The following is a 57671-nucleotide window of genomic DNA, read 5'->3' as shown; positions in this document are numbered from 1 at the left end:
TGGATGCGCCTGAGGGGCTGTACTATGAGAACCAATCCATTCTGGATTTGTCTGGCGGTGTGAACTTTTATCATGATGCGGGGTATGAGTTGCATACGCCATCTGTCACGATTGATGTGGCGGGAGGGGAAGCCATCGGCATGGAGGCCGTTGAGGGGCAGGGGCCATCCATGACAATCGCATCAGAAGGTATCCACGTGGTGGAGCGTGGTCGTTCCGTCCTGTTTACGGGAAAAGTGCGCCTTGTTCTTTACCCGGAGAAAGCTCCTTAGGAGCGGCAGGAGCCTGATCACATGCGTATTGCGGCACATATCCTGTTTCTCTTGGTTGCTCTGCTGGGTGGCCTTGTATTTTTGCCTGTGCATGCGCAGGACCCCGGTCTTGTTGTGGCCGGGGATGATGATGCACCGGTCGTGATAGAGGCCGAGAATGGCCTGGAATGGACAAGGGAGCAGCGTCGTTTTGTAGCGCGTGGTCATGCGACTGCCATTCGGGGGGATGCGACGCTGCGGGCTGACACTCTCTTTGCCTTCTATGATGATGACAGCCATAACAAGGTTGCTCTGCAGGGTGCGGGTTCGTTCGGTGCCATTCGTGTGCTGGAAGCGCACGGCTCTGTCGTGATGACAGCTCCAGGAAGACGTGCGCAGGGTGAGAAAGCTGTTTATGATGTTGTCACAGGTGCATTGACCCTGTTTGGTCAAGGGAAAGGCGTTTTCGTAACCCTGCCGCAGGATACCATAACGGCGCGTGATACAGTCCACTATGACAGTCGCTCCCTGGTGGCAACAGCAAAGGGGGATGCCCGCGTCGTCAGGCAGGATCGCATCATGTCTGCCGATACCATGGTGGCACGGATGAGTACGGCACGTGGCGGGAATGCCTTGAAAACCGTTGATGCAACCGGAAATGTCCGTATCGTTACCCCGCGTGAGCAGGGGACAGGTGATCGCGGACACTATGATGCCGTGACCGGGATTGCTACGCTGACAGGTGCGGTTACCCTGGTTCGTGAAGGAACGATTCTGACCGGTAACAAGGCGGTATTTGACATGAATACCGGCGTGTCCCGTCTGGTGGGCGGGCCAGGACGCGCAAGGGCTGTTCTGGTTCCGGAAAAACCTGTTCAGGACGGGCAGAAGAGTGGTAGCGATGAAGCATCGAAAGGTCAGCCCTGATTCCCGACAGGGTTCAGTGGTCAGCATACGGAGACAGCGACGCTTGTGAGAACGGAGAAAGATCGTCCTGCACCGGGTTCCGGTTCCGATAACGAAACGGCTGGAACGGTCCAGGCAAAAGATTCAAGCATGGGACTTCATGTTCGCCGCATAGGCAAGCACTACAAACGTAGGCCTGTTCTTCACGATGTCAGCCTGTCTGTGCAGCGTGGCGAGGCGGTTGGTCTTCTGGGGCCGAACGGGGCTGGCAAGACGACGTGCTTTTATTGTGTAACGGGCCTTATTGTGCCTGACTCAGGGACCATCGAGCTGGATGGTCGTGATATCACGGCGCTGCCCATGTACCGTCGGGCGCGTTTGGGCATAGGGTATTTGCCGCAGGAAGCTTCTATTTTCCGTGGGCTCAGCGTCGAGCAGAATATCATGGCTATTCTGGAGGTATGCGAGTCGGATCAGGATGTGCGCGAAGCACGGCTTGAGGATCTTCTCGCTGAATTCTCCGTATCCCACCTGCGCCGGGCCCCGGCCTTGTCCTTGTCCGGGGGGGAACGCCGGCGTGTGGAAATTGCCCGTGCACTGGCGTCCAGACCATCTTATATTCTTCTGGATGAGCCGCTGGCCGGGATTGATCCGATTGCAGTGGCTGAAATCCGTGATCTTGTGGCCCATCTCAAGGATCGGGGGCTGGGCGTGTTGATCACGGATCACAATGTACGGGAAACACTGGATATCATTGACCGTGCCTGTATTCTTCATGCTGGTACGGTCCTGATGGAAGGGAAGCCGGAAGAGATTGTGGCTGACGAAGGGGTTCGTCGCGTGTATTTGGGCGAGAATTTCAGACTGTAGGGCGGGGGGCCCCGGTAATGGTGCTTCAACCCAGGCTCGATATGCGGCAGACCCAGGGTCTGGTTATGACGCCGCAGCTGCAGCAGGCTATCAAGTTGTTGCAGCTGTCCAACCTTGAGCTTGGAGCCTGGATCGAGCAGGAACTGGAGCGCAATCCGCTTCTTGAGCGGGCAGATCCGTCCGAGGCCGTATTGCCAGAGGCCGATGTTCCGGTTGAGTATCGTCGCGATGCTGGTCAGGATGTTCTGGTTGACCCGATTGACGGTGCCCGCGAAGCTCCGCTGGACGTCGAGGTGGATAATACCTTTGACGGAGGGAGCCCGCGGGAAGGACCGGCATGGGATCCAGATGAGGCTCTGGGGCGATGGGACAGGGTTGGCCATGGGGGCCGTGGGGATTTTTCTGACAACGAAATGGATCATGACCGGCAGGTTTCTGCCGCCAAGTCTTTGCGCGACCATATTCTTGAGCAGGTGGAGCTGGATATCCCTGATCCCGTAGATCGTCTGGTTGCCGTGGCTTTGCTTGACGCCCTGGATGACAATGGGTGGCTTCTGGTCCCGACATTGGACATTGCAGACGGTCTGGGCACATCACAGGAGCATGTGGAGGCTGTGCTTCGGGTTGTTCAGCGCTTTGATCCGCCGGGTCTGTTTGCTCGCTCCCTGAGAGAATGCCTGGCCCTTCAGCTTGCAGATCGTGATCGTCTGGATCCCGCCATGCAGGCCCTTGTTGACAATCTTGATCTTCTGGCGCGTCGTGACTTTGCAACGTTGATGCGTATTTGTGGTGTTGACGAAACAGATCTTCAGGACATGATTATGGAGATCCGTGCCCTTGATCCCAAGCCGGCACAGCATTTTGATGTGGCTGTGGCGCACCCGGTTGTTCCTGATGTCCTGATGCGGCCTCTTCCGGATGGAGGATGGGTTGTTGAACTCAATCCGGACACTTTGCCCAAGGTTCTGGTCAACAGCCGCTACTATGCACGTGTCAGCAAGGCTGCCCTTTCCAAGGAAGAGAAGGCCTTTGTAACCGAGAATTTCCAGTCGGCATCTTGGCTGGTCAAGTCACTTGACCAGAGAGCGAATACCATCCTGAAGGTCTCGACCGAGATTGTGCGTCGCCAGCACCGCTTTTTTGAAGAAGGCGTATCCGGCTTGCGCCCGTTGATATTGCGGGATATCGCCGAGGCTGTGGATATGCATGAGAGTACGGTCAGTCGTGTAACCAGCAACAAGTATCTGTCTACGCCAAGAGGCGTCTATGAGTTGAAGTATTTTTTCACCCAGGCGATATCAACAACTGATGGTCGTGATTCTGTTTCGGCAGAGGCTGTTCGTCTTAGAATTAAAAGCCTTATTGATGGAGAGGAACCCGGAAAGGTTATGTCCGACGATGCCTTGGTGGCGATTCTGCAGGCCGAAGGGATTGATATCGCACGGCGCACTGTGGCCAAATACCGTGAGTCGATGAAAATTCCATCGTCTGTACAGAGGCGGCGAGAAAAGTTTATGGGGGGATCGCCCCCTGTCGCAGTATAATAGCCCGGTCTTTGCAAGGTGTTCCCGATGGGTGTTTGTTCTGTCTTGACCGGGCGGCGCACTGATCTTATGGTTCGCCCCCTTGTTTGGAGGTGGGAAGGGGCATCGGATATTCTGGCCATGGGCTCTGATTGGCAGGCTGTTCGATCCAGTTTTTGTGTACTGGTTGGCTTCTTTTTCCTCTTTTTGCGGAGCTGGTTAACCTTTTGTTTTTACTCGCGAGGGTAGTTATATGAGGTTTTCGCAGTGCCGCTGTTTTTCCTTTTGAGAGCCAGTGAGGGCTTGTAATGGATATCACCAGTCTCGTCAGTCCAGAGAGCGTGGTGCCTTGCCTGAAAGTGACATCAAAGAAGCAGGCTCTTCAGGAGCTTGCCCGTCACGCCGCCCAGTTGACCGGTCTTCACGAGCGGGCCATCTTCGACACCCTGTTGGAGCGCGAGCGTCTTGGCACAACTGGTGTGGGCAATGGCATTGCCATACCGCATGGCAAAATGGCCGCTCTGGATCGTTTGTACGGTGTCTTTGCCCGTCTTGAACGTCCTGTTGACTTCGAGTCCATCGACGAACAGCCTGTCGATCTGATTTTCCTGCTTCTGGCTCCTGAATGTGCCGGTGCCGATCATCTGAAGGCGCTGGCCCGCGTGTCGCGTCTTCTGCGCGACCGTGCCATGTGCGAGAAGTTGAGGGCAACATCATCGGCTGATGCGCTGTATGTTCTTCTTGCCAACAGCGAAGCGCAGGCGGCCTGATCTGCGGGTGAGCTTTCAGGAATAATAAGAAAACAGGCCGGCATATATAAAGCTGGCCTGTTTTCTTTTCCCCAGGGGCTGCCTCTCAGCCTAGCCAAAAGTTTCTATCATTGTTTCAATCCGCGTTGGGTCGTGCTCGCTCATAACCTGTCGGGCATGTTCTTCTGCTGCCCAGTAGGCAAGGTGGCGGATTCTATTCTTGACCCTGGGCAGGCTTCCGGCAGCCATGGAAAGCTCTCGGATGCCAATGCCAACCAGAAGCGCTGCCAAGCGTGGATCGCCGGCAATTTCCCCGCAGACACTGACCGGTATACCGGCCCGCAGGGCAGCCCCGGTTGTAAAGTGAATCAGGCGCAGAACAGCAGGGTGGGTTGGATTGTACAGATGGGCCACTTCCTGGTCTGTACGATCTATGGCCAAGGTGTACTGGGTCAGGTCATTGGTTCCGATGGCAAAGAAGTCCGATGCTGTTGCCAAGGCATCGGCGGCCAGTGCCGCGCCCGGAACCTCGATCATAACGCCCAGGGGAGGGATGGTATCCGGCACCGGGATCCGCGTTTTCTTGAGGCGGCTGTGTACGGCGCCAAGACATTCGCGTACAGCCGTAATTTCTGACACGGTGCAAACCATGGGGACCAGAATACGTACAGGGCCGTGTACGGCAACCCGCAGAATGGCGGCAAGCTGGGCTTCAAGGACTGCGGGTGAGGACAGGAGAAAGCGTACAGCCCGCAACCCTAAGGCTGGGTTGGCTGGCATGCTGCCCCCCAACGCCGTTGTCAGCTTGTCACCTCCTGCATCCAGAATGCGTATGGTGACCGGCTTTCCTTCCATGCGCTGTACAACCGTCTTCAGGGCCCGGTATTGTTCATCCTCGTCGGGCCAGTCCGGTCGATTCATATACATGAATTCGCTGCGGAACAGGCCAATTCCCTCAGCCCCGGATGAGAGGATCGTATCGATCTCGCCGGGGAGCTCAATGTTTGCCATCAGACGTATCGTGGTTCCATCAGATGTCACCGCCGGCAAGTCCCGCAGCCGCCCCAGATTGCGGCAGCTTCTCAGGAAGTCGGCGCGCCGGATGCGGTACGAGGCCAGTGTGTCCTGATCCGGGTTGATCACCACTGTACCGGTGACCCCGTCCAGGATGATTGTATCCCCTCTCTGTACTGAACTCATGATATCCGGCACAGCCAGCACGGCCGGAAGCCCCAACGAGCGGGCCATAATGGCCGTGTGACTTTCCGCTCCGCCACAGGCTGTAACAAAGCCTGCCACAGTTTCCGGATCAAGCAGGGCTGTATCGGCAGGTGTCAGCTCGTGGCTGACAATAACAGCATTGCGAGGCAGATTCTGGAATGCCTTTTGTGGTGCTGCAGACAGATGGCGGATCAGCTTGTTTCCGATATCACGGATATCATCGGCCCGCTGTTGCAGATAGGGGTCATCCATGGCCTGGAAGGCATCGTTCAGGGCCGATATTTCATAACGAACAGCGGCTTCGGCATTGATGCGGTCGTGTTCGATTCTGGTTTCCACCCCCCGGATCAACCGGGATCCTTTTAGCATGTGCCCATATGCATCCAGCAGGAATCCCAGTTCCTCTCCCGCCTGGGCAGGCAGATCGCCGGCTTTTTCCCGTAGGGTTTCCAGTTCGGTGCTGGCATCGGCTACAGCTGTGGCAAAGCGCCTCTTTTCTGCATCAACCCGGGATGCCGGTATTCGGTGCTCTGGTGCATGTACATCGCCGGGTTCGTGCAGACAGGCAACACCAATGACAATGCCTGGCCCTACGCCGTGTCCGTGCAGAACGGCGCTTCCTGCTGCTTCGCTATGATCAGGCCTAGTCTTCATCGAACTTTTCGTCAACCAGCTTGCCAAGGCCTTCCAGGGCATCTCGTGCCTGTGGACCTGTGGCGCGTATTTCAATGATGGTACCCGTTGATGCGGCCAGCATCATCAACCCCATGATGGATCGTCCCGACACCGTTTGTCCCCTGTTGCAGACCTGGACATCAGCCTGGAATGTCTCGGCAAGTTTGACGAAACGTGCGGCAGCTCTGGCATGCAGCCCCCGAGTGTTGCGGATTTCCGCACGCCGGACCATGGTCCCGTCCTCAAGGGTTTCAATGGTAAAGGATGCTATCTCATGCCGGGGTTCCATGTGCATGGACGGCTGTCTCCTTTCTGATGACTGTTCCGGGTTGACTGACCAAAACCGGTGTCAGTGGTCGGTCAGGAGTTTCGAGGCAACGTTGATATATTTGCGCCCGGCATCCTGCGCGGCAAGGACTGCCTTTTCCAGAGACATGTCATGGCGGATGCTGGCCAGCTTGATCAGCATGGGCAGATTGACACCGGCAATGACCTCAACCTGTGCCCGCCCCATGATGGATATGGCCAGATTCGATGGCGTACCACCGAACATGTCTGTCAGAACCACAACACCGTTCCCGGTTTCTACCGAGGCAACCTTGTCCAGGATGTCGGCTCTGCGTTGTTCCATGTCATCTTCAGGGCCAATGCATACGGCTGCGGTTCCCGCCTGATGGCCGACAACGTGTTCCAGGGCGGCGATCATTTCCTCGGCCAGGCGGCCATGGGTGACCAGTACCATACCGATCATGATTGTACTTCCTTCATAGACCCCTGTACCGTCTGGCTCTGTGATGGCAGCACAGAGATATCCCTGTGCCTGAGGATGGGTTGATAGTTTTGCCCTGTCAGCCAGGCATGGATCTGTCTGGCCGTAAAGACAGACCGGTGTTGTCCGCCGGTGCAGCCCACCGCAATAGTCAGGTAGCTGCGCCCTTCAGATTGGTAACGCGGCAGGATGGGTTGCAACAAGGTTTTCACATTCTCAAGAAAAGGCGCGAAAGCAGGGTCTTCCGCGACATGCTCCCCGACCTCGGGATCTTCGCCGGTTTTGGCCTGTAGATGTTCAACATAGTAGGGGTTACGCAGGAAACGCACGTCCAGAACGATATCTGCTTCCCTGGGCAAGCCATTCTTGAAACCAAAGGACATAACCGTAACCTGCATCCGCGACCGACAGTCGGTCCTGTAGCGTTCCTCGATCAGGGAACGGAACTCATTGTGACCCAGACGCGAAGTATCGACAACAAGGTTGGCAACTGCCTTCAGTGGAGCCATGATCCGGCGCTCCAGGGCGATGCCATCGCTGACGGGCAGGTCGCTTTTTGTCGGGTGGCGGCGCCGGGTTTTGGTAAAACGGCGTATAAGGACATCATCGTCAGCATCAAGAAAGAGCAGGTGCACGTCTACGTTCGGGCGTTTCTGCAGTCCATCAAGAATACACCTGAACCAAGTCGCATCCAGATCCCGGGTCCGGATATCAATACCAAGAGCCAGAAAATGTGGTTGTCTTGGTGTGTCCTGCATTTCCGTTCCGGGGCCAAGGCCCAACAGGCCATCCAGCAGCACAAGGGGGAGATTGTCGACAACCTCGTAGCCAATGTCTTCCAGTACATTCAGGGCGGTGGATTTCCCTGCCCCGGACAGTCCCGTAACGATCACCAAGTGTGTCGTGTTCTGGCTTGGTCCTGAAGTGTCTGTCGTCGCGTCGGGATTGATCATGATACGGGGACGATTTCTCCTGTGGCCAGCCGGAGTGCAAGACGAACGTGGGCTGTTGCAGACACCCGGAATGGATCAATCCATACCCGACGTACGGGAATGCTGCAAAGCAGAACCTGATCTGTTTCGGGAAGCCGTTCGGTTTCTCCGCCTGTCCTCAGGTCACACAGAAGCGAGACCGGTACCGGGCCACAGGAAGGAACCGGAACAATTCCAAGCCCACGTACTTCCAGAAAGCCGGCCAAGCGATCGGGTGGGAAGGCAACCAGCTGCCCGTTTTTGGCATCGATGCGACACAGGTCGTCCGTCACCAGTTGTGCACCCTCATCAACAAGCCGCAGCGCCAGGTCGGACTTGCCGCTTCCCGATGCGCCCCGCAGGATAACGCCGTGACCGTGGACAGCAATACATGTGGCGTGAATGTGTTCCATCAACCCGGAGGGTGAGAGTCCTGTTATGGAAAGTCAATCCTTGCCGTACGTTCATGACGCAGGTGTGCGACAATTGTGAGGGCCCTGCTGTTTGTGCTATCGTCGCTGCGGTGCGTTTCTGTGGTAGGGTGGGTCACTCGTGATGGGATTCCGGACAGGGCAATGCAAGGCTAGGCAGTGGAAGCCGCCCTTTATATTCCGGCTTGGGCCATTGTTCGTGTTGGTCTCTTTTCTGTCAGCATTCTTGCGGCCTTTGCATGGCTATAGTTTTGGGCTGAGCCTCGATGAAATGTACCGTATGTCCCTTCGCCATGAGAATGAAGGTGTTTTGCCGGGGTATGTCGTCAACCGCGGTATGGCACCGTGGCCGGAGCCAAAGCCACCGACTCCGGCCGAGCGGGAAGCAGACACGGGGGCCGGAGTTTTGTCCCTTCCTTTGACAGAGGCTTTGCCTTGGCCACAGGTTGTGAAAGAGGTTGCCACCGGCAATCCCGGCCCGTTTGCCGTGGATGCTGTGCGCCGCCGTGCCCGGAGCGATGATGCCGAGGCGGTTGAACTTCTGGCATGGATGTATGCGGGGGGTGTTGGTGTCCACAAGGACCTTGCACAGGCCTTCGAGCTGTACCTGAAGGCCAGTCGGCTTGGGGTAACAACCGCAAAGGATAATGCCGGCTCTGTTTACAAGTCCATGACGGTTGCGGAGCGTCGCACAGTCTTCAACCCTTTCAATTGATTCTTTGCTGCCTGTTTTTGACAGTCGATCGTATGGCGTCTGTTGTCGGTACAGGAAAGATTCTGTCCGTATATGGCTTTTTCCGGTATGCTTCGGAAAACTGTCAGGGCTGGCTTTGTTCCTCGTGAAAATTTTGTGTCCACAAAACGACTTGTGATCGTGAAACCCTTGAATTCCAGATCATTCAGGAGTTTCCTGATGGGGGTTTGCGCCCTTTGTCACCAAGCCACATGTTCGGGACACATGTACCATGGCATCTCATTCAAAGTCGTCCGGACCGGATCTCGTTGGTCGTGTTGTTGAGCTTGTCCGGGATCGTCTTGCGGGCGATCGGGCTGTCATTGCTGAAGCTCTCTTGCGGCAGTATGTGAGGGTTATGCCTCCTGCTGATCTGGAAGAGATAGACCCGGGGCAGCTCTATGGCATGGTGGTGTCGCTGTTGTCCTTTGCCCGTCATCGCAAGCCAAAACAGGCCAAGATACGAGTTTTCAACCCCAGAATTGATGAAGATGGCTACACAACAGATCATACCGTTGTCGAGCTGGTCAGCGATGATATGCCCTTTATCGTTGATTCCGTTGTGGCATCCCTGTCCAGCATGGGGCTGAATGTTCTTGTTGTTATCCATCCCGTATTGCATGTTCGCCGTTCGGAAGACGGGACCCTTGTCGACATCCTTGATCCCGATGCACCACTGGGCAAGGGGTGTGAGGCTGATTCAGTCGTTCACATAGAGATCTTCGAGCAAAGCGACCCAAAAATTATTGCGATCATAACCCAGGATCTGGAAGCTGTTCTGCGTGATGTTCGGCAGGCGGTTGAAGACTGGAAGCCGGTTCAGGAGCGTGTGCAGGCTGTTACGGCCGAGGTCAAGCGGGAGAAGGGGCCAAAAGCGCCCTCTGGCGAGGATGTGCAGGATGTTTGTGATTTCCTCGCCTGGTTGGCCGATAACCATTTTACGCTTCTGGGTTACCGCCGTTATGACATCAGGCAGAAAGGTGGTTCTGATACCATTGTGTCGGCTGAAGTGGGCGATGGCCTTGGTATTCTGCGCAATGCGGACTATCTGGTGTTTGACGAGGTTCGTAATCCATCAGATCTGCCTCCTGAAATGGTGGCCTTTGCCTCGCATCCCAATCGACTCCTGATTACAAAATCAAACCGTTTGTCCCGGGTCCACCGGGCCGTGCCGATGGATGTTATTTGCGTCAAGCGCTTTGGTGCCGGGGGAAAGATTGCCGGCATCGAAATGTTTGTTGGGTTGTTTACATCCAATGTTTATACGAACAGCGCTGGTTTTGTGCCTGTTCTGCGCACCAAGATCGATCGCATCATGCGGCGTACCGGCCTGCGCCCGGGCAGCCATGATGGCAAACGTCTCCTCAGTATTCTGGAAAATCTTCCGCGTGATGAACTGTTCCAGGCCAAGGACGAGGAGCTGGAGACGATATCGGTTGGTATTCTGCACTTGCAGGATCGCCACCGCACGGCTGTCTTTATTCGTGTTGATGAGTTCGGGCGTTTTGTGTCGGTTCTGGTGTTTGTGCCGCGGGATCGTTTCGATACTGATTTGCGTCTGACGATCCGTCGGATTCTTGAAGAGAGTCTGGATGCAGAACAGACGGGCTATTACACCCAGGTGACCGATGCGCCGCTGGCCCGTCTGCATGTTTTGCTGAAAGCCAGGAACAAGAAGGGAACGCTGCCAGCCTTTGATGTCGAGGCGATCGAGAAACAGATCGCCGAGGCGGCCCGGGCGTGGTCCGACCAGTTTCAGGAAGCTATCCTACAGGCGAAGGGGGAGGAAAGGGGCAGTCGTCTGGTGCGCCGTTATGGCAACGCGTTCCCGAGTTTCTACAAGGAGCGTTACAGCGCCGCTGCGGCTGTTTACGATATTGACCGTATCGAAGAGACCTTGGGGGGCAATTTGGCCCTGAACTTGTACCGTCCGCTGGAAGCAGCCGAGAACGAGGTACGTTTCAAGGTCTATCGTGCCGATAAGCCGGTCTTGTTATCCGATATTTTGCCGATGATGGAAAACATGGGGTTCCGTGTCAGCGGCGAGATGCCGTTCCAGGTCAAGATGGAAGATCTGAAGCGCTCGGTCTGGATCCATGAATTCTCCATGTCCTCGGCAGATGGGTCGCCGGTGCGGGTCAACGAAATTCGCGCCGCGTTCCATGATGCTTTCCAGCGTGTCTGGGCCGGGGATATTGCCGACGATGGTTTCAACTGCTTGGTCGTGACCACGGGGCTGCTGTGGCGTGAAGTGGTGATGCTGCGGGCTTATGCCAAGTACCTGCGGCAGGCTGCCTTTACGTTCTCCCAGGGTGCCATCGAGGCAACCATGGTCAAGAACGGGGCTATTGCCCGTCAGCTTGTTCGTTTGTTCCATGCCCGTTTTGATCCGGTTGGCGCATCCGGTGATACAGAAATTCTGACCCGCAAGGTTCTTGAGAGCTTGGAGCATGTCAGCTCTTCCGACGAAGACCGGATTATCCGTCGGTACCTGAACCTGATTCATTGCACCCTGAGAACGAACTTCTATCAGAAAGCTGCTGACGGTCGGCCCAAAAGCTATATTTCCTTCAAAATTGACAGCCGGCGGGTCGAGGATCTTCCCCTGCCCCGTCCCAATGTCGAGGTGTGGGTTTATAGCCCCCGGGTCGAAGCAATCCATCTGCGTGGCGGCAAGGTGGCGCGTGGAGGGATCCGCTGGTCAGATCGCCGCGAGGACTTCCGTACCGAAATTCTGGGGCTGATCAAGGCCCAGATGGTCAAGAACGCCGTGATTGTTCCGGTCGGGTCAAAAGGTGGATTTGTGGTCAAGAAGCCTCCCCATGAAGGAGGGCGTGAGGCCTATATGGCAGAAGGGATTGAATGCTATCGGACCCTGATGCGTGGTCTTCTTGATCTGACAGACAATCTGGTGGGTGGGGGTGTTGTGCCGCCCTCTGATGTGGTCCGCCATGATGATGACGATCCGTACTTGGTCGTTGCTGCAGACAAGGGAACGGCGACCTTTTCTGATATCGCAAATGGCATTTCAGCCGAATATGGGTTCTGGCTTGATGATGCGTTTGCCTCTGGCGGTTCGCAGGGATACGACCACAAGATTATGGGGATTACGGCCCGCGGTGCCTGGGAGGCGGTGAAGCGGCACTTCCGCGAAATGGGGCGTGATATCCAGACCCAGGACTTTACCTGTGTTGGTGTTGGCGATATGTCGGGGGATGTGTTCGGGAATGGCATGCTGTTATCACGCCACACGCGTTTACTGGCTGCTTTCAACCATATGCACATCTTTATTGATCCCAATCCGGATACAAAAGCCAGCTACGGTGAGAGGGAGCGGCTGTTCCGTCTGCCCCGATCAACATGGGCCGACTACAATTCATCTCTTATCTCGGCGGGCGGTGGTGTCTTTGAGCGTACGGCCAAGAAGATTCCGGTCAGCCCACAAATGCGCTCTCTCTTCGGGATCGAGGCTGATAGTCTTACGCCCAACGAATTAATCCTGATCCTGTTGAAGGCGCATGTTGACCTGCTGTGGTTTGGTGGAATCGGGACGTATGTCAAGGCTGCGACCGAAACCAATGCCGAAGCTGGTGACCGTGCCAACGATGCCATTCGGGTCAACGGTAAGGATATCAGGGCCAAGGTTATCGGAGAGGGGGCCAATCTGGGGGTGACCCAGCGTGGCCGTATCGAAATGGCCGGGGCTGGCGTTCGTCTGAATACCGATGCCATTGACAACTCGGCCGGTGTGGACTGCTCTGACCATGAGGTCAACATCAAGATTCTCCTCAACCGTGTTGTGGCTGATGGGGATATGACTCTGAAGCAGCGCAACACGTTGTTGGCTGAAATGACGGATGAGGTGGCCGAGCTGGTTCTGCGGGACAACTATCTCCAGACCCAAGCGATTTCCCTTTCCCAGTACCGTGGTGCGGCTCTTCTGGATCAGCAGAGCCGCCTGATGCGGATGCTGGAAAAGGCGGGACGCTTGGATCGTGGTATCGAGTACCTGCCCGATGATCTTGAGGTTGCCGAGAGGATTGCGGCCCGGCGTAGCATGGCACGTCCTGAGCTTGCGGTTCTGATCGCCTATTCCAAAATGTGGTTGTTTGACGAGATTCTGGAAAGTGATCTCCCTGATGATCCCTCCATGGAAGAAGATCTGGTCAGTTATTTTCCTGAACGCCTGCGTGGCCCGTGGGTACGACAGATCTTGGAACACAAGCTGAAACGGGAGATTATTGCGACCCATGCTGCCAACAGCATGATCAACCGTGTGGGTGGAACGTTTGTCACCCAGATCATGGAAAAAACAGGGGCCAAGCCGGCGGATGTAGCCCGTGCCTATATCGTAATCCGGGATGCATTCGGATTGCGGGCTCTGTGGAGCGAGGTGGAAGCGCTGGACAACAAGGCTCCGGCAGAGGCCCAGCTGGCCATGCTGACGGAAGCCAACCGGCTTGTAGAAAGGGGAACCTTGTGGGTTCTGCGCCATGGTGACCATGTTACTTCGGATCAGGGAGCCTTGACGGCAACCCTGCGGGAGGGAGCCGAAGCCTTGGCCTGTTCTGTCAGCAGTGCCTGTCCGCCGGATCTGCAGGCGCTTATCCATTCCAGGAAGCAGGATCTGGTGACCAAGGGGGTTCCGTCGACCTTGGCTGATCGTACGGCCTCTCTGGTTCTGTTGGCTTCTGTTCCTGACGTGGTTCGGCTGTCCCGTGATCTTGGTGTGACCGAGGTTCGTGCCGCTGCCCAGTATTTTGCCGTTGGCTCGCGCTTTGGTCTGGGATGGTTGCGTGCGGCATCCGAGAACCTGACCCAGGGCAGTCACTGGGAGAAATTGGCTGCTGCTGCTGTGACAGATGAACTGTATGCCCTGCAACGTGGTGTAACGGCCCGTATTCTGGGTGAAACATCTGACAGCCTTTCCCCAATCGAGGCCATTGACTCCTGGGCCGAAAATTACAAGGCTGCGGTTCTGCGGACGGACCAACTTCTGGTCGAGATGCGTTCAGCGCCGGCTGTTGACTTGGCTATGTTGACCGTTGCCAGCCGCCAGTTCGGTAGCCTTGCCGGGGTCTAGACCTGATGCACAAGCGGGGTGGAGCTATGCCACCCCGTTTTCGCGCTTTGTCTTGTGGGGTATAATCGGCACGTTTGATGCCGTAGGATGCTGCCCTCCGTCCTTTCTGTGCAGGGTTCCGCGTTTTGCTTCTGCCAGAAACTGTTGTGCGATGGTCTGATGTCTTCCAGGACCTCCTTGCCTGTTCCTGACCTTGAGGTCATCAACCAGAAGCCCTCTGTGCCTTCTGCTGCTCCCCCGCTGCTGTTTGTCCATGGTGCTTTCTGTGGAGCCTGGATCTGGCAGGAAAACTTTCTGCCTTGGTTGGCCGGCCAGGGGTTTGACGTGTATGCCTTGTCACTGAGAGGCCACGGAGCCAGCGGTGGTTACGAGCACCTGTCTGGAACCCACGTGTTTGAATATGTGGCTGACGTGCTTTCCGTTATGGATCGTCTTCCCGCGCCACCAATTCTTGTAGGCCATTCCATGGGCGGTATGGTCGTCCAGAGGGTGATCGAGTCTTTTGATGTGCAGGATTTTTCTGTGAAGCGTCCTGTGCAGGGGGCTGTCCTGATGTCATCGGTGCCCCCGGGCGGATTATGGGGGACGTCACTTCACATGATGACGCATGATCCATCGCTGCTGCTCCAGATTGTTGCCCTGCAAAATTTCGGTATGTCAGCCCTGTCACCCCAGACAATTCATCGTGCCATGTTTTCCCCGACGGAACCGATGGAGGAGACGCGTGTTTATCTTGAGCGCTTGCAGCCGGAGTCCGTTGCCATTCAATCGGATATGACGCTGGCTCCGCCCCCTGTTCCTGCCAACGGGCGGAGCATACCCATGCTTGTAGTTGGTGCTTCGGAGGACAGCTTTGTACCGCCCTGGATGGCCCACCTGACAGCCCGGTATTACGGCGCGGAGTCCCAAGTCCTGAACGGTGTGGGTCATGCCATGATGCTGGGTACGCTATGGCACCAGGCTGCTTCTATGCTGAGGGAGTGGCTCTGGCGCCACTGGCCACCGGGTGGGCGAGGCTGACCGGCAGAGGCTGCGTGCAAGGCATCAAACGGCCCGCATCAGATTACACGATGCGGCAGGCTTCTTCAAAAGCCAGGCGCGGGCTGCGTGGGTACAGCTTTGATGGATCCCCATAGCCCAGATTGCATAAAAAATTGGCCTTGAAGCGACCATCAGGGAAGAAGGCGGCGTTAAGTTTATCGGGGTTGAAGCCACTCATGGGTCCGCAGTCCAGCCCAAGCGACCGGGCGGCCATAATCAGGTACCCCCCTTGCAGGGATCCATTACGGAAGGCTGTTTCTGCCGCATGGGCAGCGTTGCCGGCAAACCAGCTGCGGGCATCGGCATGTGGGAACAGGGTTGGAAGGTGATCATAGAAGGCGGTATCGTACGCAACAATAGCTGTTGCCGGTGCATTCATGGTTTTTTCGACATTGCCCTCATCCAGTGCCGGGCGCAGACGTTCCTTGCCTTCTGTCGTGGTGACGAAGACCACCCGCATGGGGGAGCAGTTGGCAGCTGTTGGCCCCATTCTGGCCAGGTCCCATAGGGCCTTCAGGGTTGCCTCCGGAACAGGCTTCTTGTTCCAGCCATTGTGGGTACGGGCATCAATGAAGAGTTGGGCCAGTGCGGCCTTGTCCAGGGAAGAAGACACAGATCGGCTCCTTGTCACCGGGGTCAGGTCTGGCGATTGTAGCATCGCCAGACCGGTGGGTCACCCGGGCAGGACTTTATTTTGGCTCAAGCCTCAAAGCCCCATCCAGGCGGATGGTTTCTCCATTCAGCATGGGATTGTTCACAACAGCCAACACCATGTGACCAAATTCTTCCGCCTGTCCCAGGCGTCGTGGGAACAGGGTTCTGGATACAAGGCTGCTGTGTACGTCGCGTGGAAGCCCGGCAATCATCGGCGTTTCGAACAGTCCGGGCGCAATACACATGACCCGGATGCCATGAGGAGCAAATTCCCGTGCTGCCGGAAGGCTGAGCGCGGCAACACCTCCTTTGGAGGCAGCATAGGCGGCTTGGCCAATCTGACCGTCAAATGCGGCAATAGAGGCGGTATTGACGATAATCCCGCGTTCTCCGTCCATCCCGATGGGGTCTGTCCCCATCATGTCAGATGCTGCCTGGCTCATGACATGAAATGTCCCAACCAGATTTATGGCGATGGTTTTGTGGAAACCTGCCGGATCCATGGGGCCATTGCGGCCGACAATACGGCCACCATGAACAATACCGGCGCAGTTGACGCAAATTCGGGCCGGGCCATGCGTGGCTTTTGCTGTCTTCAGGGCTGTGTGCACAGAGTCCGGGTCTGTGACATCACAGGTTATGGGCATTGCCCCGGTTTCCTGTGCCGCGTCCTGCAGGCGGCCGGTATCAGTATCCAGTATGCTGACCCTTGCCCCGGCCCGAACAAGAACGCCAGCGGTTGCCCGTCCCAACCCGGATGCTCCACCGGTTATGACTGCAGCGAGTCCCTTTATATCCATCAATGATCCCCCATCTGGATACGGTCTTTGGCTGACTGTATGCAAAGCCTGCCGTGATGTACATGCTGACACGACAAAAACGGGGCAGTGGGTGCAGTTTTATATTCGCTGTCTTGGCGTCAGCGGTGGAATGCGTCACAGTCTCTTGTTATGCCCGTTCAGAGCAGGAGAGTCGGGTGTCAGAGTCGCCGATCTTGTGGCAACCTTCGGATGAACGTATCCGGGCGAGCAATCTCTTCTCGTTCATGACCCGTATCAATGACCGATACGGCGTCTCGCTTGCTGACTATGAGTCGCTGCATCGCTGGTCCGTCGAGAATATTCCTGCTTTCTGGCAAGAAGTCTGGACGTTCTGTGAGCTGATCGGTGACCCGGGACCGGTTGTTGTTGATGATCCCGGTCGTTTGCCTGGTGCCCGCTGGTTTCCTGAAGGTCGTGTCAATTATGCCGAGAACCTGTTGCGGCCCCGTCCGGCAGATGCCCTAGCCGTTGTCTTCCGTGGCGAGGACAAGGTGCAGCGTCGTCTGACGTATGGGCAGCTGTGTGAACAGGTATCACGGGCCAGGCAGGCGCTACAGGCTTCCGGTGTGGTTTGCGGTGACCGGGTTGCGGCGTATATGCCCAACATGCCCGAGACCCTGATCCTGATGCTGGCGGCCGTATCGATTGGGGCTGTCTGGTCTTCTGCATCCCCGGATTTTGGTGTTCAGGGTGTCCTTGATCGTTTCGGGCAAATAGAGCCTGTCGTCCTGTTGGCCGTAGATGGCTATCATTATAACGGCAAAAGCCATGATATCCGCGACAAGGTGCGGGCTGTTGCCCAAGGTATTCCGTCCTTGCGCACGGTTGTTGTTGTGCCCTACGTGGCCGAGACGCCAGATATCTCGTCTGTACCGAAGGCGGTATCCTGGGGCAAGTTTCTCGATAGTTTTGTTCCGGGCAAGCTGGATTTTGTCCGCCTGCCGTTTGATCACCCGTTGTTTGTGATGTTTTCATCCGGAACAACAGGGGTCCCGAAGTGCATTGTGCATAGCCATGGTGGTACCTTGCTCCAGCAGGTCAAGGAGCATGTCCTCCATTGTGACGAGAAGGCCGGAGACCGGGTTTTCTACTTCACCACCTGCGGCTGGATGATGTGGAACTGGCTGGTGTCGGCCTTGGCTGTCAAGGCGGCCTTGATGCTGTATGACGGGGCGCCATCCTGGCCTTCGGGGAACGCAATGTTTGATTATGCCCAAGCCGAGCGTTTCACATTCTTCGGAACGTCAGCCAAATGGATCGATGCCATTCGCAAGGATGGCCTGCGCCCGCGTGATACCCACGATCTGTCCAGCGTTCGTGTTATTGCCTCGACGGGCTCTCCCTTGGTTCCGGAATCTTTTGACTACGTATACGATTCCATCAAGCCTGATGTTCTGCTCGCGTCCATTTCCGGCGGAACAGACATTGTGTCCTGCTTTATGCTGGGCAACCCCTTGGGGGCCGTCCGTCGTGGCGAGATCATGGGGCGGGGGCTTGGGCTGGCGGTTGATGTCTTCGATGAGGCCGGCAAGCCAATACGGGGTGAGAAGGGTGAACTGGTGTGCACCAAGGCCTTTCCGGCTGTTCCGGTCGGCTTTTGGGGTGATGCCGATGGTGCAAAGTTCCGCAGTGCCTATTTTGAACGTTTTCCCGGAATCTGGACCCATGGTGATTGGGTCGAACTGACCGGCAGCGGCGGGATTATTGTCTATGGGCGATCCGATGCAACGCTGAACCCTGGTGGTGTGCGGATCGGTACGGCAGAGATCTATCGCCAGGTCGAGAAGCTGGAAGAAGTTGTTGAGTCTCTGGTCGTTGGGCAGGATTGGGACAATGATACCCGTGTGATCCTGTTTGTTCGCCTGCGCCCCGGTGTGTCATTGGATCCTGCCCTGCAGGACCGTATCCGCAAGACAATACGCGAGAACTGCACGCCACGTCATGTGCCGGCCCGCATTGTCGAGGTGGCTGACATTCCGCGAACCAAGTCTGGAAAAATTGTCGAATTGGCTGTGCGCGAGGTTGTGCACGGGCGTCCGGTCAAGAACATGGAAGCCTTGGCCAACCCGGAAGCCTTGGCGCATTTTGCCAACCGTCCCGAGTTGTCCACCTGATTGTTGATGGTACGGGAGGGTGCTCTTCTGACATAAAGATATCCTTATGTGTTCTTGTGTCTCTTTTCTGTGTCTGGTACAGACAGATCCGGCCTTTGGCGCTGCCGTGTGTCCGGGCCTGTGAATCAATCTGGAATGCGGAGCATCGCCATGAGTTTTACCGATTGCAAGGTCAAGGATATTGGGTTGGCTGACTGGGGTCGCAAGGAGATTGTGATCGCTGAAACCGAAATGCCGGGTCTGATGGCCTTGCGTGAGGAATACGGTGCCGAAAAGCCCCTGAAGGGCGCGCGGATTGCCGGTTGCCTTCACATGACAATCCAGACAGCCGTTCTGATCGAGACACTGGTTGCGCTGGGCGCTCAGGTGCGTTGGTCATCCTGCAATATTTTCTCCACACAGGATCAGGCCGCAGCTGCGATCGCTGCAGCAAAGATTCCTGTCTTTGCCTGGAAGGGAATGAGCGAGGAAGAGTTCTGGTGGTGCATTGAACAGACAATCCATGGCCCCGATGGTTGGCGCCCGAACATGATTCTGGACGATGGTGGCGACCTGACCCAGTTGATGCACGACAAGTATCCTGCATTGCTGGACGATGTTCGCGGTATCTCGGAAGAAACCACAACAGGTGTATTGCGTCTCTATGACATGGCCCGCCAGGGCAAGCTGCGTGTTCCGGCAATCAACGTCAACGACAGTGTCACCAAGTCAAAGTTTGATAACAAATACGGCTGCCGTGAGTCCTTGGTTGATGGCATCCGCCGTGCGACAGACGTTATGTTGGCCGGAAAAGTGGCTGTTGTTGCCGGCTTTGGTGATGTGGGCAAGGGTTCTGCGGAATCGCTCAGGGCTTCGGGATGCCGTGTCATCGTGACGGAAATTGATCCTATCTGCGCCTTGCAGGCTGCGATGGAAGGCTATGAAGTCACGACGATGGAAGAAGCTGCTCCGCGTGGGGATATTTTTGTCAGCACGACCGGGAATGTGGACATTATTACGGTTGACCACATGCGTGCCATGCACGACCGGGCCATCGTTTGCAACATTGGTCACTTTGATAACGAAATCCAGGTGATTGGGCTGCGTAATTTCAAGTGGCACAATGTCAAGCCTCAGGTTGACGAGATCGAGTTCCCCGACGGGAAGCGCATCATCCTGTTGGCTGAAGGGCGCTTGGTCAATCTGGGTTGCGCAACCGGTCATCCCAGCTTTGTGATGTCTGCTTCCTTTACCAACCAGGTATTGGCCCAGATTGAACTCTGGAAGAACTACGCCAGCTATCAGAAAGATGTCTATGTCCTGCCGAAGGTTCTGGATGAGAAGGTTGCCGCCCTGCATCTGGAAAAGCTGGGCGTGAAGCTGACGAAGCTGACCAAGGCCCAAGCTGACTATATTGGTGTTGGTGTCGAGGGGCCCTTCAAGTCCGACGCATACCGTTACTGACCGAACTTCTGACTGGGTTCATTCATGCAAAAGACCCCTCTGTTATAGAGGGGTCTTTTTTTTATCCTGTCTTTTATTTCAGGTGTTCCCGACGGTACGTCTCGACAATCTTGTCGTACTCTCCGCTGGCCCGGATCTTTGCCAGCCCTTCATTAAAAGTTTCATGAAGCTTCTGTGAATCCTTGATCGCACGGCTGACCAGAAAGTAACTGCGATCTTCCTGTTGCTTGTGTGTTGAGGGCGAGAAGCCATCGGTGGTGCCAAAGGTTCTTTTCAGCTCGTGGGCCACCACAATTTCGTCGTCAACAATTAGGTCAGTGCGGCTGCTTTCCAGCATGCGCATACAGCTTTCCAATGATGCCGGGCGTTGTAGCTCCATGGAATATTCGCGTATGATCTCCGTAAAGGGCTCAACAGTCCAGCCAAGGGGTACACACAGGCGCATGCTGTTCCACTCACCTTTCAGGGCTTCGATGTGCTGTGAGCGGGCGAAGAATACGCGCTTGTAGATGTGCAGAGGTTCGGAGAAGAGAAAATCTTTCTCGCGCTCGGAATCCTTGAAGTAGGGAAACGTTGCCGGGAATTCACCACTTTTTGCCTGTTCGTACCCGCGCTTCCAGGGCATCCACAGCATTTTTGGTTCGGGCATGTCCACAGCCTTGAAAACAGCGCGTACCAGAATTGTGGATAGTCCGCCTTGGGGGAGGTTCTCACCGGAATAGGGTGCATAGTCTCCGGTGACCAGGGACAGCGGTTCTTGTGCTGCAGACGGCCCCGCATACATGCAGAACAGAAGAATTGCGAGCAGGGCAGGGAAGCGTTTCATCCTGTTTCTCCGTCTGTAAGGCCGTAAAACTGCATCTGGATTGATAGAGCAGTTCAATGCCAGCAAGTTTGGGAAGATCACGGGCTGCTCAATGTATATTCCTTGGTAATACGGGCGTATTCTCCACTCTCGCGGATTGATTTCAGCCCCATGTTGAAAGCCTCAACCACTTTGTCGGCATCTGGCCACGCGCGGCTGATCATCAGATACGTTCTGTTTTCGCGGCGGTGATGTGGGGAGGCTGTAAAACCCTCTGTACTGCCGAAGGCTTGTTTGATTTCGTAAATTCCGACAATTGTTGCAGATGGTACCAGATCAACGCGCTTTCCCTGCAGCATCTTCATGCAGTGTTCCATGCTGGCCGGTTGTTGCAGTGTCAGGGAGAATGTGTCCATGATTTCGCGGAAGGTTTCTACAATCCACCCTTGAGGAATGCAGATTTTCATGTTGGCCCATGATCCGTTGACGGCATCAATGTCCAGAGAGCGGGTGAAGAATGAGACTTGGTCTATGTGGAGCGGGTCTGTGAACAGGAAGTGCTGTTCACGTTCGCTATCCTTGGCATAGGGGAACGTTGCCGCAATCTCACCGCCTTTGCTGCGTTCGTAGCCGCGCTTCCAGGATTCCCACAGAATTTCCGGCTCGGCCATATTGGCAGCTTTGAAAGCTGCCATGACCAGCTGGGTTGATATTCCGCCCCCTGGCAATGTCTGGCCGGAGTAGGGTGGGTAATCGCCTGTGACAACCGGCAATCCCTCTGCCATGGCGTATGGAGCGGGAAGGATGGCATACGCAAGCAGCAAGGCCCTCAGTGCCCTGAACAGCGTCATTCCAAGTCTCCCGCCGTTTCTGCTTATGGATAGCGGATTATAACACAGGAGCCGATTTCGCTTCAGGGAACAGTCCCGTTGTTTTCCGTAATGATATGTTTGTCAGGATATTGGGCCTGTTTCAGTGCTTCCTGTACGGTCCGGGCGGTCAGCAGTTCCGGCAGGATGATGCCGTCCGGTCGTCCCGGGCCGTAAACTGCATTAAAGGGAATGCCATATCGCCCGTGGCTGGCCATATACTGCGATATGGTCGGGTTTTGGTTGGTCCAGTCTGCCCGCATGGCAATAATTCCAGGTTGTGACAGACGTGTGGCAACAGGTTCCTGCGACAGGACAACGACCTTGTTCACTTGGCAGGTTATGCACCACCGTGCCGTGACATCGACAAAAACGGTTTGACCATTGGCAACGTGAGCGTCGATCATCTGTGTGTCGAATGCAACCCATCCTTTCCCTGGCTTGTCGGGTCCACGGTATTGGGCAAGGATGACCGTGAGCAACCAGAAGGCAGTTGCCAAGAGTGCAAGACCCATCATCTGACGCAAGCGGATCATCCAGTGTCCGGGCCGGGGCAGGCATTGCCCAAGTTTGGGAGTGATGGCCAACAGAAACCAGGGAAGGGCCATGCCAAACCCCATAACCGCGAATATCGCTATGATATCCCATGGGCCTTGTGCCAGGGCAAATCCAACAGCTGTGCCCAGAAATGGTGCCGAGCACGGGGTTGCCAGAAGGGTTGCAAAAACACCGTTGGCTATGGATGGCAGCCAGTGCGATGAGTGTGGAAGTGATTCCGTTGCCCGCGACAACCAGTTCGGGAGGCGAATATCAAACAGGCCCCAGAGATTCAGGGCAAAAACGGTCAGGATAATGACCAGAATTCCCAAGAACAGAGGGTTCTGGAACTGAATGCCCCATCCAAGGGCTGCCCCACCTGCTTTCAGTGCTGCCAGTATGATCCCAATTCCCACAAAGGTCAGCACGACGCCAATACCGGATCCAGTGAATCCCATACGTATCTCGTGTTGGTCCCGTCCGGCATGATGGGCCAGATGCAGGATTTTCAACGATAGGATTGGCAAGACGCAGGGCATCAGGTTCAGGATCAGCCCGCCAATGAAAGCCAGTCCCAGCATGGCTACCAATCCCGGCTGGGACAGTGTAGGTGACGGTGACGCGTGATCAGGTATCAGTGTGGTTTCTGTCCCCCTGTTTCCATCGACAAGGGTCAGTGTGAGGTGCTGGTCAATTGCCGGACGTGTTCCCAGCTGCGTCTCCAGATGGATCCGTTTCCTGTCGCTGCTTGTTGTAACCGTTGGTCTGCGTGTGCCGACGAATTCAGGGGTGTCCCGTATGTCGTATTCAGCGAAGATGTCTATGGCATCCGAGAAAGGCGTGTCTGATTCGGCTTCTATGCTCAGACGTGGCAGGCCGTCCTCGCCGGTTTTATACGCAGCGGACAGAATACGAAGACCGTGATGGGAACCAGGAGCTTGCCTCTTGTATGCATTGATCTGTTCGGCATCTGCAGATATGGATCCTTCTCCATCCGGCAGCGTAAGGGCCAAGTTGGCGGCTCCGGGTATGCAAATGTCCGAGCACACCAGATAGTCGACCTGTAGGCTGGCGTGGAGCGGTTTGGCCGGGTCCACGATCTGTGCCTCTATGGGCAGGGTGATATCACCTCCGTACCCAATGGTTTCAAGGCCGGCCCAGGAGAATCGTGATGGAACGGGCCAGATGATTCTGGCATCAGCCAGATTCTCCGAATTGTCCCATGACAGGGTTGGGGGAAATCCAGCGTCACCAGGATTGCGCCAATAGATTTTCCAGCCTTTTTCCAGCTCAAAGCGAAGCCCGAGCAGAAGGGCACCTTGTCCTTTTGTTGCTGTCTGTCCGGCCAGAAGACTGATACGGGCCTCTGGGGTTGTGACGAAGGAGGCGGTTCTTTCCTCTTGTGCCCGCAATGGAGATATGGAACAGGCTGTTATGAAAAGAAAAAACATTAAATGGCGCATCAGTGCCCCTTCTGGTGGCTTGGACATGACTCTGGCCACCCTCTGTTGAAAGTAAGCCAGCCAGCCATAAACCAGCCTTTCCCAATTTCCCTGTCTAGGTATCGGCCCTGCTTCGTGAGACAATCGACCAAATGCCCCGTTTTGCGCATTACATGGCTTGCACTGGCGCCCGTTAGCGAATAGATGGAGAGTCATGGGAAAAGCACAGCTCACATCAGGTTATATTGCCGGGAAATGTCTGGTCGCCATGCCAGCCATCAATGACCCGAATTTTGCTCGTACTGTCATATACGTTTGTGCCCATTCTGCGGAAGGTGCCATGGGGTTGGTTATAAACCGTCCTATCGCCCAAGTATCCTTTCCCGACATTCTGGAACAATTGGGTATTGAAAGTACACCCCATTGCAAGGATATCCGGGTTCATTTTGGTGGACCTGTTGAATCCGCGCGCGGTTTTGTCCTGCATACGGCGGAATACAGCCAGCCAGCGACCTTGACCGTTGATTCAGATATTGCGCTGACAGCGACGACAGATGTTCTGCAGGCCATTGCGGCTGGAGAGGGGCCACGTGCCAGCCTGATGGTGCTGGGTTACGCAGGTTGGAGCCCTGGTCAGCTGGACAGTGAGCTGAAGGAGAATGCTTGGCTCACGGTTGACGCCGATGAGGCCCTTCTTTTTGGCCAGGAAACGGAACAGAAGTGGGAGCGGGCCATCCGTAAACTGGGTTTTGAGCCGGCCATGTTGAGCGATATAGCCGGGCATGCCTGATCCGGCTTATGGGTTTATGCTGTGTTTTGCTGCTTTCCTGTGGTCGATTGTCGTTGCTTTAACCGGAGAACATGCAGTATTGTCCGCTTCCCCGCTGTGTAAGTGGCATGGTGGGACATTATAAAGCACTCGTAGCTCAGCTGGATAGAGTACTGCCCTCCGAAGGCAGGGGTCACAGGTTCGAATCCTGTCGAGTGCGCCATAAAAATCCCCGCGACTGAAACATGTCGCGGGGATTTTTGCTTTAAAAACAATGCATTAACGGGACCCCTTCTGCCCCCTCCGGGTTTGGGATACGTTAAACAGCGCGTTTTTGGATACATTTTTGGATACATTGGGATCGCAACGTGACCAGTCGCTATATCCTGCAACAAGGGCGTACACTCTATTTCCGGCGACGGGCCCCCATCGATCTGGCACCTCAGCTGGGTCGTTTTGTGAAGATTGCGCTCGGCACAGACAGCTTCGATGTGGCACGGCGGCTTGTCGGTCATATCAATACAAATACGGATCAATTTATCAGGCTTTTTGATCCACAAAATACAACCCGTGGGCATTCATTATTTTCATGATATGGTGGCGGGTGCTGTGGGGCTGCTTTCATCTGCATACAAAATGTGCACTAGTTTTACTCTATATAGGAGGGGACTGTTGTGGTCACTGCAATACACAAAAAACTTGGCATCATGTTGTGTTTGCGTGCAGTGTCCTTGGCTACTTTCTGCATCCTTGTGAGCAGTGTGTGGTCATCAGTTTACGCCGCTCAGAAAGTGATCTTGTACGGTGATAATGATTACGCACCTTATTCTTTTGATCGTGGTGGTAATCTTGGCGGCCTGTATGTGGATGTTTTGCAGGAAGCAGCCCGTCGTATTGCAGCGGATTACGATGTTTCCATAATGATGGTCCCGTGGAAGCGCGGCCTGAAGAGTATGGAAACAGGCGAGATTTTTGCCCTTTTCCCCCCTTATCTCCGCAAGGTAGAGCGCCCCTATATCAGCGTGTATTCCGAGCCTTTGTACGAGGAGGTTGTTGCAGTCTTCTGTACGCCGGAGGCTGCAACTCGTGTGCTCGGGCAGTCATTCCCGGATGGGTATGCCGGTATGCTTTTTGCCAATAATCTAGGATTCATAGCTGCGGGCGAGGCCTTCCAGAAGATGCGTGATGCCGGTCCAATCCGTGTGGAAGATGCCAATGGGACAGAAGTAAATATCAGGAAGCTTCTTGGAGCTCGTGTGGATTGCTATGTCAATGACCGGCTCTCGGTCCAGAGTGCTGTCAAGGCTGCCGGTGGCTCAGGATCCGAAGTTGTTGAGACAGCGGTTGTTAGCGCAGAGAAGGCTTATGTTGGATATTCAGCGCAGGCTATTGCCGTGACGCCCTGGGCCAATGATTTCATAGAGAAACTGAATGGCGCGATCAGGGAAATGAGAGCAGATGGAAGCTTGCAGCGCCTGATGACCCAGTGAATTTTTCTGGTCCATCATGGGAGGGGTATGGCCTAGGCTTGGGCTGGATCATCTCTGTTCATAGGTTCTTTTCCGAATGTCTCTCTTCCAAGGTTCTTTGTAGAATAGCGTAATTATCAGACCGGAATTGCTCCAGAACTCTTTCGACGTGTTCACCTGTTAAACCAAGATTTGTCAGGGAGGCCCGCCCCAATTGCAGGCTTGCTTCCAGCGTTTCGGGTACAGCACATGTCGCCCCGGCTTGGGTCAGATCGCAGGATTGTTCGTGATCCCGAGCCCGGCAGTGGATCGACAGCCTTGGGTACATATGGTGGATAGAAGCCAGGGCACGTGCTGTGGACAGGGGGTCATCCATCGTTAGAATAACCAAGGCAGCCTTGTCGGCATTTGCAGCACGCATTACCTCGGGGCGGCTGGCATCGCCAAAGAAAACGGGATAGCCCTTGCTGCGCCCCTGAATCACCGTATCAAGATTATGATCAAAGGCTATGTAGGTCTGCCCGGCCGCATCCAGAAGCGAAGCAATAATGCGGCCAACCCGGCCAAATCCGGCAAGGATGACGTGCCCGCTGTCTTCTTCTGACGGGATGGTTAGGGAGGTATGATGATGGGACTTGTTGGTGGTTTGTTCCATCATGCGTGCCAAGCGATGCCCGGCCGCTGCCAGAGCCGGCGTTGTTGCCATGGAAAGAGAAACTACCAAGATCAGAAGGTCTGTCAGGCCGCTTGCAATCGCTCCCTGATTCTGTGCAAATCCCAGAAGGACGAAGGCAAATTCTCCCCCCTGTGACAAGAGTAGTCCAACGCGTATGGCATTACCCCAGGAAAGTCCTGCAAGGCGTGCCAACGGAATCAGGATGACTGTTTTAATCGTGAGAAGTCCGAGCACCAGTCCGGCAATCTGCAGCCAGCTTTGCGCCAGAAGGCCGAAATCTATGGCCATGCCAACGCCCATGAAGAAAAGTCCCAGTAGAAGACCTCTGAATGGCGTGATATCTGCCTCGATCTGATGGCGGAACTCTGAATCGGCCAAAAGAAGGCCGGCCAAAAAGGCACCCATAGCCATAGACATGCCAGCGTGCTCTGTAAGCCATCCGATTCCAAGGACAATCAGCAGAATTGTAGCGGTGAAGACCTCGGCACTGTGGGAGCGCGCAACAATATGCAGAAACGGGCGCAACAGGAACCGCCCGGCCAGGGTTACTCCGATCAAAATGGCAGCCCCTTGCATGATTGCCAGACCCAGCGATGCTGTAAGAGCCACATTCTGGATAGAAAGGATGGGAACCAGGGCAAACAGAACGGGCACCATGAGGTCCTGCAGCAAAAGGACGGCAAAGCCACTTCGGCCATAAGCTGTTGCGAGCTCCCCCCGTTCGGACAGTGTTTGCAGCCCCATGGCCGTTGAGGAAAGTGCTAGCCCCAGCCCGGCAATCACAGACATGGCGGCAGGTGTTCCCAATGCCCAGGCGCAGCCACCCAGAATGGCGGCGGTCAGCGTGACCTGTGCACCACCCAGCCCAAAGACCTGTCGCCGCATCAGCCACAGGCGGCTTAACTTCATCTCTATGCCTACGATAAATAAAAGAAAGGCCACGCCAAATTCAGCCGGCCTCTGGATATCCTGCACGGATGAAATAAGCCCCAGCCCCCATGGACCGATAATAGCTCCGGCAGCTAGGTAGCCCAGAATACTGCCCAGGCGCAGGCGCCTGGCTAAGGGCACGCAAACAGCGGCCGCTGCAAGCAGTGCAAGGAGTTCTGTCAGCTGGTTTGCGTCTGCAGTCATGGATCAGTGATAAGGCACCCGTTCTTCTATCGGCCAGAGCCGCTTGTCTATTGTGCCTGTATAAGGAGAGCAAGGGCAACGGGTTATGCCATGCAAAAACACGTCTTGCCTTCAGTTGCCGGGAAGTGCCGCTTGGTCATTCTTTTCGCCGGCCTCTTTGTCAAGATTTCCGCCGATTACAGAGCGGATTTGACCCTCCAGGAACCGGGAGCGGCGTCGTTCTGCCCGTGCTGCCTTACGGGCAGGCGCTGCGGCAATCCAACCCAGGGCAAGACCGATCAGCAGTCCAACCACCAAGGGAGCAAGAGCAAGCAGATAGAGGGGTAGTTCGATGATCCACGGCAGGGGCCACAGGCCAACCTGAACAGATTCATGGTTGGCAGCTGCAAACAGAACTACGGCTATGGCCAAGGGAATGCCAGAAAGCCAGGCAAGAAACCGTAGCATCAGGATTTTGTGTTCAGAAGCTCACGCAGCTGTTTGCCGGTTTTGAAGTACGGAACAGCTTTCTCTGAAACCTCAACCGATGCCCCGGTACGTGGATTGCGTCCCAGACGGGCATCGCGCTTCTTGATCGAGAATGCGCCGAACCCGCGCAGCTCGACCCTGTCTCCATTCGCCAGGGCAGATGAAATTTCGTCGAAAATCGTCGAGACGATGCGTTCGATATCTCTCTGGTAAAGATGCGGATTTCTCTCGGCAAGCCGCGCGATCAATTCTGATTTGGTCATGTAACGTTCCCCTCTTTCAGGTCTGTCAAGGTACCCCGAACCCGACACGGGACAACAGCATTTCGGCAGAATTATCGCACGGTGGCAATACGCACCGTCAGGAAATTCATGAACGGCAGCATCCTGCCAAAGGACTTCTGGGACGTCAAGTATAAGCATATATGAATAAACGCCTTTTAGTAGTTCTGTGATCCTTTTCGTCTGTCAGGACAAAACAACAAAAAAAGCCCCCCGGACGCATGGTACCGGGAGGGCTTTCTTTTTGCCTGGTTAGCCTCGTTTATTCCGGAGGCGAACCAAAGGGATCACAAGGTTCAGTCAGCCTTGCTTTTTTCTTCCTTGGCCTGCTTCAGGGCAGCGCCAAGAATGTCACCCAACAGGGCGCCGGAATCCGTGGATCCATATTCCGCCATGGCCTGCTTTTCTTCCTCAAGTTCGCGTGCCTTGATCGACAGGCTGATCTTGCGAGTCTTGCTGTCAATGGCAGTGATCTTGGCGTCGATCTTTTCACCAACAGCAAAGCGTTCTGTGCGCTGCTCGTTGCGTTCACGCGACAGGTCGGACTTGCGAATGAAGGAAATCGCACCGTCCACTTCGACCTCAATCCCGTTGTCCTGAACGGCGGTGATCACGGCAGTAACGGTTTGTCCCTTGCGCAGGCCAGAGGCAGCAGAGGCAAACGGGTCTTCACCCAGTTGCTTGATACCCAGCGAAATACGCTCCTTCTCGATGTCAACATCCAGAACCTTGGCCTTGACCATGTCGCCACGGTTATAGGCCTTGACGGCCTCTTCCCCTGACTCGGACCATGACAGGTCAGAGAGGTGGACCATTCCGTCAATTTCGCCAGGCAGGCCAACGAACAGACCGAATTCGGTGATGTTCTTGACTTCGCCTTCAACTTCCGTACCGGCCGGATGCTGGGATGCGAAGCTTTCCCACGGGTTGCCGGCGCATTGCTTCAGGCCCAAGGAGATACGACGCTTTTCGCCGTCGACATCTAGGATCATGACTTCCACTTCCTGAGAGGTGGAAACGATCTTGCCCGGATGAATGTTCTTCTTGGTCCAGCTCATTTCCGAGACGTGGACAAGGCCTTCGACGCCAGCTTCCAGTTCGACAAAGGCACCGTAGTCGGTGATGTTGGTCACGCGACCGATGAAGCGTGTTCCAACCGGGTATTTGGCAGCAACGCCTTCCCATGGGTCAGCTTCCAGCTGCTTCATGCCAAGCGAAATGCGCTGGGTTTCCGCATTGAAGCGAATGACCTGAACCTTGACGGTCTGACCGATGTTCAGGGCCTCGGACGGATGGGTCACGCGCTTCCAGGAAATATCGGTGACGTGCAGCAGGCCATCGACGCCGCCCAAATCAACGAAGGCACCATAGTCGGTGATGTTTTTGACAACACCATCCAAAATCATGCTTTCCTTCAGGCCGGACATCAGCTTCGCGCGTTCTTCGGCACGGCTTTCTTCCAGAACAGCGCGGCGGGAGACAACGATGTTGCCACGGGCGCGGTCCATTTTCAGGATCTGGAAGGTTTGCGGCTGACCCATCAGCGGGCCAATATCGCGCACCGGGCGAATATCAACCTGCGATCCCGGAAGGAAGGCCACAGCTCCGGACAGATCAACAGTGAAGCCACCCTTGACGCGCCCGAAGATAATCCCTTCCACGCGCTGGCTGGCGGTAAAGGTCTTTTCCAGATCGTTCCAGGCCTCTTCGCGGCGTGCCTTGTCGCGGGACAGGACAATCAGTCCGTCGCGGTCTTCGTAGCGCTCCACAAACACATCGATCTGGTCGCCGGCTTTCAGCTCGACTTCTTCTCCGGTGCGGGAGAATTCTTTCAGGGCAATGCGTCCTTCGGACTTCAGGCCGACATCAACAAGGGCAAAGTCGCCGTCGATGCGCAGGACCGTTCCACGCAGGACCGTTCCTTCAATGCCGCGTTCGGCGGACAGGGATTCATCAAGAAGAGCCTCAAAGCTCTCAAAAGTGGCATCAACCATAGGTAAACATCTTCCTTTCATACATTACATTTCCGGCCACGGGTTGGATCCCGAGGTCTTCCGCGATTCGCGGCCTATTACCCACAGGCAGCGTTGTGCCTGTCTACAACAAGACCCTTTTGCCGAACATAGTCCAAGGCAGCCAGGAAGGCCGCCTCAGCGTCCATGTCGGTGGTATCAAGCACCAAGGCGTCCACAGGGCGGGCCAAAGGTGCGACAGAGCGTTCTGTGTCGCGCCGGTCCCGTTCCCTGATATCGGCAAGGATTTCGGACTCTATACCCTCTATTCCCCGGCTCTGCAACTCCAGCAGCCGACGACGGGCACGTTCTTCTACGCTTGCGGTTATAAACAGTTTGACCGTAGCGTCCGGGCAGACAACTGTGCCGATATCGCGCCCATCCAGAACAGCTCCGGGTCGGTTCTCCGGTGGATTGGTGGCAAATGTGCGCTGTAGGTCCAGCAGGGCATGGCGTACATCGGGGATAGCGGCAACCTGGCTGGCGGCTTGTCCTGTTGCTTCACTCCGCAGCTCGCTGTGTCCGGACAAGCGGCTGATCTCGGCTGGCGTCAGGGACCGTGCGGCGTCGCAGGCTGTCTTTGTATCATCTGTACGAGCCCCGCTGCGCAGCACTTTCATGCCGACAATTCGGTACAGGATACCGGTATCCAGATAAGCATAGCCAAGGGCAGAGGCCAGCCGGCGGGCCAAGGTTCCTTTTCCGGCGGCAGCCGGGCCGTCAACGGTGACAACGACGGGATGTGTCATGGTTTCCTACTCTTCCGGGGCTAGGGTGATGCGGGCACCCAGGCTGTTCATAAGATTCGCAAAATCAGGGAAGCTGGTATCAATGGCGCGGGCATCATCAACAGAAACCGGCGTTCTTGTGGCCATTCCGAGGACCAGAAAGCTCATTCCTATGCGATGATCAAGCTGTACGGCAATCATCTTCCCACCCTCTGGTTGCTTTCCTGTGCCCTGGATAATTAAATCATCGCCTTCTGTGCGGGCATTCACGCCACAGGACAGAAGACCGTCTGTCATCAGGGCCAGGCGGTCGCTTTCCTTGATCCGCAGCTCCCCAAGGCCATTCATACGTGTTTCACCGCTGGCAAAGGCCGCAACAACCGACAGGATTGGGTATTCGTCGATCATGCTGGGGGCTCGTTCTGCCGGCACATTGATGCCTTTCAGAGGGCTGTGACGGACGACCAAGTCGGCAACGGGTTCACCGTTTTCATCGCGTACGTTTTCAAAATGGATATCAGCTCCCATCTCCTGCAGGGTCTTGTAAAGACCGATTCGCGAGGGGTTGATACACACATTGGTCAGGGTCAGGTGACTGCCGGGTACGATCAAGGCTGCTGCGACCGGGAATGCGGCAGAGGAAGGGTCTGCCGGCACGCGGACAGTTTGACCGGTCAGTTCCGGGTGTCCGGTCAGGGTAATGATGCGCCCTGCGCCGTGTTCCTCTACCTGGATGTCAGCGCCGAAGGCTTTCAACATGCGTTCAGTGTGATCCCGCGATGGTGAGGGTTCTACTACGCGGGTTTGGCCGGGTGTATTGAGTCCGGCAAGCAGGATGGCACTCTTTACCTGTGCTGATGCAACAGGCAGCGTGTAGTCAAGTGGGAGGGGGCGTTCTGTCCCGGTTATAGTGACGGGAAGTCGTCCCCGGGTACGGCTGAGAAAGCGGGCCCCTGTTTTCTCAAGTGGATTTGTAACCCGTGCCATGGGGCGGCTGCGCAGGGATGCGTCGCCGGTCAGGACTGCGGTGAAGGGATGGCTGGACAGAAGTCCCATCAGCAGCCGCGCCCCTGTTCCCGCGTTGCCCATGTCCAGAACATCATCGGGTTCAGCCAGTCCGCCAACGCCCCGTCCGGAGAGAATCCACCGTCCGCCGGATTCCTTGCGGACGGTTGCTCCCAGTTTTTGCATGGCTTCGGCCGTCCGCAAGACGTCCTCCCCCTCCAGGAGTCCTTCAATAACGGTTTCACCAACGGATATGGCGCCAAGCATCAGTGCCCTGTGCGATATGGATTTATCGCCGGGAACCCTGATTGTGCCAGACAAGGGGGATGCTGCTTGTGACCGTAGGGTAACAGGACGCGCGGGTGCCGAACTCATTTGTAAACTCCGCTTATCGGTGCGCTGTGTCAGTGGACGCAGGCCATCCGATAGCACAGAGAGGCGCTTGGTGGTAGAGATCATGCGGTGGTTTGTATCCCGATCTGTTTTTTGCTTTTGACAGGGACCACGTTCGATGGCAAATGCGGCATTGACCGTATGACGTTCACAAGATCTGGAGGTTTTCTGGTGGCCAAGCCGGAATGGGGCAGCAAGCATACCTGCACAACGTGCAGTGCCCGTTTTTATGATATGTGTAAAGACCCTGTCGTGTGTCCAAAGTGTGGAGCCATCCACGAAAAGGATGCCGCGCCTAAAATCAAGCGTGGTGGCAAGGGGGCCCGCGGGGATGCGCCTCGCAAGGTTGTTGCTGCCGTGGCTGCTGTGGGTGAAGACGACCTGGATGAGCCGCTGCTGGGTGATGAGGATGACGATGCCCTGATTGAGGATGCTTCGGATCTGGGTGAAGACGACGATGACATGGCCGAGGTGATGGATCATCTGGAGGCCGGCGACAGCGACGAGTGATGTTGCTGGGATCCTTGCTGCGGGCCAAGTAGTGCTCTGTGAAAACACCGGAATCTTCACCCTAGGTTTCCGGTGTTTTTCGTGTCGGCGGCAAAAAATGGGAACGCATGATTTTTCTCTTGCGAACCTTGCGTCAAGCCCTTATAAGTCCGCGCACACCGTGAGGAATATCCCATGATTCCTCAAGCAGTACGGGGCTGTAGCTCAGTTGGGAGAGCGCTACAATGGCATTGTAGAGGTCAGCGGTTCGATCCCGCTCAGCTCCACCAGTACTTAAACTCCATACGCCATACGTTGGAGTTTTTTGTTACGTACAGGCATCTACACTGCGACGAAAGCTGAGCTTTAGCGAATATGAAAGCGTCCCGGCTGAGCTGATGAAGTGGGTCTGGGCGAAGCTAACCGCACTGATGCGATGGCGCCAAGCTGAAGGACTTTCTTACGCAAAGCAGGGGCGGGGTGACAAGTCTAGGCCGCATTTTGCCTTGGCAAGCCTGAATTTTGTGATGCAAGCAATCTAAAATTAATCGCCGGTCGCTGGTTCTTGGCAATATGGTTGAGCGCATCGTTACTGGTCATTGTGGGGAAATAGATCTGCCCTACGGTATTCCGTGTGTACTTTTTAACCGAGAAGCCTGATAAAGCCTACCTCGTTGCTGCCGAGGTGAGTGGAAATTGTGTCAGCCATAAGTATGCATACTCATTTATCGATGATGGCATCAAAGTTCAAGCAATCATCATTGATGCTTGCTTACGTGTCGGGGTCAGGCCAATCCTGTTCCCAGGATCCACCTGTATATATCCCAAGTTGGCTCAGCGGCCCATTGAAGTTTATGAACAAGCTCTGGGTTTGTGCGGAGATTGCCAGTGGCAGGCTGTACAAGAGGCGTAGCCGACAGGATGGTGGCTACCCATAGGGGGATTACTGTCGTGTCAATCGGCCTCCACGTGCGTGGTGGTAATTGCTGCGCTGAAAGAACCTGAGTCATTCCAGCATTAATGAATCCGGTGCTCTTATGCCCTTGGGGGCATAGGTGCTCTGGAGTGCATATTTCTGTATGTAGATGGCATGCGCTCCTGCGCATGTGTCTATATCATATGGAATCAACATATTGATATCTTTGATTTTCTTGTGCAGATATTTCCGCGATTTGTCGCGGTTTTGTGAGGGGCTGCATCTGCGAAAAATACGGTGTTCCCGTGGGATCTGTTCCGAGGTTCAAAATATTGCTTATTGAGCTCGGATTCTACCATGTTTCTGCCATTTATTGGAATGGCGTGTGGGGTGTATCGACATCATGATTCTGCAGTCAAAGATGCCGTTTTTGCCGGCTATCCAACCAAGTGTTTTGATATTGTGTTTTCAGCTTGCTTGCTCATGCCGAGTCTATCCAATAAACGGCATGTGTGTTTGCTCTTTATGCTATCTTTCACCGTTGTGCCTATGGCTTGGCGGCAACCCCGGTCAGTGATATCGCAAGCGGGCTTATGGTAATGGGTGCCGTAGAGGGCTATGAAAGAAGGGTGGGTTGGCATTGGTTGCCCCGCACCCCCTTTAGGAGAGTGTATGGGGGGATTTGCCAGTCTCACGCATGTGTGTAGTAAAGATAGAATTATGGCAACGCGTTATTTTTGTACGCTTTTTTATAGAGGTTATCTCCTTAAAGGCTTGGCTATGATACGTAGCTTGGCGCGTTGTTGTCCGGATATGAAGATTCATGTGCTTTGCATGGATGACAAAGCCAAGTCTATTCTCAAACAATTAGGCGTCAATATTGTTGATCTGGCTGATGTTGAGGATGATGACCTGCTCAATGTCAAAGCGGAACGGGGGGTTGTCGAGTATTGCTGGACACTTTCATCTTTTTTACGCGGTACGTGATGCAGAAGAATCCAAGAATAGGACTTCTGACGTGTGTTTATGCTGGTCTTCTCTTTTATTCCAACATAGAGCCATTATTCGATGAAATTGGTGATTCATCAATTGCTATCGTCCTGAAGATGGAAAAATGGGGGATTGAAAGTATTTGGATGAATGGCCTGATCGTTACTCTTCCTGTCATATTATTATGCATCCAGGATGCCGGGATTGCACCTTGGAATTATGCACAATACCATTCTGTTCACGATACAGACGGAAATGTTACAGTTGATGGTGCATCGCTCATTTTTTACCATTTCCACCAGTTTCAGCTTTTTGAAAACGGAAGTGATCGCCTGCCATCCTTCTATACGTCGGAATGTCCAGAGCCTGTTGCCGTATATGAGCGCTATGAGGAAGAGTTGAGGGAGTATCTGAGTATCGTACGGGCTGTTGACCCGTCTTTCAGTGGCGGTATGAAGCCCGTCTCGCGTATGATCTGTCGCCATTCTGTCCAGAAATTTGTCCCTATGTGGGCTAAAGACAGTGCGCGTCGTTTTCTGTGTTGTTGAGCCATGAAAGCCACCCCTCTTATCTCTGTTATTACTGTCTGTTACAACAGTGCTGCTACGTTGGAGCGAACATTGCGGTCTGTTGCAGACCAGGATTGGCGATTCGTAGAACATATTGTTATTGATGGCGCTTCAACAGATGATACCCCAGCTATCATTGAGCGTTTCCGTTCACGGCTGTCCCACGTTGTCAGTGAGCCGGATTGCGGTATTTACGATGCAATGAATAAGGGGCTTGAACGTGCAAGCGGTGACATAGTCTGTTTCCTGAATGCGGACGATCATTACGCAGATCCTCAGGTCCTGTCGCGGGTTGCATCGCAGATGTACGAGCTGGATCTTGATGTTCTGATGGGCGATGTCGGTTTTTTCCGTGTGCAGGATATCTCGCGTATTGTGCGTCGTTATCATTCTGGCCGATTCCGTCCCAGTCTACTTGCTTGGGGTTGGATGCCTGCTCATCCTGCGCTTTTTCTGAGTCATGCCGTTGTGCAGCGTGTAGGACGTTTCAAGGTTGATTATCGCATTGCAGGCGATTTTGAATACATTGTTCGTGTTTTCCAGGATCAGGCCTTACGTTACCATCATCTTCCTGAGATTTTGGTGCGTATGCAGGTTGGCGGTGTCAGTACGAATGGTTGGCATTCCATGATGATGCTCAATAAGGAAGTCGTTCGCGCCTGTCGAGAAAATGGATTGAAAACAAATATAATAAAGATATTGTCAAAATACCCTATGAAGTTAATGGAGTTTATTGTTTCTTGGTGAAAATATGTGACCGCAAGTATTGTTTATGTATATTTATTTTTATCAGCTAGTGTTATTTATAATGATGTGAGCCATGTCAATGCTCTTGAGATGGTGTTGTTGATTTAAATCATTATTGTTTCTCTGGATCTAATGTTGTTCATGGGTGTGACATTGCCGCAGGTCTTCATCCCTCAGTGCGTGGCGAATTGGAGATTACTGATGTGAATAATCAGTATCTCAAGCAAGGCCAGTTAAGCGTTGAAATTATGGGGCGTGGTTATGCTTGGCTGGATACCGGGATGCACGTCCTTGCCGGAGGCAGCTCAGTTTATTTCAACGCTTGAGAAGCGACAGGGTCTCAAGGTGGCGTGCCCCGAGGAGATCGCTTACCATGCAGGTTGGATTGATGAATCCCAAATTGAGCGTCTTGCGGTGCCATTTCTAAACAATAGTTATTGTCCGTGCTTTGTAGGCCTGTTATCGTAGCAAATATTAATCCAATATATGACTTTATCGTGTGATAAATATTTTTTATTGGATTGTCAATTGTATTAATGCCTTGTTTTACATTTTTATATTTTGTGATATTATATGTTCTATTTGCTGTTATTTGTATATTTACCACCTTATCTATTCTTGGGTGGTATGTCATATCTTCCGCTATCAATGGTTTATCGTCATAAATTGTTCCTTACTTATTCTGTAGGTGTAATGTCTTGTTTCTAAGGGTTGTCTATTTTTTTAATCTCAAATCATTCTTGATGCTATTGCTGGTTAGTGGTAGCAGAAACACATGATCATTGTTGGGGGCTGTGTATTGCTCCTGTTGAGCCGCACCGCAGGGATGCTGACGAATATGCAATGGTACCTGATACACGCTAAGCCAAGGCAAGAACAACGGGCGCTTCTCAATCTGGAACGTCAGGGCTATCTCTGCTACCTGCCGCTTTTCTCTTGTGAAAGAATCATCCAGAGAGAGAAAAAAGTTGTGCAGGAGCCGCTCTTCCCCCGTTACCTGTTTATTCGCTTGGACGGGGGGAGCCCGGCAAGGGGACTGGCGCCCGTACGCTCTACACTAGGGGTAAGTCGTTTGGTCAGTTTCGGAGCTGAGCCGGCGCGTATTGACGGTCAGCTGTTGGATTTCCTAAGGCTTAGGGAATCGAGGTCACTTGCGAGTCCTGAGTCTGTTTTCCAGTCTGGTGAGCGCGTTCTTCTTTCGGGTGGGCCTTTCGCTGGTATAGAGGCTGTGTATCAGATGGATGATGGTGAACAGAGGGCCATGGTGCTCATCGAGTTTCTGAGCAAGCCCGTTACGCTGCGGGTGTCCCAGGCCAGCCTGTGCAAGATTGTCTGATACAGTCTGGCTCTGTTTTCTGTGATTGGCCCAAATGTCGGTTCGCCTATATGGTCCGGGCTGCTCCTTGTTTTAGACTTTGGCGCTAATAGGTGAGTTAGCTTTTTGATTCAATATATCCTGACCAAATCGGCCCTGCCCGTGCTGTCCCTCTCCCGGATGGCCAAGAGGCTTGTTGTCTTGACCATAGATTCTGGTTTGTGTGTTCTTTGCGTGTGGTTGGCACTGGGAATACGGCTGGGTTCTTTTGTGGCATTGTCCGGGCCTGCGCTGTGGGCCAGTCTTCTTGCTGTGGCGACAGCTCTCCCGGTTTTTGTTGTTTTTGGACTGTATCGAGCCGTCTTCCGGTATGCGGGGTGGCAAGCCCTGATGGCTATGACCTCGGCTACTGCTGTTTTTGGTCTTGTGTATGCGACGATTGTTGCGGTGATTGGCATTCCGGGTGTTCCGCGTACGGTTGGTATTCTGGTTCCTGTCCTTGTTTTGTTGTGTGTCGGTGCGTCACGGGCTATGGCCCGTCTTTGGCTTGGGGGTTTGTATCAAGATCAGATGCGTCGTGCCGCCTTGCCCCGCTCGTTAATCTATGGTGCAGGATCGACCGGGCGCCGCCTTGCTGCCGCAATGGTCAATAGTCAGGATCGCTGTGTAATCGGTTTCCTGGATGATGATGACCGCCTGCACGGCCACAGGCTGGATGGACTCCCTCTATACAGCCCTGATGATCTGTCCAGTCTGGTTGTGACCCTTGATATTCGTGAGGTTATACTTGCCCTGTCGTCCATATCGCGTGGTCGGCGCAACCAGATCCTTGCGCGCCTTCTGAAAGCTGGTGTTGCTGTCCGTACTGTTCCCGGGGATCCCTCTCACCCTGCTGCAGTCGCGCGTCTGGATGTTGATGATGTTTTGATGCGGGAGACAACGGCGCCAAACTATATTCTTCTGTCACGCCATGTATCCGGAAAGGTTGTTTTGGTAACAGGTGCGGGGGGAGTGATCGGCAGTGAGTTGTGCCGCCAGCTGATGCGTCTTGAACCACATACGATTCTTCTGGTGGATCACAGTGAGTATACACTTGCGCCTTTGTATCAGTCCTTGATTCACGTTAAAGATGAAACTTCCGTTCGCCTGATTCCACTTCTGGCATCGGTCTGTGATGAAGATCGTATGCATGAAATTATGGCGACCTGGAAGCCCGATATTATCTACCATGCTGCTGCTTACAAGAATGATGCCTTGGTTGAGCATAATCCGATCGAGGCGATCAAAGTCAATACGCTGGGGATATTGACCGTTGCCAGGGCGGCCTTGGAGCATGGTGTTCCAAATTGTATGTTGGTCAGCACAGACCAAGCCGTGTGTCCGACGACGATTATGGGTGCCAGCAAAAGGCTGGCAGAAATGATTTTGCAGTCTTTGGCACTGGAAAAGGGTGTGACTTGTTTCTCATCTGTCCGATTCGGGGTTGTCTTTGAGCCTTCTGATGCCATCTTAGCATGCATGTATCGCCAGATTCGTGAAGGTGGTCCGGTGCTGATTTCTCATGCGCAGGATGCCCGCTGTTTCATGAGAGTGGAGGAGGCCGCCTGTTTGATCATTCAGGCTGCCGCGTTGAGCCGGGGGGGGGAAGTTTTTCGTCTGGATATGGGGCAGCCAGTTCTTTTGAGTGACCTTGCCCGACGTATGATTGCCTTCTCTGGTCTGACTGTCCGGGAAGACGAGAACCCGGATGGAACTATCCGGATCGATGCCCCTGCCCCTGATTCCACACTGAATCCTGTCGGCAGCTCTGCCTCTTCAATCCGTACCCCGCATCCCCGTATTCTTATGGATCATGAACCGGATGTGCCAGCGTGGTCGTCTTTGCAGGACCAGCTGAATGCGTTCTACTTGGCACTTGCTGTCAATGATGTGGGTGTGGGGCGTCGTATGCTTGAACAGATGGTTCCATCCTATCAGCCGGGTCAGGCGATTGTGGATTGGGTACTCCTTGAACAAGAAGCGGAAGCAGATGCTCTGGAGGGTAATGGTGACCGTACGTAATTGAGGTCGTTTGAAGGGGTAGGGGGGAATGATTTTGGTAACCGGTGGTGCTGGATTTATCGGTGCCAATTTTATTCTGGATTGGCTTGCCGTTTCTGATGAGCCAATCGTTAATCTCGACAAGCTGACCTATGCCGGGAATATCCAGAATCTGGATGCCCTGCGCCATGATACCCGCCACACCTTTGTTCGGGGCGATATCGGTGATCACGACCTTGTATCGGATCTGTTGTCCCGCTATCAGCCGCGTGCCGTGATCAACTTTGCAGCCGAGTCCCACGTTGATCGTTCGATTGATGGGCCGGAGGCTTTTATCCAGACCAACATTGTGGGAACGTTCCGCCTTCTGGAGGCAGTTCGTGCTTTCTACGGGTGCATGAATGCCGTGATGAAAACACGTTTTCGTTTTCTGCATGTATCGACAGACGAGGTTTATGGGTCTCTGGACGAAACGGCGCCAGCGTTTACAGAAGACAATCGTTATATGCCCAACAGTCCGTATGCTGCCAGTAAGGCCGCTTCGGATCATCTTGTCAGGGCGTATCACCACACCTATGGTCTTCCGGTTCTGACAACCAACTGTTCCAACAATTATGGGCCATTCCAGTTTCCTGAGAAACTGCTTCCCCTTTGCATCCATAATGCAATGGCCGGCAAGCCATTGCCGATTTACGGGGATGGGCAGAATGTCCGTGACTGGCTGTATGTGAAGGATCACGGTGCAGCGATCCGCAGGGTTCTGGAGGTTGGTGTGCCGGGTGGGACCTATAATATTGGCGGATGCAGCGAGAGTACAAATCTCGATCTTGTCCGGATGGTATGCAGGATCCTGGACGAGCAGAGACCCCGTGCCGATGGCGCTTCATACCTTGAGCAGATCACATATGTTCGGGACCGTCCCGGGCATGATCGCCGCTATGCCATCGATGCAACAAAAATTCGCGATGAACTCGGGTGGTATCCGGCCGAAAGCCTTGATACAGGTCTGCGCAAGACGGTGTGCTGGTATCTGGAGCATCAGGACTGGTTACAGCAGGTTGCAAGTGGTGCCTATCGTGAATGGGTTCAGCACCATTATGAGCCAAGCCGCCAGGGCTGATCTGGACCTTGCGCCCGGGTACGGCGCAAGGTCTTCTGTTTCACCTGTCAGGCTTTGACAGCACCGGCACCGGTTGATTTCGGAGCATTTGGGTCCAGTGGCCAGCGTGGTCTGGGCCGGAAATCCAGAGGGTCCGTGTGCCCCCGTTCCAGATGCTCTGCCCCCGTCCAGGCGATCATTGCGGCGTTGTCCGTGCACCACCGCAGGGGTGGGGCGACAAATTCAAGGCCGTGCTGTATTGCCGCATCCTGTAACATATGGCGCAGCGCCATATTGGCGGCGACGCCACCGGCTGCAACCAGAGTCCGCCCTTGCGGCCATCGATCCTGGAACAGGCGGATGGCGAGGTGTATACGGTCGGATACGGCATCAACCACCGCAGCCTGGAATCCTGCAGCCAGATCTTGGCGGTCCTGTTCGGACAGGGATCCTGGTGGTAGTTTCTCCACGGTCTGTCGTACGCTGGTTTTCAGCCCCGAGAAACTGAAGTCACACCCCGGGCGCCCTTTCATGGGGCGGGGCAGCCGGAAGCGGTCAGCCTTGCCCAAGACGGCAGCTTGCTCTAGGGCCGGTCCACCCGGGTAGCCCAGACCAAGCATCTTGGCTACCTTGTCAAAGGCTTCCCCCGCAGCATCGTCAATTGTGGTGCCCAGCCGGTGGCAGCGACCAACATCTTCCACCACCAGAATTTGGCAATGCCCGCCTGAAACCAGCAGCAGCAGGTATGGGAATGCGACGTCATGACTCAGGCGTGGGGTCAGGGCGTGACCTTCCAGATGGTTGACCGCGATAAAGGGACGCTTATGGACCATGGCCAAGGTCTTGGCCGTCATGACCCCCACAATGACCCCCCCGATCAGACCCGGTCCGCCGGTGGCGGCGATGCCGTCCAGATCCGCAAATGTGCATCCGGCCTGGGTCATGGCCTCGTGTACCATGCGATCAATGTGGTCGAGATGGGACCGCGCGGCAATCTCGGGCACAACGCCGCCATATGCCCTGTGCTCATCCAGCTGGCTCAGGATGGATTCGCCGCGTATGCGCTCACCACAGGGTGCATGGCTGTCCACGATTGCGGCTGCTGTTTCATCGCAGCTGGTTTCAATGCCCAGAACACGCATGATGCTGATTTAGTCCTTCACTTGCCCGAAGCAAGCCCTTACAACACAGGAGCTATGAATGCCACAGAGAAAGTACGCATCGGTACCCGCGGAAGTCCCCTCGCGCTTGCACAGGCACACGAGGTAGGTGCCCGTTTGGCCGCGTCCTGTCCGTCTCTGGCCGCGCCAGGGGCTGTTGATGTTGTTGTAATCCGGACAACAGGCGACGCCATTCAGGACCGGCCGCTTTCCGAAATCGGGGGCAAAGGTCTTTTCACGCGTGAACTGGATGAAGCCATGTTGCGTGGCGATATTGATCTGGCTGTCCATTCGATGAAAGATGTGCCGACGGTTCTGCCTGATGGTATTGACCTGCCCTGCATGTTGGAGCGTGAAGATCCGCGTGATGCGTTTTTGTCCCTGAAGGCGTCGTGTTTGGCAGACTTGCCGTCCGGCTCTGTGGTGGGGACGGCTTCCCTGCGGCGCCAGGCCCAGATTCTCGCGCACTTTCCTCATCTCCGGGTCCAGATTCTGCGTGGTAATGTCCAGACCAGAATGCAGCGTCTGGAAGAAGGGGTTGTGGATGCAACCCTGCTGGCCTTGGCTGGCTTGCGTCGGCTGGGTCTGGATGGTCGTGCAACATCTGTTCTTGATACGGATGAAATGCTGCCTGCTGTTGCACAGGGGGCTATTGGTATAACATGCCGTGCCAGTCACCGGGCCATGTATGATATCCTCCAGCCCCTGAGCCATCTGCCAACCATGATCTGTGTTTCCTGCGAGCGTTCTTTTCTGCAAACCCTGGATGGATCCTGTCGGACCCCGATTGCCGGATTGGCCGCGTTGATAGAGGATGGAACACGTCTCCTTCTGAGGGGATTTGTCGCCAATCCAGATGGATCAGGTGTTCGTACCGGTGCCCGTACTGGTTTGGCGGAAGACGCCATCCGTCTGGGACGTGACCTGGCGATGGAGCTTGCAGCCAGTCCTTGTGGCAGGGCGTATGGTATGGGTGGATGATAATCTGTCCGGAAGGTCAAGGGGAGCAGACAATGCGGGTTCTGGTAACACGGCCAACAGAGGACGCGGAGCGCTTGGCAGTCCCGTTGCGTGCGCTGGGCATAGGCGTAATGACAGCACCGTTGTTGGCAGTTGTTGATCATACCCCTGATTCGTTACCGGACCTTGGGGCTGTAGGTGGTTTTCTTCTGACCAGCGCCAATGGCGCCCGTGCCCTGAAGCGTCTTCTGCATCGCTCCCCGGCTGTTGGTGACGCTGTTTATGCTGTTCCGGTTCTGGCAGTTGGTGAGCATACGGCCCGTGTATTACAGGATGCAGGATTCACCAACGTGCAGTCCGCAGATGGTGACAGTGCGGCCTTGTTTGAGCTGTCCTGCCGGACGTTTGCTCCGGATATCGGTCCCCTGTACCATCTGGCAGGGGTTGATATTGCGGGTGATCTGGCTGGCGATTTGCGGGGTAAGGGTTACGACTGCACCCATATTCCCCTGTACGAGACACAGCCCATTCCCCTTTTACCGTCCGAGGTCGTTTCTGCGTTCCGAACCAAAGAGCTGGATGGGGTTGTTCTGTGTTCGGCCCGAACAGCGCAGGTTTTTATCTCACTGGTGTGTCAGGCCGGTTTGGAAAGTCATATGGCATCGGTTACGGCCTGGTGCTTGTCCAGGGCCGTTGCCGATGCGGTATCGGATCTCAAATTTGACAAGGTGCATGTTGCTGAAGCCCCGCAGCAGGATTCTCTTCTGGCTCTTTTCCAGAACGTTGCCGGGGCAGGGCAGGAAGGAACACCAGCCGGGGCGACCGAGCCTGATGGGCGTGTCAGGCGTGCCAAACAGGGCGGGATGATGCGCTGGCGTATCCCTGTCCTTGCTTTTGGTGTGCTCGTTGCTTTGGTTCTGGTTAGTTCCGGATGGCTCTTATCTGTGTTTCCGCGTTTGTCTGCTTCTCTTGATCTTCCGTTGATCTCCCGGGATGTGACTGTGCCGGAAACGGCAGATGTTGCGGCCTTGCGCGGGGAACTGGACGATGTGCGTGCGGCGTTGGGCAATATGCGTCAGGCGCTTGACCAGACCCGGTACCGGTTGGCCCTGGCCGAGCAGCAGATACAGCAGGGTCTTTCCGATCTTGCTCCGGATCCGGGGGCAGAGCCTGACGTGGCAGCCGATGACAACAATGTTCTTCAAGACAGGCTGGACGCCCTTGAGGCAGCCTTGCAGGGTGTAGAGGCGCGCATGCCGCTCTCCCGCGATGATGCCATCAATGCCATGGGGCGCCGGATTGACGAACTGTCACGTGACCGAATTGGTGCAGGGACTGTTCTTGGTCTTGCCGATCGTGTTGCAGCGATGGAGGAACAGGTGCGTCGGACCTCCGGCCGTCAGGAACGTGTGGTGGCTTTTCTGCTGGCTGTCGGTCAGCTACGTGAGGCTATCGATACAGGAAGGCCCTATGGCTTGTCTCTGCGAACAGTGCGGGCCCTGATGCCTGAAGGTGTTGACCCAACTCTTTCCCTTTCTGCCCTGCACGATTATGCCGACAGCGGTATTGCCACGCCGGTTGCCCTGGATCGTCAGCTTTCAGACCTGGTCCCGGCGATTATCCGCGCCGGTTATGGGCCGGATGACCAGTCGGCATGGTGGGCGCGGACTGTAGATGCCCTGACATCCGTTGTTTCTGTTCGCCGCGTTGACGGTGCTGATGTGGCCGACTTTCCGGCGGCTGTGACAGCCCGTGCGGTCGAGGCCGCCTCCGGTGGTGATCTTGCCTCTGCTGTGGCGGAGCTGTCGCGTCTGTCCGGTCAGGCTGTCGAGGTTGCCCAGCCATGGATCCAGATGGCTCAGGCCCGCCTTGCCGCCAATGCAGCCCTTGATGCGTTGATGGACGAGGCTGTTGTGCGCCTGGGGACTGGTGATCCATTGCCTCCACGGAAGCCGGAGGGATAAGGAGATGGTTCTCGGTCTGCTGCGTTGGCTGGTCACGGTTGCATTTTTTGTTGCCTTGGCCGTCTGGTTGGCCCGGAATCCCGGGATGGTTTCCGTGCAGTGGCTGGGGTGGCGGGCAGATACCAACGTTCCTTTTCTTCTGATCCTGTTGGTCCTGTCCGTAGGGCTTGTCTTCTGGCTTTATGGTGTGCTTCGCCGGATTGTATCCCTGCCGTCAACGGTTGGGAGCTGGATGGAGCGTCGCCGTCTGAGAGAGGGGGTGGCTGCTCTTGGCTATGGCTATGCTGCAGCCCTGGCTGGTGATGCTGTTGGTTTGCGTCGTGCGGTTCGTACTGCCCGTCGTGATTTGGGCAGTGATTCTGCGGTGCTTCTTCTGTCAGCGCAGTCGGCTGAGATTGCAGGGGATCATGCGGCGGCTGCCAACATTCTGGCAGGTCTTCTCGATGTTCCCGAGGTACGCCCTGCTGCCTTGAAATCCTTGGCAAGAATGGCCGGGCGTTCCGGGCACCATGCGGAACAGAAGCGCCTGGCCCAAGAGGCTTTTGACCTTAATCCGCGTCTGGACTGGGCTGCTTCCATGTTGCTGGAATGTCAGGTCCGGGATCAGGACTGGGAGGGAGCCCTGTTCACGGCAGAACTTGGACAGAAATTGGGTGTTCTGGAGTGGAGGCATAGCGTCAGTGCTGTGTCTGCTTTCCGGACGGCATATGCTGAAACCCTGTTGGAACGTGGTGATACCAGCGCCGCACGACGGAATGCCCGAAAGGCCATACGTCAGGACCGCCATTTTCTGCCGGCTGTCCTGACGTTGGTGCGTGCCTTGGGGAGGGAAGGGGCCATGGCCAAGGCTATGTCCCTGATCCGGGGTGTTTGGCCGGATATGGCACATCCTGCTCTTGCCACCGCTTTTCTGGAGTTATGCGTCCGCGAGCCAGAGTTGCAGCGCGTGGCCCGGGTCAAGACCTTGACCGACAGGGCTCCTTTACATCCGGAAAGCGCGTTTCTTCTGGCTACGGTTTCCCTGGAGGCCAAGCTGTGGGGGCAAGCTCGATCAGCTTTGGAGGGATTGTATCGCAACGGACTTGAAGATCCGCGCCTTGCATCCTTGATGGCTTTGATCGAAGAGGACGAAAAGAAAGACTCTGTCAGGGCAGCTCTTTGGCTTCGGCGTGCCGCCCAATGGTCATCGGGCCGTTCTCCTGATCCGACACCGGTTTCAGCCCGGGTTTGGCTTTCTTCCGTGTTTTTGACTGCAGCCGCCCCGGCCTTGCGGTCTGCTTTGCCTGCTCCGCGTCCGGAAACAGGGGATGGGGCAGACAGAAAAACCCCGGCACCCGGAGATATCTCACTGCCCTGAGATGTCTCGACGGGTAACCGGGGTAAGTGCCCTTCTCTCTGCTCTCACCCCTTTACCAGCAAAAGGCGGGCCAGATGGGGGTATGGCGGGATTCTGCCCGAGGTTCCGCTTTTTCATGACCAGTCTTCGCAAAATGCAAACCAAGGCGCAAATCTGCGGCATGCCCTCCGGTCGCGGGGCCTTGGGGTTTTATCATGTCTTGATATGTCAGGTTTCGTGGGGTGACCAGCGAAGAACAGGTGTACGGGCTGCACGGGTTTCATCCAGCCTCCGCCGTGGTGTGTAGACGGGTGCCTTATGAAAGCGTTCGGTCTGGCCTTGCCGGATTGCGGCGACCAAGCTGCGAACGGTTTCGATGAACGCATCCAGGGTTGCTTTGCTCTCGGTTTCTGTTGGTTCTATCAACAAGGCCCCCTGAACCACCAAAGGGAAGTATATGGTCATGGGGTGGAACCCTTCATCAATCAGGGCCTTGGCAAAGTCCAGTGTACTGATGCCTGTATCTTTCAGGAAACGGTCATCAAACAGGACTTCGTGCATAACCGGTTCTGTGAAGGGCGCTGACAAGACATCACCCAGTTGGGCCAGAAGATAGTTGGCGTTCAGCACGGCATCACCGGAGGCCTGCTGCAGCCCGTCCAGCCCCATGGACATCATGTAGGCCATGGCGCGTACAAACATGCCAAACTGCCCATGGTACCCCTTGAGCCGTCCAAAGGGGTTGTTCCCGTCTGCGCGTGCCTCGTCCTCTGTTTCAATCAGGCGGAACCCTTCAGGGTATCGCTTGACGTAAGGTACCGGGGCAAAACGTGCCAGTGCCTCGGACAGGACCGTTGGACCAGATCCTGGTCCGCCGCCCCCATGTGGCGTGGAAAAGGTTTTGTGCAGGTTGATATGCATGGCGTCCGCGCCAAGATCCGCAATCCGGACCCGTCCGACCAAGGCATTGAAGTTTGCCCCGTCCATGTACACAAACCCGCCGGCACGATGGACCTCTTCAGCGATCGCCGCCATTTCACTCTCAAACAGCCCGCAGGTATTCGGGTTTGTAATCATGATGGCCGCGACATGGGGGCCCAGACGCTCCCGCACGGCCTTGACCGAAACACGCCCACTGCTTTCTGCAGGAATACCTTCCACCCGGAATCCGCACAGGGTGGCTGTGGCCGGATTGGTGCCATGTGCGCTCTGTGGGACCAGAACCGTTCTGCGTGAGTCCTGCCTTTCATCCAGTGCGGCCCGGATGGCCATCATTCCGCAGAGTTCGCCGTGTGCCCCTGCGGCTGGTGAGAGAGCAACAGCAGCCATTCCTGTCAGTTCTTTCAGCCAGCTCCCTAACCTGTCCATCAGGGCCAAGGCTCCTTGGGATGTTGAAACGGGTTGGAACGGATGAATGGCGGCCAGACCAGAAAGCCGGGCCAGTTTCTCGTTAAGCCGGGGATTGTGTTTCATGGTACACGACCCCAAGGGAAAGAAGCCCGTGTCGATCCCGAAGTTCTTCTGTGACAGCCGTGTATAGTGGCGCACGACCTGAGGCTCGGCCAATCCGGGCAGACCAATCTTTGTGGTGCGTCGCATTGATCCAAGCCTGGGGTGGTGTGCAGGGGCAGGGGGTAGGTCAACAGCGGTTCGTTCCGCGTGCTCGTACTCGAAGATCAGGCGCTCTTCTGTCTGAAGCCCTTTGTTACCGGTAAACGTAGACGGGGTGGTCATGCCAGTATGTCCCCCAGATGATGGACCAAGGTCCGTATCTCAGCATCGGTGTTGGTTTCTGTAACGGCCACCAGAAGGATATTCTCAACAGTCGTGTCGCCGGGCCAGAAACGACTTGCCGGAATGCCGGCCAGAATATTGCGCCCGGCCAGGGCATCAACAACCGGCGTTGCCGGCTGTTTCAGCATCAGTGCAAATTCATTGAAGAATGTTCCGGACAGAAGCGAGACGCCCGGGATAGCTGCCAGGCGATCAGCCGCAGTACAGGCCAGCGCATGATTCAGCTCCGCGAGTTCTGTAAAGCCCTTGTCGCCCAAGAGGGTCATGAAGATCGAGAAGGCTGTGGCAATCAGGCCGGAGTTTGTGCAGATATTGGATGTCGCTTTCTCGCGCCGTATGTGCTGTTCCCGCGTGGAAAGAGTCAGGACAAAGCCTCGCCGCCCTTCGCTGTCGACGGTCTCTCCGCACAAGCGTCCGGGCATTTGACGGACAAATGCATTCCGGGTTGCAAACAGCCCGACTCCTGGCCCCCCAAACCCGGGTGGTATGGCGAGGCTCTGCCCCTCTCCAACCACGATATCAGCCCCCATTGCACCGGGCGGTTTCACTATGCCTAGGCTAAGCGGCTCACAGACAGCAACCACCAAAAGAGCTCCTGCGGCATGCAGGGCATTGGCCAAGTCTGTGGTGTCGTGCAAGTGCCCGAAGAAACCCGGTGTCTGTACGATGATACAGGCAACGTCTGTTTCGACATACTTCAGCAGATCTTCCTGATTCATCGGATCCGGAGGAAGGGTCTCGACGTCTATGGCGGTATGCTTGAGGAAAGTGTGTGTTGTAGACGAGAAATGCGGGTGCACCTGACCGGATATCACAACCCGGGAACGCCCGGTAATCCGTGCTGCCATGGCCGCAGCCTCGGCACAGGCGGTTGCACCGTCATACAGCGAGGCGTTGGCCACCTCCATGCCGGTGATCATGGCCACCTGGGTCTGGAACTCGAAAAGGACCTGTAGGGTTCCCTGGGCGATTTCGGGCTGGTATGGCGTATAGGCGGTCATGAATTCGCCCCGCTGGATCAAATAGTCCAGTGCGGCAGGAACGTGGTGGAAGTAGTTCCCGGCGCCCAGAAAGGCAGGTCCCTTGGTGATGTCCAGATTTCGTGCTGCCAGTGTCTGGATTTCCCGCTCCACATCCATTTCGCAGCGTGACCCGGGCAAATGACGTGGCGCATTGTCCCGTGCGGCTTGTGGGATAGACCGGAACAGGTCTTCGACAGACTTGGCCCCGATACGATCCAGCATCTGTCGCCGGTCTTCTTCTGTGAGTGGCAGGTAACGCATGGTCCGCTCCTGCGTTATGGTCAGTCCTGGAGTGTGCCTGTAAGGGCAGCATATTCGTCCCGCCTCATCAAGGAGGCGAGTTCACCCGGGTTGGACAGGGTGATGCGGAACAACCAGCCATCCGATTCGGCGGCCCTGTTGACCAGCCCTGGATCCTGCGTTAGCTGTGCATTGGTCTCTGTGACGCGGCCCGAGACGGGTGTGTATACATCGGATGCAGCCTTGACGGATTCGATAACGGCTGTTTCCTGCCCCTGCGTGACCGTATGGCCGGAGTCTGGAAGATCGACAAAGACGATATCTCCCAAACGACCCTGTGCAAAATTGGTAATGCCGACCGTTCCCTGTTGTCCGTCGACCAGGATCCATTCATGTTCCTTGGTAAAATACACGTCAGCCATCCGTTCCTATCCCCGATGATAACGATGAGCGACAAAAGGCAGTTTTACAGCATGTGCCTGCACCGTACGGCCCCGGATCAGCAGATTCAGGTTGGTGCCGGGCTTGCTGAATGCGGTGTCCACGTATCCCATGGCAATGGGACGTTCCAACGTCGGAGAGAAACTGCCGCTGGTTATCGTTCCAACCGGCGTTCCATCGGGGGCTTGTATAACGGTTCCAGTCCGTGCGGGGGCGCGTCCTTCCGGCAGGATCCCAACCCGGAGACGCGGTGCGTGGTCTTGTATTTGTGACAGGATGATGTCTGCACCGGGAAACCCGCCATTGCTGCGCCGTCGTTTTCCGATGGCAAACGTCAAGTCTGCTTCGACCGGGGTTGTATCTGGAGTGATGTCTGCCCCGTGCAGCGGAAGCCCCGCTTCAAGCCGTAGGGTATCCCGGGCCCCCAAGCCCGCTATGTTGACATCCGGGTGCTCAAGAAGATGGCGCATCAGGCGTTCGGCATGGGATGTCGGGGCCGAAATCTCGAATCCATCCTCTCCAGTGTAACCAGACCGGGTTACGAAACACGGGATACCATCCAGTGTCAGTGGCCCAGCATCCATGAACACCATTGATGCTGCAGCCGGCGCGAAGCGCGACAAGACGCGCCCTGCACGGGGGCCTTGCAGCGCAAGCAGAATACGGTCAGGAAATGTGATGCGGATATCTGGCTCTGCCAGCGACTCCAGGATCGGGAAAATGACTTGTTTGTTGCCTGCATTGCTTACGCAAAGCCACCGGTGCTGCCCATCACTTCCCGCCCCCATATTGGCAACCATGATGTCGTCCACAATGCCTCCACGGTCATTGAGGACAAGGGTATAGCGCTGACGACCTGGTTTTAGTTCTGTCAGCGAGCCTGGGCATATAGTTTCCAGCGCTTCGGCAATATTGCGACCGGACAGGACAGCCTGTCCCATGTGGGAGACATCGAACAGCGCGGCAGACCTGCGGCAGTGGAGATGCTCGGCAAGAATGCCCTGTTCGTAATGCAGGGGCATTGTGTAGCCGGAAAAAGGCCCCATGCGCGCACCCAGCGAACGGTGCAGTTCATCCAGAGCAAGGCCTTGACACTGATGAAGGTCAACCACGGTCTCAGACACAGTCACAGCCTCCGGGGTCAGGTTACCCGATCCTGCGGTTGGCATGATCGGATTATGTTTTGTTTACAGCTCCATACATCACGTCTTGTCGCGCACTGACGGCGTGTATTGATGGGTCAACGCGTCTTGGGGCGGCGATTATGGTGCAGTTCATGCGGTTCCAGCTGAAAGCCGACGTAAACCGGAGTATCTGCAGGATTGCGTCCTTTCAGAGGCAGGTTGATGCGTACCTCTGTATCACGAATCATCATGGTGGGTACGTTGCCGTCCGGATAGCGGAATGTAACCGGAAAAACCTGTTTCCCGGCGGTGTCGGGGAAGAAGGCGGGAAGGGCAACAAAGTACTGGAACGTACCTGTCTCTACAGATGCTGCTGGTCCCTTGCTGACAGCAAACAGCACCTTCATCCGTATATCCATGCTGTCTGTTTTTGCATCGTAGCCGCAATCACCGGAGAAATCGACCAGCTCGGCCTGGAATACGACATCCGTTAAATCCTGCCCTTTGTCGCCACGGAACCGGGTCAGGCTGGCCGTATCCTTGTCAATACGGACATCGGGGCATGTCGGTGACGATGTGTCCTTTCCAGAGCATCCTGCCAAGGCAAGAGCAAATACGGAGAGGGTTATAGCGGTTGCTTGACGACACAGAACCAAGGCACGCGAAGGACTCATCATATCTCTCGATCAAACCAGACAGGAGTGAAGATGTAACGTGTTTCTGTTTTCCCTGCAACGTATGGTGCCGGAGCCGGGTGTCAGGATCCTGCGATCGTCATACCCTCCACGCAGACAGATGGAGCATCGGTTCCCTGAAGGAACTCCAGGTCATTGGCCGGCGCTATGGTGCGGAACATGTCCCTCAGGTTCCCGGCAATGGTAATTTCATGGACCGGGAAGGCGATTTGTCCTTTTTCAATCCAGAATCCCGAACATCCGCGGGAGTAGTCCCCGGTAACCATGTTGACACCTTGTCCGAACAGGTCCGTGACCATAAGCCCTGTCCCGATCCGGGCCAGCATGGCATCAAGGCTTTCCTTGCCGGGTTCCAGCCAGACATTGGAAACGCCGGGCGACGGTGGTGCAGAAACCCCGCGTACGGCATGTCCTGTACTCTTGAGACCCAATTGTCGGGCGGATGCAAGGTCCATTGTCCAGGTGGTCAGAATCCCGTCCTCGATCAGGCGGCGTCGCACCGTTGGCAGACCTTCTGCATCAACCGGGCGTGATCTCAACCCCCGTGGACGGTGGGGATCTTCAGTGATGTGTATGCCGGGCGAAAACACCCGTTGGCCGAGAGAGTCTTTCAGAAACGATGTGCCACGGGCAATGGAGGCTCCATTGATGGCCCCGCACAGGCTGCCAACAAGTCCACGGGCAACCCGTGACTCGAAGACAACAGGCACCTTGCACGTCTTGATCTTGCGTGCCCCCAGCCTGCGTACTGTGCGTTCTCCTGCCTTGCGCCCCACACTCTGTGGATCGGCCAGATCGGACAACCAGACTGTAGAGGTCCACTCATAATCACGTTCCATACCGTCACTGCCTTCTCCGGCAATGACTGATACAGACAGTGAGGAGCCCGAGGTGCGGTAGCTGTGTTCGAAACCATTGGATGCGACCAGCGTGACCGTTGAGGTACCCCATGAGGCATCTGCGCCTTCGGAGTTTGTGACGCCAGATACAGAGCGCGCGGCTTCTTCTGCGGCGCGTGCCATGCCGATCAGTTCGTCTGCCGAGGCTTCCCTTGGGTCAAAATTGTCAAGGTCCGGTATGGTGTGGGCCAAGTCCGATGGGTCAGCCAGCCCGGCAAAGTGATCCTCGGGGACGGAACGTGCCATGGCCATGGCACGTTCCACCAGTTCTGCAAGTGCTGCCTTGCTGCGATCTCCCGATGAGACAATAGCCTGACGTTTGCCAATCAGGACCCGAAGCCCAATATCGCCCCCTTCTGCTTGTTCCAGACTTTCCAGTTTTCCATTCCGGCAGGTTACGGAAATGGACCGACCGTCAATCAAGAGACCGTCAGCAGCATCGGCACCTGCGCGACGGGCAGACCGTACCAGGTCATCCAGGATGTCTCTGGCGTCAGGGTGGCGAACAGTCGGGATGGAAAAAGCAGTCATGGCATGGATCCGTTTTTTGCGGAGGCAGGCGAGTCAGCACCGTGTGTGCAGGGCACATGTGTAGCAGTTTTTTTTCGGCATGTATTGCTGTTGTTGAGCATGGGAAACCCCGCACAGAGAGTGTGATGCAGCCTTGTTTGTTCAGCCTTGTTTGTGGTCGGCTTGTTCCAGCTGCCCTGGTGAACGTTTTCACTCTATATAGGGGTGATATGCAGGGGTGTGTGTATGGCCCGAGAAGGATGCGTAATAAACAAATAGTATATGCAATCCATATTGTATCGGCATGGGACATTTTATGGATTCATGTGATCTAAATCATTAATAGTTATTGAAAACAGAACATTGTGACTATGTGTCTGTTATGTGGCCATTGCGGTTGGTAGTGTGGAGCCATCCTTGATTTATCGGTAGATTCCGCCGGACAAAACACAGCCATACAAGCATGGGGGATTCTCCGGTGTCTCAGATTCCGGGTAGCAGTGCGCTTTTCTGTCTTTTGACGGTCGCCGCAACCGTTTTCTCGCTTGGGTTTGCCTTGCGTTTCCTGGATTGCCTTGTGGGGTGGTCACGCTTGGTTGTCTTTTCAGTGTATGGTGCCATGATTATTATTGTGGCTACGCTGCTGACACTAGCTGTCTCCTTGCGGGTTCCTGATTTGGCATATGGATCTGTGATCACAGGGATAGATGCTACAGATGTGGCCGGAATGGTTGTCAGCTTTTGTCTGTCCATTCTGGTTGGTCCTCTGGTGGGATTCGGTGCTGCCCTGGCTGCGTTGCCGGTTGATATGCTGCGCCACGTAGCCAGTGGGGGATGTGTTTCCTATCTTGTTCTGTGCGGTCTTGGCCTTGGGCTTGGAGTGATCTACAGGCGTCGTGCACCGCGCCATGTGCTGGCTGTCGGTTTTGTTGCTTCTGCCATGGTATGTGCTGTCTCTGTTGTTTCCTGTCTCATTTCTGTTCCTTCCGTTCCTGTCGATGTTGTTGTCTTTGAAATTACGGCTGTGGCCCTGACGACAGGCCTTCTCGTTATGGGGACCTTGGTTTTTATGCGCAGGGAACTGGGTTCCTCTGTCTCTTCTCTACGAGCTGGATCTTCTTCGGCATCCGAGTCTGCGACGCATAGGAAGGCACTGGAGAAGCGGGTTCGTGAATATTCCAGGACTCTGGAGGAAGCGGAAAGTCGCTACAATGCACTATCAGACTTGTGCCCTGATGCGCTGCTCGTTCACGTCAGTGGTTCTATTGTTTCCGCCAATATGGCCGCGGCCAGAATTCTGGGTTATCCAGATGCTGACAGCTTGATTGGTGTGACCCTCATGACATTGGTGCCGGATGATTTGCACGACCGCGCTTCGGCTCGTACACGGCTGGCCATGGGGGGGCATCCCTTGCCTTACGTTGAAGAACGCCTGTTGTGTCGTGATGGGTCCGTTGCGCATGTCGAGGTTGGCGGGCGTCCTGTGACATTCTGCGGAGCTCGCGCTGTCATGCTGATGATACGTGATATTTCCCGTCGCCGGGAGGCTGAGGCGGCCTTGAAAGAAGGGAGTGATCGCTGGCGCCTTCTGTTCGAAAACATGCCTGATCCGATCGTGATTCTTGATCTCGATATTGGTCGAATCGAGGCGGTGAATGCCAGTGCCAGGATTTTCTTTGGTGACGTGTTCCAGAACAAGACCGATGCCGTCGATGTGTCCTGGAGTCTTGCCTCGCTTTTGTGTGCGATCGCGTGCGAAACAGAAGAAACCCGGACATGCGTTACCAAGGTTTTACCGCGTGCCACGGGAATGGCAGGCCCGTCCAGTCTTTGCATTACGCGCTTCCCGTATAACGGGCGCCGCAAGGCGCTGATGCTGGTGCGTGATTTTGATGTCGCAACCAAATCGCTGTGGAGCCGCCAGTCACCTTTCAAGAACGTGTTGCTGCCAGAGAGAGTTTGCTCTTAGGCTACGTTCTTGATCCAGTGTGCTATGTCGCGGAGCACGTCTGCTCGACAGGTATCACGGAACAGGAGGTGCCAGCCTTCCGGGTAGACAACGATCTTGCAGGATTGTGCCGGCATAACACACATTGCAGCCTGCACGGCTTTCAGTGGAATGACAGGATCATGCTTCCCGTGTAGCCACAGCAGCGGTGTTGTCGCGGTTGGGCATACTGACCAAGCCTTGTCCATCAGGGCCGTAACGCCATGCAGGGCGTCTATCCTGACATCTCTTATGACGAAGGGGTCATTTTTCCAGTACGCGAGGGTGTCTGGATTATCGCTCGGGCGTATCCGTGAGGTCCGTGTGTTCAGCGTTTTTTTGGGAAACAGGCGATTCATGATGAAAAGAAACGCTCGGTATGTACGCGGCATGGACGCCCTGGACCAGACAGCGGGTGCAGAGAGTATAGCCCCGTCCACATGAATTTTTTCTGTTTGCGTCAGAAGGCAGAGAGCGATGGCTCCGCCCATGCTTTCCCCGAAAAGAAACAGGGGCTTTTGGGGCCATAGTGCACGTAGCTGGTGCAGAATACAGGTCGCATCCTGAACCAGTGTAGCATCTCCCGGCCAATGGCCTGCATCAGGATTTCGCCCGAAGCCCCGCTGGTCATAGCTATAGAGGGCTATGCCCTGCTCTGACAACCATGCACCGGCGCCGGAAAAGGCAGAGCTATGGTCATTGAAACCATGCAGGCCCAGTACGATGCTGTCTGGCTCAGTCGAATCGGGCAGCCACGCCTGCATGGGCAAGGCCTTGCCGTCCTTCATGATAACGGTGTCGGTGCTGTGCATGGTGTCAGGCGTTTTGTTGTGCCTGACACCCGGTGCCGGTCAGCTGCAGGAAGATATCCTCCAGATCCGCTTCATCCGTGCTCAGGTCGCGAATGCTATAGCCGGCCCGGTGCACGGCTTCCAGAAACTCTGGTATTTTTGCCTCGGAGGGACGGTAACGAAACACAACAGCATTGCGTGTTGTATCAATGTCTCCTCCTGCAAGGGCAATGGTATCCGGCAGGGAACTGAGGGGTTCATGGACCATGATTGTCAGTGTTTTGTTGTCCAGGCGACCAAGAAGAGCGGATGTCGTGTCACACGCAACGAGTTTACCGCGATTGATGATGGCAATCCGGTCGCACAGCTCCTCGGCCTCTTCCAGGTAATGGGTTGTCAGGATGACGGTTGTGCCCCTGCGGTTCATGGCCCGCACCTGTTCCCACAACTGTTGGCGCAGTTCGATATCAACGCCGGCTGTTGGTTCATCCAGAACAAGAATCGGCGGGCTGTGGACCATGGCCTTGGCTACCAAAAGGCGGCGGCGCATGCCTCCGGAGAGGGTTCGGGCATAGGAATGTGCTTTGTCGCTGAGGCCGACCGTGGCCAGGATGTCATCAGTGCGTCTTTCTTTGGCCGGTACGCCATACAGGCCTGCCTGAACTTCCAGCAGTTCGCGCGGGCTGAAAAAGGGGTCAAGGTTCAGTTCCTGCGGCACGACCCCGATAGACAGGCGGGCCTGCCGTTCCTGCTGGTCCAGGTCGTTGTTCCAGATCCGTACCGTGCCGGAAGTTTTGCGCACCAGTCCGGCCAGAATATTGATCAATGTTGACTTCCCGGCTCCGTTCGGTCCGAGAAGGGCAAAAAAAGATCCGCGCGGGATGTCCAAGGTAATGTTGTCAAGAGCAACTTTTGGTCCGGTACCGCCTCTGGCAGGGTAAACCTTGCAGACGTTATGCAGCGAGATCGCGTTATCTGGGCAGTCCTGGTATGAAACGGGCATTGCTGTGACTTTTCCGGTTGGCTGGGTTGCTGTGACTGTGGCATTGATCGCGGGGTTATACCGGGTATCATTTGTATCCGGGCGTGGTTCATTATACACGGAGACAGGAAACGATGTCCCATACTGCCACAGTTACTGTGACCGAGACGGTCGAGATCGAGTCCATGGAAACGTCCTGCGATGGGGGTTCGCCTGCCCAAGGTCATCCCAGGGTATATCTGCATCTGGATCCAGACAGCCATGACATTGTTTGTCCGTATTGTTCCCGCAAATTTGTCCTGAAGGCTGGTGCCTCGGCAGCCGGGGGGCATTGATACCCGCTATGGGGCGGTACCCGATTCCGGGTCCTGCATGATGTCTTTTTAATGGCATTAACTTGGTTTTGTGTGTCCGCCCTGCAGGACGATCTTGCGGGGCGTTGTGGTTTTTGAGGCGCAAGGGCGTGATATGAAGCATCTCTTTCTGGTTGATGGATCCGGTTATATCTTTCGCGCCTATCATGCCTTGCCCCCCCTGTCCCGCAGCGATGGTACCCCGACAAACGCGGTGTCCGGGTACACCAGCATGATGATGAAGCTGGTCGAGGACACGGATGCGGATTATGTGGCGGTTATCTTTGACGCTGCCCGCCGATCTTTCCGGACCGATCGTCTTGTTCTTCATGGCATCGTAGAGCGCGACCCCTTCCCCGACCAGCTGCATCAGATCCTTGTCGGAGGAGACAATCGTCACCCTCA

Annotated in this window: 53 protein-coding genes and 2 tRNA genes (1 of these 55 running past the window's edge); 30 read left to right on the top strand and 25 right to left on the bottom strand. The window is 55.4% G+C overall.

Features of this window, described 5'->3' with window-relative positions; genetic code table 11:
* The 5 genes from lptC to ptsN all read left to right on the top strand — a co-directional run.
* Positions 1-272, top strand: partial view of an LPS export ABC transporter periplasmic protein LptC gene (lptC, locus tag HEQ60_RS04065; protein ID WP_168069767.1) — the final stretch only. Its footprint begins 358 nt before the window's first position; the window shows 272 of its 630 coding nt (coding positions 359-630); the start codon falls outside the window, past its left edge; the stop codon is at positions 270-272.
* A gap of 21 nt (positions 273-293) precedes the next feature.
* Positions 294-1178, top strand: coding sequence for an LptA/OstA family protein (locus HEQ60_RS04060; RefSeq protein WP_168069766.1), 885 nt, complete (start codon positions 294-296; stop codon positions 1176-1178).
* A 129-nt stretch (positions 1179-1307) separates the two neighbouring features.
* Positions 1308-2027 (top strand): LPS export ABC transporter ATP-binding protein, encoded by a 720-nt coding sequence (gene lptB, locus HEQ60_RS04055; RefSeq protein WP_168069764.1) that lies wholly within the window; start codon positions 1308-1310, stop codon positions 2025-2027.
* A gap of 17 nt (positions 2028-2044) precedes the next feature.
* Positions 2045-3571, top strand: coding sequence for an RNA polymerase factor sigma-54 (rpoN, locus tag HEQ60_RS04050; protein ID WP_168069762.1), 1527 nt, complete (start codon positions 2045-2047; stop codon positions 3569-3571).
* Between the two features lie 287 nt (positions 3572-3858).
* Positions 3859-4320 carry a PTS IIA-like nitrogen regulatory protein PtsN gene (gene ptsN, locus HEQ60_RS04045; RefSeq protein ID WP_168020948.1) on the top strand — a complete coding sequence of 154 codons (462 nt, stop codon included), beginning with the start codon at positions 3859-3861 and terminating at the stop codon, positions 4318-4320.
* 90 nt (positions 4321-4410) lie between these two features.
* On the opposite strand, the gene ptsP is transcribed toward ptsN, so the two are convergent.
* From ptsP to HEQ60_RS04020, 5 genes are all read right to left on the bottom strand, one after another.
* Positions 4411-6174: a phosphoenolpyruvate--protein phosphotransferase gene (gene ptsP, locus HEQ60_RS04040; RefSeq protein WP_168069760.1), complete on the bottom strand. Its 1764-nt coding sequence runs from the start codon at positions 6172-6174 to the stop codon at positions 4411-4413.
* Positions 6164-6427 carry an HPr family phosphocarrier protein gene (locus tag HEQ60_RS04035; protein WP_168070070.1) on the bottom strand — a complete coding sequence of 88 codons (264 nt, stop codon included), beginning with the start codon at positions 6425-6427 and terminating at the stop codon, positions 6164-6166. The genes ptsP and HEQ60_RS04035 overlap by 11 nt, the downstream gene beginning before the upstream one ends.
* A 117-nt stretch (positions 6428-6544) precedes the next feature.
* Positions 6545-6946 carry a PTS sugar transporter subunit IIA gene (locus HEQ60_RS04030; protein ID WP_168069757.1) on the bottom strand — a complete coding sequence of 134 codons (402 nt, stop codon included), beginning with the start codon at positions 6944-6946 and terminating at the stop codon, positions 6545-6547.
* The gene (rapZ, locus tag HEQ60_RS04025) at positions 6943-7917 is read right to left on the bottom strand and encodes an RNase adapter RapZ (protein WP_168069755.1); all 975 of its coding nucleotides are present in this window, start codon (positions 7915-7917) and stop codon (positions 6943-6945) included. Before rapZ ends, HEQ60_RS04030 begins: the two co-directional genes overlap by 4 nt.
* Positions 7914-8348 carry an HPr kinase/phosphorylase gene (locus HEQ60_RS04020; protein WP_209315407.1) on the bottom strand — a complete coding sequence of 145 codons (435 nt, stop codon included), beginning with the start codon at positions 8346-8348 and terminating at the stop codon, positions 7914-7916. Before HEQ60_RS04020 ends, rapZ begins: the two co-directional genes overlap by 4 nt.
* 298 nt (positions 8349-8646) lie before the next feature.
* On the opposite strand from HEQ60_RS04020, the gene HEQ60_RS04015 reads away from it, so the two are divergent.
* The 3 genes from HEQ60_RS04015 (at position 8647) to HEQ60_RS04005 (ending at position 15202) form a co-directional block, all read left to right on the top strand.
* Positions 8647-9081 (top strand): SEL1-like repeat protein, encoded by a 435-nt coding sequence (locus HEQ60_RS04015; protein WP_168069753.1) that lies wholly within the window; start codon positions 8647-8649, stop codon positions 9079-9081.
* Between the two features lie 250 nt (positions 9082-9331).
* The gene (locus HEQ60_RS04010) at positions 9332-14182 is read left to right on the top strand and encodes an NAD-glutamate dehydrogenase (protein ID WP_168069751.1); all 4851 of its coding nucleotides are present in this window, start codon (positions 9332-9334) and stop codon (positions 14180-14182) included.
* Between the two features lie 159 nt (positions 14183-14341).
* A complete protein-coding gene (locus HEQ60_RS04005; protein ID WP_209315406.1) occupies positions 14342-15202 on the top strand; it encodes an alpha/beta fold hydrolase in 861 nt (286 codons plus the stop codon).
* A gap of 43 nt (positions 15203-15245) precedes the next feature.
* Here the strand turns inward: HEQ60_RS04005 and HEQ60_RS04000 are convergent, their stop codons facing one another.
* Both HEQ60_RS04000 and HEQ60_RS03995 read right to left on the bottom strand, forming a co-directional pair.
* Complete coding sequence (locus HEQ60_RS04000; protein ID WP_168069747.1) at positions 15246-15836, bottom strand: malonic semialdehyde reductase; 591 nt, start codon at positions 15834-15836, stop codon at positions 15246-15248.
* A gap of 76 nt (positions 15837-15912) precedes the next feature.
* On the bottom strand, positions 15913-16677 hold the full coding sequence (locus tag HEQ60_RS03995) for an SDR family NAD(P)-dependent oxidoreductase (RefSeq protein WP_168069745.1): 765 nt from the start codon (positions 16675-16677) through the stop codon (positions 15913-15915).
* Between the two features lie 176 nt (positions 16678-16853).
* Between HEQ60_RS03995 and HEQ60_RS03990 the strand changes: the two genes are divergently transcribed.
* Both HEQ60_RS03990 and ahcY read left to right on the top strand, forming a co-directional pair.
* Positions 16854-18812 (top strand): acetoacetate--CoA ligase, encoded by a 1959-nt coding sequence (locus tag HEQ60_RS03990; protein WP_322099286.1) that lies wholly within the window; start codon positions 16854-16856, stop codon positions 18810-18812.
* Between the two features lie 150 nt (positions 18813-18962).
* Entirely contained in the window at positions 18963-20255 is a 1293-nt protein-coding gene (gene ahcY, locus HEQ60_RS03985) for an adenosylhomocysteinase (protein WP_156483277.1), read from the top strand.
* Positions 20256-20328: 73 nt separating this feature from the next.
* Here ahcY and HEQ60_RS03980 read toward each other — a convergent pair whose 3' ends face one another.
* From HEQ60_RS03980 to HEQ60_RS03970, 3 genes are all read right to left on the bottom strand, one after another.
* On the bottom strand, positions 20329-21081 hold the full coding sequence (locus HEQ60_RS03980; protein ID WP_168069743.1) for a substrate-binding periplasmic protein: 753 nt from the start codon (positions 21079-21081) through the stop codon (positions 20329-20331).
* A gap of 77 nt (positions 21082-21158) precedes the next feature.
* Positions 21159-21911, bottom strand: coding sequence for a substrate-binding periplasmic protein (locus HEQ60_RS03975; RefSeq protein ID WP_168069740.1), 753 nt, complete (start codon positions 21909-21911; stop codon positions 21159-21161).
* A 62-nt stretch (positions 21912-21973) separates the two neighbouring features.
* A complete protein-coding gene (locus tag HEQ60_RS03970; RefSeq protein WP_168069738.1) occupies positions 21974-23956 on the bottom strand; it encodes a protein-disulfide reductase DsbD family protein in 1983 nt (660 codons plus the stop codon).
* A 166-nt stretch (positions 23957-24122) separates the two neighbouring features.
* On the opposite strand from HEQ60_RS03970, the gene HEQ60_RS03965 reads away from it, so the two are divergent.
* The 4 genes from HEQ60_RS03965 (at position 24123) to HEQ60_RS03950 (ending at position 26167) form a co-directional block, all read left to right on the top strand.
* Positions 24123-24698, top strand: a complete 576-nt coding sequence (locus HEQ60_RS03965) for a YqgE/AlgH family protein (RefSeq protein WP_168069736.1) — start codon at positions 24123-24125, stop codon at positions 24696-24698.
* A gap of 125 nt (positions 24699-24823) precedes the next feature.
* Positions 24824-24900 (top strand) — tRNA-Arg (locus HEQ60_RS03960).
* 145 nt (positions 24901-25045) lie between these two features.
* The gene (locus HEQ60_RS03955) at positions 25046-25270 is read left to right on the top strand and encodes a DUF6538 domain-containing protein (RefSeq protein WP_168069734.1); all 225 of its coding nucleotides are present in this window, start codon (positions 25046-25048) and stop codon (positions 25268-25270) included.
* 204 nt (positions 25271-25474) lie between these two features.
* Positions 25475-26167, top strand: a complete 693-nt coding sequence (locus tag HEQ60_RS03950; RefSeq protein WP_168069732.1) for a substrate-binding periplasmic protein — start codon at positions 25475-25477, stop codon at positions 26165-26167.
* Positions 26168-26225: 58 nt separating this feature from the next.
* Here the strand turns inward: HEQ60_RS03950 and HEQ60_RS03945 are convergent, their stop codons facing one another.
* From HEQ60_RS03945 to aroA, 6 genes are all read right to left on the bottom strand, one after another.
* A complete protein-coding gene (locus tag HEQ60_RS03945; RefSeq protein WP_168069730.1) occupies positions 26226-27956 on the bottom strand; it encodes a monovalent cation:proton antiporter-2 (CPA2) family protein in 1731 nt (576 codons plus the stop codon).
* Between the two features lie 111 nt (positions 27957-28067).
* Positions 28068-28403 carry a lipopolysaccharide assembly protein LapA domain-containing protein gene (locus HEQ60_RS03940; RefSeq protein WP_168069727.1) on the bottom strand — a complete coding sequence of 112 codons (336 nt, stop codon included), beginning with the start codon at positions 28401-28403 and terminating at the stop codon, positions 28068-28070.
* Positions 28403-28687: an integration host factor subunit beta gene (gene ihfB / locus HEQ60_RS03935; RefSeq protein ID WP_168021294.1), complete on the bottom strand. Its 285-nt coding sequence runs from the start codon at positions 28685-28687 to the stop codon at positions 28403-28405. Before ihfB ends, HEQ60_RS03940 begins: the two co-directional genes overlap by 1 nt.
* A gap of 314 nt (positions 28688-29001) precedes the next feature.
* Complete coding sequence (gene rpsA / locus HEQ60_RS03930; RefSeq protein WP_168069725.1) at positions 29002-30699, bottom strand: 30S ribosomal protein S1; 1698 nt, start codon at positions 30697-30699, stop codon at positions 29002-29004.
* A gap of 77 nt (positions 30700-30776) precedes the next feature.
* Positions 30777-31466 carry a (d)CMP kinase gene (cmk, locus tag HEQ60_RS03925; RefSeq protein WP_168069723.1) on the bottom strand — a complete coding sequence of 230 codons (690 nt, stop codon included), beginning with the start codon at positions 31464-31466 and terminating at the stop codon, positions 30777-30779.
* Between the two features lie 6 nt (positions 31467-31472).
* Entirely contained in the window at positions 31473-32825 is a 1353-nt protein-coding gene (aroA, locus tag HEQ60_RS03920) for a 3-phosphoshikimate 1-carboxyvinyltransferase (protein WP_168069721.1), read from the bottom strand.
* A gap of 159 nt (positions 32826-32984) precedes the next feature.
* Here aroA and HEQ60_RS03915 point away from each other — a divergent pair, with 159 nt between their 5' ends.
* From HEQ60_RS03915 to rfbB, 10 genes are all read left to right on the top strand, one after another.
* Positions 32985-33353 carry an FYDLN acid domain-containing protein gene (locus HEQ60_RS03915; RefSeq protein ID WP_209315404.1) on the top strand — a complete coding sequence of 123 codons (369 nt, stop codon included), beginning with the start codon at positions 32985-32987 and terminating at the stop codon, positions 33351-33353.
* Between the two features lie 193 nt (positions 33354-33546).
* Positions 33547-33622: transfer RNA gene (locus tag HEQ60_RS03910), tRNA-Ala, on the top strand.
* 344 nt (positions 33623-33966) lie between these two features.
* Positions 33967-34245, top strand: a complete 279-nt coding sequence (locus HEQ60_RS10960) for an NAD-dependent epimerase/dehydratase family protein (RefSeq protein ID WP_168069719.1) — start codon at positions 33967-33969, stop codon at positions 34243-34245.
* 783 nt (positions 34246-35028) lie between these two features.
* Entirely contained in the window at positions 35029-35235 is a 207-nt protein-coding gene (locus HEQ60_RS10475) for a hypothetical protein (protein ID WP_209315403.1), read from the top strand.
* Entirely contained in the window at positions 35235-35786 is a 552-nt protein-coding gene (locus HEQ60_RS03900; RefSeq protein ID WP_209315402.1) for a hypothetical protein, read from the top strand. Before HEQ60_RS10475 ends, HEQ60_RS03900 begins: the two co-directional genes overlap by 1 nt.
* Before the next feature lie 3 nt (positions 35787-35789).
* The gene (locus HEQ60_RS03895) at positions 35790-36554 is read left to right on the top strand and encodes a glycosyltransferase family 2 protein (protein ID WP_168069716.1); all 765 of its coding nucleotides are present in this window, start codon (positions 35790-35792) and stop codon (positions 36552-36554) included.
* 176 nt (positions 36555-36730) lie between these two features.
* Entirely contained in the window at positions 36731-36880 is a 150-nt protein-coding gene (locus HEQ60_RS10955) for a sugar phosphate nucleotidyltransferase (RefSeq protein WP_416046629.1), read from the top strand.
* Positions 36881-37392: 512 nt separating this feature from the next.
* Positions 37393-37890 (top strand): transcription/translation regulatory transformer protein RfaH, encoded by a 498-nt coding sequence (gene rfaH / locus HEQ60_RS03885; protein ID WP_168069714.1) that lies wholly within the window; start codon positions 37393-37395, stop codon positions 37888-37890.
* Between the two features lie 105 nt (positions 37891-37995).
* A complete protein-coding gene (locus tag HEQ60_RS03880) occupies positions 37996-39930 on the top strand; it encodes an SDR family NAD(P)-dependent oxidoreductase (protein ID WP_209315401.1) in 1935 nt (644 codons plus the stop codon).
* A gap of 28 nt (positions 39931-39958) precedes the next feature.
* Complete coding sequence (rfbB, locus tag HEQ60_RS03875; RefSeq protein WP_168069712.1) at positions 39959-41029, top strand: dTDP-glucose 4,6-dehydratase; 1071 nt, start codon at positions 39959-39961, stop codon at positions 41027-41029.
* A gap of 47 nt (positions 41030-41076) precedes the next feature.
* Here the strand turns inward: rfbB and tsaD are convergent, their stop codons facing one another.
* Positions 41077-42150 carry a tRNA (adenosine(37)-N6)-threonylcarbamoyltransferase complex transferase subunit TsaD gene (gene tsaD / locus HEQ60_RS03870; RefSeq protein ID WP_168069710.1) on the bottom strand — a complete coding sequence of 358 codons (1074 nt, stop codon included), beginning with the start codon at positions 42148-42150 and terminating at the stop codon, positions 41077-41079.
* 54 nt (positions 42151-42204) lie between these two features.
* On the opposite strand from tsaD, the gene hemC reads away from it, so the two are divergent.
* Genes hemC through HEQ60_RS03855 form a run of 3 tightly spaced genes read left to right on the top strand, consistent with a single transcriptional unit; the run spans position 42205 to position 46449 of the window.
* Entirely contained in the window at positions 42205-43149 is a 945-nt protein-coding gene (hemC, locus tag HEQ60_RS03865; protein ID WP_168069708.1) for a hydroxymethylbilane synthase, read from the top strand.
* Between the two features lie 32 nt (positions 43150-43181).
* Complete coding sequence (locus tag HEQ60_RS03860; protein WP_168069706.1) at positions 43182-45092, top strand: uroporphyrinogen-III synthase; 1911 nt, start codon at positions 43182-43184, stop codon at positions 45090-45092.
* A 4-nt stretch (positions 45093-45096) separates the two neighbouring features.
* Entirely contained in the window at positions 45097-46449 is a 1353-nt protein-coding gene (locus HEQ60_RS03855; protein ID WP_168069703.1) for a heme biosynthesis HemY N-terminal domain-containing protein, read from the top strand.
* A gap of 207 nt (positions 46450-46656) precedes the next feature.
* Here HEQ60_RS03855 and gcvPB read toward each other — a convergent pair whose 3' ends face one another.
* The 6 genes from gcvPB to HEQ60_RS03825 form a co-directional block, all read right to left on the bottom strand.
* Positions 46657-48162, bottom strand: a complete 1506-nt coding sequence (gene gcvPB, locus HEQ60_RS03850; RefSeq protein ID WP_168069701.1) for an aminomethyl-transferring glycine dehydrogenase subunit GcvPB — start codon at positions 48160-48162, stop codon at positions 46657-46659.
* Positions 48159-49505 (bottom strand): aminomethyl-transferring glycine dehydrogenase subunit GcvPA, encoded by a 1347-nt coding sequence (gcvPA, locus tag HEQ60_RS03845; RefSeq protein ID WP_168069699.1) that lies wholly within the window; start codon positions 49503-49505, stop codon positions 48159-48161. Before gcvPA ends, gcvPB begins: the two co-directional genes overlap by 4 nt.
* 20 nt (positions 49506-49525) lie before the next feature.
* A complete protein-coding gene (gene gcvH / locus HEQ60_RS03840) occupies positions 49526-49906 on the bottom strand; it encodes a glycine cleavage system protein GcvH (protein WP_168069697.1) in 381 nt (126 codons plus the stop codon).
* A gap of 6 nt (positions 49907-49912) precedes the next feature.
* Positions 49913-51049: a glycine cleavage system aminomethyltransferase GcvT gene (gcvT, locus tag HEQ60_RS03835; RefSeq protein ID WP_322099285.1), complete on the bottom strand. Its 1137-nt coding sequence runs from the start codon at positions 51047-51049 to the stop codon at positions 49913-49915.
* A 116-nt stretch (positions 51050-51165) separates the two neighbouring features.
* Entirely contained in the window at positions 51166-51726 is a 561-nt protein-coding gene (locus HEQ60_RS03830; RefSeq protein ID WP_168069693.1) for a hypothetical protein, read from the bottom strand.
* Between the two features lie 80 nt (positions 51727-51806).
* On the bottom strand, positions 51807-53174 hold the full coding sequence (locus HEQ60_RS03825) for a TldD/PmbA family protein (protein ID WP_168069690.1): 1368 nt from the start codon (positions 53172-53174) through the stop codon (positions 51807-51809).
* A 457-nt stretch (positions 53175-53631) separates the two neighbouring features.
* Between HEQ60_RS03825 and HEQ60_RS10840 the strand changes: the two genes are divergently transcribed.
* Positions 53632-55122, top strand: a complete 1491-nt coding sequence (locus HEQ60_RS10840; protein WP_168069687.1) for a PAS domain-containing protein — start codon at positions 53632-53634, stop codon at positions 55120-55122.
* Here the strand turns inward: HEQ60_RS10840 and HEQ60_RS03815 are convergent.
* Both HEQ60_RS03815 and HEQ60_RS03810 read right to left on the bottom strand, forming a co-directional pair.
* Positions 55119-55952 (bottom strand): alpha/beta hydrolase, encoded by an 834-nt coding sequence (locus tag HEQ60_RS03815; protein WP_168069685.1) that lies wholly within the window; start codon positions 55950-55952, stop codon positions 55119-55121. The two genes, HEQ60_RS10840 and HEQ60_RS03815, sit on opposite strands and share 4 nt — an antisense overlap.
* A 4-nt stretch (positions 55953-55956) precedes the next feature.
* Positions 55957-56934: an ABC transporter ATP-binding protein gene (locus tag HEQ60_RS03810; protein WP_168069682.1), complete on the bottom strand. Its 978-nt coding sequence runs from the start codon at positions 56932-56934 to the stop codon at positions 55957-55959.
* Positions 56935-57047: 113 nt separating this feature from the next.
* On the opposite strand from HEQ60_RS03810, the gene HEQ60_RS03805 reads away from it, so the two are divergent.
* Together HEQ60_RS03805 and HEQ60_RS03800 are read left to right on the top strand one after the other, a co-directional pair.
* Positions 57048-57248, top strand: coding sequence for a zinc-finger domain-containing protein (locus HEQ60_RS03805; protein ID WP_168069679.1), 201 nt, complete (start codon positions 57048-57050; stop codon positions 57246-57248).
* A gap of 133 nt (positions 57249-57381) precedes the next feature.
* On the top strand, positions 57382-57671 hold a 290-nt coding region (locus HEQ60_RS03800), incomplete at its 3' end, for a hypothetical protein (RefSeq protein ID WP_168069677.1).

Origin of the sequence: Haematospirillum sp. H1815 (assembly GCF_012102705.1) — a bacterium.
Lineage (GTDB): Bacteria > Pseudomonadota > Alphaproteobacteria > Rhodospirillales > Rhodospirillaceae > Haematospirillum.
The sequence above is the reverse complement of the archived record's forward strand: the minus strand, read 5'-3'. Positions and strand labels throughout refer to the sequence as shown.

Excerpts from the sequence above, each read along its gene's own strand:
- HEQ60_RS04060 (WP_168069766.1), top strand. The coding sequence starts at position 294 with ATGCGTATTGCGGCACATATCCTGTTTCTCTTGGTTGCTCTGCTGGGT.
- lptB (WP_168069764.1), top strand. The coding sequence starts at position 1,308 with ATGGGACTTCATGTTCGCCGCATAGGCAAGCACTACAAACGTAGGCCT.
- rpoN (WP_168069762.1), top strand. The coding sequence starts at position 2,045 with ATGGTGCTTCAACCCAGGCTCGATATGCGGCAGACCCAGGGTCTGGTT.
- ptsN (WP_168020948.1), top strand. The coding sequence starts at position 3,859 with ATGGATATCACCAGTCTCGTCAGTCCAGAGAGCGTGGTGCCTTGCCTG.
- ptsP (WP_168069760.1), bottom strand. The coding sequence starts at position 6,174 with ATGAAGACTAGGCCTGATCATAGCGAAGCAGCAGGAAGCGCCGTTCTG.
- HEQ60_RS04035 (WP_168070070.1), bottom strand. The coding sequence starts at position 6,427 with ATGGTCCGGCGTGCGGAAATCCGCAACACTCGGGGGCTGCATGCCAGA.
- HEQ60_RS04030 (WP_168069757.1), bottom strand. The coding sequence starts at position 6,946 with ATGATCGGTATGGTACTGGTCACCCATGGCCGCCTGGCCGAGGAAATG.
- rapZ (WP_168069755.1), bottom strand. The coding sequence starts at position 7,917 with ATGATCAATCCCGACGCGACGACAGACACTTCAGGACCAAGCCAGAAC.
- HEQ60_RS04020 (WP_209315407.1), bottom strand. The coding sequence starts at position 8,348 with ATGGAACACATTCACGCCACATGTATTGCTGTCCACGGTCACGGCGTT.
- HEQ60_RS04015 (WP_168069753.1), top strand. The coding sequence starts at position 8,647 with ATGTCCCTTCGCCATGAGAATGAAGGTGTTTTGCCGGGGTATGTCGTC.
- HEQ60_RS04010 (WP_168069751.1), top strand. The coding sequence starts at position 9,332 with ATGGCATCTCATTCAAAGTCGTCCGGACCGGATCTCGTTGGTCGTGTT.
- HEQ60_RS04005 (WP_209315406.1), top strand. The coding sequence starts at position 14,342 with ATGTCTTCCAGGACCTCCTTGCCTGTTCCTGACCTTGAGGTCATCAAC.
- HEQ60_RS03995 (WP_168069745.1), bottom strand. The coding sequence starts at position 16,677 with ATGGATATAAAGGGACTCGCTGCAGTCATAACCGGTGGAGCATCCGGG.
- ahcY (WP_156483277.1), top strand. The coding sequence starts at position 18,963 with ATGAGTTTTACCGATTGCAAGGTCAAGGATATTGGGTTGGCTGACTGG.
- HEQ60_RS03980 (WP_168069743.1), bottom strand. The coding sequence starts at position 21,081 with ATGAAACGCTTCCCTGCCCTGCTCGCAATTCTTCTGTTCTGCATGTAT.
- HEQ60_RS03975 (WP_168069740.1), bottom strand. The coding sequence starts at position 21,911 with ATGACGCTGTTCAGGGCACTGAGGGCCTTGCTGCTTGCGTATGCCATC.
- HEQ60_RS03970 (WP_168069738.1), bottom strand. The coding sequence starts at position 23,956 with ATGTCCAAGCCACCAGAAGGGGCACTGATGCGCCATTTAATGTTTTTT.
- HEQ60_RS03965 (WP_168069736.1), top strand. The coding sequence starts at position 24,123 with ATGGGAAAAGCACAGCTCACATCAGGTTATATTGCCGGGAAATGTCTG.
- HEQ60_RS03945 (WP_168069730.1), bottom strand. The coding sequence starts at position 27,956 with ATGACTGCAGACGCAAACCAGCTGACAGAACTCCTTGCACTGCTTGCA.
- HEQ60_RS03940 (WP_168069727.1), bottom strand. The coding sequence starts at position 28,403 with ATGCTACGGTTTCTTGCCTGGCTTTCTGGCATTCCCTTGGCCATAGCC.
- ihfB (WP_168021294.1), bottom strand. The coding sequence starts at position 28,687 with ATGACCAAATCAGAATTGATCGCGCGGCTTGCCGAGAGAAATCCGCAT.
- rpsA (WP_168069725.1), bottom strand. The coding sequence starts at position 30,699 with ATGGTTGATGCCACTTTTGAGAGCTTTGAGGCTCTTCTTGATGAATCC.
- cmk (WP_168069723.1), bottom strand. The coding sequence starts at position 31,466 with ATGACACATCCCGTCGTTGTCACCGTTGACGGCCCGGCTGCCGCCGGA.
- aroA (WP_168069721.1), bottom strand. The coding sequence starts at position 32,825 with ATGAGTTCGGCACCCGCGCGTCCTGTTACCCTACGGTCACAAGCAGCA.
- HEQ60_RS03915 (WP_209315404.1), top strand. The coding sequence starts at position 32,985 with ATGACGTTCACAAGATCTGGAGGTTTTCTGGTGGCCAAGCCGGAATGG.
- HEQ60_RS10475 (WP_209315403.1), top strand. The coding sequence starts at position 35,029 with ATGATACGTAGCTTGGCGCGTTGTTGTCCGGATATGAAGATTCATGTG.
- HEQ60_RS03900 (WP_209315402.1), top strand. The coding sequence starts at position 35,235 with ATGCAGAAGAATCCAAGAATAGGACTTCTGACGTGTGTTTATGCTGGT.
- HEQ60_RS03895 (WP_168069716.1), top strand. The coding sequence starts at position 35,790 with ATGAAAGCCACCCCTCTTATCTCTGTTATTACTGTCTGTTACAACAGT.
- rfaH (WP_168069714.1), top strand. The coding sequence starts at position 37,393 with ATGCAATGGTACCTGATACACGCTAAGCCAAGGCAAGAACAACGGGCG.
- rfbB (WP_168069712.1), top strand. The coding sequence starts at position 39,959 with ATGATTTTGGTAACCGGTGGTGCTGGATTTATCGGTGCCAATTTTATT.
- tsaD (WP_168069710.1), bottom strand. The coding sequence starts at position 42,150 with ATGCGTGTTCTGGGCATTGAAACCAGCTGCGATGAAACAGCAGCCGCA.
- hemC (WP_168069708.1), top strand. The coding sequence starts at position 42,205 with ATGAATGCCACAGAGAAAGTACGCATCGGTACCCGCGGAAGTCCCCTC.
- HEQ60_RS03860 (WP_168069706.1), top strand. The coding sequence starts at position 43,182 with ATGCGGGTTCTGGTAACACGGCCAACAGAGGACGCGGAGCGCTTGGCA.
- HEQ60_RS03855 (WP_168069703.1), top strand. The coding sequence starts at position 45,097 with ATGGTTCTCGGTCTGCTGCGTTGGCTGGTCACGGTTGCATTTTTTGTT.
- gcvPB (WP_168069701.1), bottom strand. The coding sequence starts at position 48,162 with ATGACCACCCCGTCTACGTTTACCGGTAACAAAGGGCTTCAGACAGAA.
- gcvPA (WP_168069699.1), bottom strand. The coding sequence starts at position 49,505 with ATGCGTTACCTGCCACTCACAGAAGAAGACCGGCGACAGATGCTGGAT.
- gcvH (WP_168069697.1), bottom strand. The coding sequence starts at position 49,906 with ATGGCTGACGTGTATTTTACCAAGGAACATGAATGGATCCTGGTCGAC.
- HEQ60_RS03830 (WP_168069693.1), bottom strand. The coding sequence starts at position 51,726 with ATGATGAGTCCTTCGCGTGCCTTGGTTCTGTGTCGTCAAGCAACCGCT.
- HEQ60_RS03825 (WP_168069690.1), bottom strand. The coding sequence starts at position 53,174 with ATGACTGCTTTTTCCATCCCGACTGTTCGCCACCCTGACGCCAGAGAC.
- HEQ60_RS03815 (WP_168069685.1), bottom strand. The coding sequence starts at position 55,952 with ATGCACAGCACCGACACCGTTATCATGAAGGACGGCAAGGCCTTGCCC.
- HEQ60_RS03810 (WP_168069682.1), bottom strand. The coding sequence starts at position 56,934 with ATGCCCGTTTCATACCAGGACTGCCCAGATAACGCGATCTCGCTGCAT.
- HEQ60_RS03805 (WP_168069679.1), top strand. The coding sequence starts at position 57,048 with ATGTCCCATACTGCCACAGTTACTGTGACCGAGACGGTCGAGATCGAG.